Source organism: Olleya namhaensis (assembly GCF_900114005.1).
Lineage (GTDB): Bacteria > Bacteroidota > Bacteroidia > Flavobacteriales > Flavobacteriaceae > Olleya > Olleya namhaensis.
Genome location: NZ_FORM01000008.1, coordinates 171,935 through 227,244, shown reverse-complemented (window position 1 = coordinate 227,244; position 55,310 = coordinate 171,935). Strand labels below are relative to the sequence as shown.

Genomic DNA, 55,310 nt, shown 5'->3' with positions numbered 1-55,310 from the left:
GGTACTACATTGTGGGAGAGTAGGTCGTCGCCTTTTTAGAGAACCCTTCATATTTATTTATGAAGGGTTTTTTTGTGCCTTATACTCAAATAAATAAAAGGTGCTAACAAATGCCAAAAGTAAAAAGGCAAAAGGCAGAAGTAAATAGCTAAAAGTCTAAAGTAAATAGGCAAAAGGCAAAAGGCAAAAGGAATAAATGATATACCTTAGTTATAATTTATAAACTAACGTTCAATAAAGGGATTAATCGATAGTTCGGAATATTATATTCCAATTATGAAAGGTTTAAACTAGAGCTTCATCTTTAAAGTAGATCAAATACTATATGTGTTTCTTATAAATGTTGTTTAATAGATTTTACTTTATTATAAACTATCATGTTTTCAATAATTATTAAAATTAGCTCAGCATAACATATTCTGAGTCATTATTCTTTAAGAGAGTAAGTTTAATATTCGGGTAGTTTACTTTCGTTTTAGATAGTATTTATATATCTTGATACATTATGATTAAATAAGAGAATGAGCGAGAATAAAGAACTAGATTTAGCTAATAATTTTGTCAATAATACTAATAGAAATATATTCCTAACAGGTAAAGCTGGTACAGGTAAAACTACTTTTCTTCATAAATTAAAGATGAATTCCCTAAAAAGGATAGTTATAGTCGCTCCAACAGGTGTTGCTGCTATTAACGCAAAAGGGGTTACAATCCATTCTTTTTTTCAACTTCCATTCGGACCTATATTGCCAAATGATGATTTAAATTCTAGTGGTGGATTTAATAGGAAATTTGGTAAAACTAAAATTAATATTATTAAATCATTAGACTTATTGATTATAGACGAAATCAGTATGGTAAGAGCAGATGTGCTTGATGGTATTGATAAGACACTACGTCGTTATAGAAATAAAAATTTGGTTTTTGGAGGTGTCCAAGTATTAATGATTGGTGATTTACAACAATTATCTCCTGTTGTAAAAGACAATGAATGGCATATTTTGAAACCTTTTTATAATAATGCATTCTTTTTTAGTAGCCTGGCCTATCAGCAATGTAACCCAATTTCGGTTGAGTTAAAGCATATTTATAGGCAGGACAATCCTTTGTTTATAAATATTTTGAATGAAATTAGAACAAATACTCTTTCTCAAAATTCTGCTGATGAATTAAATAAACGCTATAACCCCAATTTTGAGCCGAAAGAAGATGAGGGATATATTTCTTTAACCACTCATAATAATAAGGCAGAATACACTAATAAGACTAAACTTGAAAAGCTAAAAGGGAAGTCAAAGACATATAAGGCAAAAGTAGAAGGTAAATTTCCTGAGTTTTCGTATCCCAATAAGGAATCACTTTTACTTAAAGTGGGATCACAAGTTATGTTTGTTAAAAATGATAGCTCTGTGGATAAACGTTATTTTAATGGTAAAATTGGTAAGGTTATATTATTGGATAAAGACGAAGTTGTTGTTAAATGTCCAGATGACGAATTTAATATAATAACTAAACCAGAGGTTTGGGAAAATATAAACTATGCGGTTGATAAGGATACTAAGGCTATTTCTGAAAACAAAATTGGATCCTTCACTCAGATTCCTTTGCGCTTGGCTTGGTCAATAACAATCCATAAGAGCCAAGGTCTTACTTTTGAAAAGGCAATCATAGATTCTGAAGGTGCATTTGCACATGGACAGACTTATGTAGCTTTAAGTAGATGTAAATCTTTGGAAGGTTTAGTGTTGAAAAGCAAGATTAATTCTAGTCAAATTATAAGTGATACTAATGTTATCAATTTTAATCTTGAAGTAGAGAAAAATCAACCAGACGAGAGTATTCTTCAACAGTCTAAAACGCATTTTCAATTAAGTTTAATCTCTGAGATTTTTGACTTTTATCAATTTTTATATCCGACTAATAGGCTTTTAGATATCTATTATAAAAATAGAGGAAGTTTTCAGGGTAATATAGAAGATCCTTTAACTAGTATAAAAGATTGCGTCGCTTCTTTATTAAAAGTTGCGAATGGTTTTAGAGCTCAGTTATTAGAGATTTCTGAAGGATCAACTGCTCCAGAAACTAGTGATGAAATACAAGCAAGATTTATAAAAGCACTAGCGTATTACAAAAAGCAACTGGATTCTAATATAATTGAAGTTTATAAAACCTTTAATTTCACCACTGATAATAAAACATTGGATTCTGATTTTAATAAACAATTGGATGCTTTAGAGGAGTTAATGGGGGTTAAACAGTTGTATTTTTCTAATTTGAATTCAGGGTTTTCAATTAAATTATTTTTAGAGTTACGCGCTAAATCTGTGTTTCTGACAAAGGAAAAACCTAAAACGCCAAGAAAGACAGTTATAGATGGCACCACTAATGTAGAATTATTTGAAATATTAAGAGCGTTAAGAAATACAATTGCCGAACGAGAAGATTTGGTTCATTTTCAAATATTCACTCAAAAGTCATTGTATGAAATGTGTGAAACATTGCCAACTAATCAAACAGAATTATTAAATGTCAATGGATTTGGTAAAACACGTGTTTCCAAATATGGTGATGAGATTATAAAAATAATAAGAGATTATTGCGAGGAGAATGACATTGAGATGTCTACTGGTAAAGCGATTTTTGAGGAAGCCAAACCAAAACGTAAAAAGGGAGATACAAAAGAAACCTCTTTACAAATTTTTAAAGCAGGTAAATCGATAGATCAAATAGCTTTTGAACGAGACTTAAACGTGAATACTATTTTTGGGCATTTAGCAAGTTTTATCCCATCAGGAGAAGTAAAAATAACGGATCTAATCTCTGAAAAGCATTATAAAGAATTGAAAGAAATTATCCCTAAGCAGACTTTTGAAAACCTATCTGATTTGAAATCAAAAATAGCGAGTAAGTATAGTTATGGAGAAATTAGACTTGTTTTAGATGCTATTTCTAAATAATAAAAAAGGCTTTAAAATTAATTTTAAAGCCTTTTTTATATTTATGTATTCAGGTATTATCCCTTAATAACTCCTCTTGAAATTACTATTTTTTGAATTTCTGAAGTTCCTTCATATATCTGTGTGATTTTTGCATCACGCATCATACGTTCTACATGGTATTCTTTTACAAAACCATTACCACCATGTATTTGCACAGCTTCAACAGTTTGTTCCATTGCCACTTTACTAGCATAAAGTTTAGCCATTGCACTTGACATATCGTAATTGTTTCCTTGATCTTTATCCCAAGCAGCTTTCATTACTAACATTCTTGCAGCTTCAATTTCTGTATACATATCGGCTAGTTTAAACGCGATTGCTTGATGATTGCAAATTTCTGTACCAAATGCCTTACGTTCTTTACTATATTTTAAAGCTAACTCATAAGCACCTGCAGCAATACCTAAAGCTTGCGCAGCAATACCAATACGTCCACCAGATAAAGTTTTCATTGCAAATTTAAAACCAAATCCATCTTCACCAATTCTATTTTCTTTTGGTACTTTAACGTCATTAAATTGTAGCGTGTGTGTATCACTACCTCTAATCCCTAATTTATCTTCTTTAGGACCTATATCAAATCCTGGTGTTCCTTTTTCTACTATAAAAGCATTAATACCTTTATGTGCTTTATCTCTGTCTGTTTGTGCTATAACTAAATATACATCACTACGACCACCATTAGTAATCCAGTTTTTTGTACCATTAATAACATAATGGTCACCTTTATCTATAGCTGTGGTTTTTTGTGATGTTGCATCACTACCAGCTTCAGGTTCGCTTAAACAAAAAGCACCAATAGATTCTCCGGAAGCAAGCTTAGTTAAGTATTTTTGTTTTTGCTCTTCTGTACCATAAGTTTCAAGTCCGTAGCACACTAAAGAGTTGTTTACAGAAACCATCACAGAAGCAGAAGCATCAATTTTAGATAATTCTTCCATAATTAATACGTAAGAAATAGCATCCATACCACTTCCTCCATATTTTGGGTCTACCATAATCCCCATAAAACCGAGCGCTCCCATTTTCTTTACTAACTCATCAGGAAATGTTTGTGCATTATCACGTTCGATAACACCTGGTAATAATTCTGTTTGTGCAAAATCGCGAGCGGCATCGCGAATCATTATATGCTCTTCAGTAAGGCTAAAATCCATAATTTATGTAAGATTGTTGATTTAATAAAATTTGGATACAAAGATAAGTTTTTATTAGCATATTTTCAATCGTTATAGTTATTTTTACCTGATATGATAAACCATAGTTATAATGTGATTGGAGTTATGTCTGGCACGTCCTTAGACGGTATTGATTTGGCATATATTACTTTTAGTAAAGATGCTGATTGGAGCTTTAAAATTGTTGTTGCAGAAACGATATCATATTCTGATAAATGGTTTAAAATACTAAAGAATTTAACCCTATTAACTGCATCTGAGTTAATTACTTTAGATGAAGATTATACAATGTATTTGTCAACAGTTATAAATCAATTTATTAGTAAGAATAAGATTGAAAATATTGATGCTGTCTGCTCTCATGGGCACACTGCATTACACCAACCTGATCAAGGTATTACTAAGCAAATAGGAAATTTACCAAAATTAGCTTCATTAATAAATCAAACATTGGTTTGTGATTTTAGAGTGGAGGATGTTGCTTTAGGTGGACAAGGTGCACCGTTAGTGCCTATTGGAGATCGCTTATTGTTTTCGGACTATGATTGGTGTATTAATTTAGGAGGATTTGCTAATATTTCTTCTGAAATTAATTCAAAAAGAATTGCATTTGATATTTGTCCTGTCAATATTGTTTTAAATAAATATGTAGAAAGCTTAGGCTTTAACTATGACGATGAAGGTCGAATAGCAAAGAAAGGTAATTTCAATTTAGAATTATTTGAGTCCTTAAACCAGTTGGCTTTTTATAATCAGCAACCTCCAAAATCTTTAGGTCTAGAGTGGGTTGAGAAGGAAGTGTTTCCTTTGATTAACAGTTATAATTTAAATACCGAAGATATTTTACACACATACGTCAAGCATATTGCTTTTCAGATTATTCAAATTATAAACGCAACCAATAATGCTTCGGTTTTAATAACAGGAGGTGGTGCTTTTAATTTATTTTTAATAGAAGAAATCGAAAAATTAACTTCAAATCAATTAGTAATTCCTTCAACTAAAATTATCGAGTTTAAAGAAGCGCTAATTTTTGGCTTTTTGGGTGTTTTGAAGTTGAGAGAAGAGGTAAACTGTTTAAAATCGGTAACAGGTGCAACTAAAGACCATTCCTCAGGTATGATATATTTTCCTGCCTAAAATAGGTTGCTAGAATTACCAATTATTGTAGTAAAACACTATTTAATAATTGTTAACAATAATTTATTATAATAAAAATGACTTTACTATTAAAAGCCATTTTTTGTTTTTTTATATTTGTTCCACTAATTAACTTAATACTTCATAAGATGAATCAACTTTAGCTACTTTAAATGTTAATCCGGAGAGAATAATATTAAAGTTGAAATCAAAAATCAAGAATGAAAGACTTATTAAAAATTTACGAAAATAAAGAACCTGAAATTATATTTAACTGGAAGGACGCTGAAACAGAAGCAGAGGGTTGGACAGTAATAAACTCTTTAAGAGGAGGAGCAGCAGGTGGAGGAACCCGAATGAGAAAAGGTTTAGACATGAACGAAGTTTTGTCTTTAGCTAAAACAATGGAGGTTAAATTTACAGTATCAGGACCAGCTATTGGTGGTGCAAAATCAGGTATTAACTTTGATCCTAAAGATCCAAGAAAACGTGGGGTTTTAGAGCGTTGGTACAAGGCAGTATCTCCTTTATTAAAAAGCTATTACGGTACAGGTGGAGACTTAAATGTAGATGAAATACACGAAGTAATTCCAATTACAGAAGATTCTGGAGTATGGCACCCACAAGAAGGTGTTTTTAATGGTCATTTTAAGCCAACGGAAGCAGATAAAATTAATCGCATAGGACAATTACGTCAAGGAGTAATAAAGGTTTTAGAAAACACTAATTTTTCTCCAGATGTAGCAAAAAAATATACTGTAGCAGACATGATTACAGGTTATGGTGTTGCAGAAGCTGTAAGACATTATTATGATATTTACGGAGGAAGTGTAAAAGGGAAGCGTGCAGTTGTTCAAGGTTTTGGAAATGTTGGATCTGCAGCAGCCTATTATTTAGCACAAATGGGTGCTAAAGTAGTTGGTATTATTGATATTTCTGGAGGAGTTATAAATGAAGATGGTTTTTCTTTTGAAGAAATAAAAGACTTTTTCTTAACTAAAAATGGAAATACATTAGCAACTGCTAATATGATTCCTTTTGCAGAAATGAATGATCGTATTTGGTCTTTGGAGACTGAAATTTTTGCGCCTTGTGCAGCATCAAGATTAATTACACAAGATCAAATTGATCAAATGATTAACACTGGTTTAGAGGTTGTTTCTTGTGGTGCAAATGTACCGTTTGCAGATAAAGAAATTTTCTTTGGATCAATTATGGAACAGACAGATGAACGTGTTAGTTTAATACCAGATTTTATTTCAAACTGTGGTATGGCGCGTGTATTTGCTTACTTTATGGAACGTAAAGTGCAAATGACGGATGAGGCTATTTTTAATGATACGTCAGATATTATTAGAAAGGCAATCGAAAATGTACACGCAAAAAGTGATTCTAAAAAAGAGATAAGTAAAACAGCTTTTGAAATAGCATTAAAACAATTAATATAATATGGAAACAGTAATTATTTTAGTATTCGTTATAGGTTACTTAGCTATAACATTAGAGCATAATATAAAAATTGATAAATTAATACCTGCTTTAGTCATGATGGCTATAAGTTGGGCATTAATATCATTAGGATTAGACTCTTTTACACAGTGGTTTGACTCTGCTAATCACGGATTAGTAGAAGGTTATGCAGGTTTAGAACATGAGAGCAAAATGCACTTAATGGAAGAAACCTTATTACACCATTTAGGAAAGACATCTGAGATTTTAGTCTTTCTTTTAGGAGCGATGACTATTGTTGAGATCATTGATTATTTTGATGGTTTTTCAACTATAAAAAGCTTTATTAAAACTAAGAAGAAATCTAAAATTTTATGGATTTTTGCTTTCTTAGCGTTTATACTTTCTGCTATTATTGATAATTTAACAGCAACGATTGTTTTGATTTCTATTTTACAAAAAATTGTAAAGGATAGAAATGTACGTATCTGGTTTGCAGGTTTAATTATTATTGCTGCCAATGCTGGAGGGGCATGGTCTCCAATTGGAGATGTAACAACAACAATGCTTTGGATTGGTAAAAAAGTAACGACAGGTCATTTAATTGGGTACTTATTATTACCATCATTAATATGTATGTTGGTTCCTACCTTTATCGCGTCATTCTTACCTGCATTTAAAGGTAATTTAGAAACTGAGGAAGCTGTTGAAGAAAAACCGAAAAGTAGATTTAGTGCTACTATGTTATATTTAGGGTTAGGTGCAATTGTATTTGTTCCAATTTTTAAAACAGTAACACATTTACCTCCTTATGTTGGTATGATGTTAGCGTTAGGTGTAGTTGCTATTTTTGCTGAAATTTATAGTTCTGCTAAATTTAGTTTGTCTAACCATGACTCAGAAGAAAGTGATGCACACGCACACCACAGTCCAGTACATGCTTCGTTATCGAAGATTGAGTTGCCAAGTATCTTGTTTTTCTTAGGTATTTTAATGGCTGTTGCAGCTTTAGAATCTTTAGGTATTTTATTTGGATTTGCATCGACATTACAAGAAAGCACACCAATGTTAGGTACAGAATTACATCATGAAGGTGTATCTGATTTAGTAATTATTTTACTAGGTATTGGATCTGCAGTAATTGATAATGTACCATTAGTAGCAGCAAGTTTAGGGATGTTTTCAGAGCCTTTAGATAACGAGCTTTGGCACTTTATAGCATATTCTGCTGGTACAGGAGGAAGTATGTTAATCATTGGGTCTGCAGCAGGTGTTGTTGCAATGGGAATGGAGAAAATTGATTTTTTCTGGTATTTCAAAAAAATCTCTTGGTTAGCTTTAGCAGGGTTTTTAGCAGGTACTTTAGTATTCTTCTGGACAAGAACTTTATTTTAATATATACTCAATACAAATATTTAACGTTATAGACGTATCTAAAATTATAATATGATCAGCACATTAATTCAAGAGACTGCTCAAGCGGTAGATCCATTATTAGAGGGAGAACCGGTTGAAAAAACATTGTCAATAATAGAGCTTGTTACTACGGGAGGAACTGCGGGAATAATTATTATTGCACTTCTTTTTGTATTATTAATCATGGCGATTTATATTTATTTTGAGCGCTTGTTTGCTATAAAGGAAGCATCTAAAGTTGATGCTAATTTTATGAATCAAATTAAAGATTTTGTTTCTAATGGTAAAATTGAATCGGCTCAAAATTTATGTACTTCTGTAGATTCTCCGGTATCAAGATTAATCAGCAAAGGGGTTTCTAGAATTGGAAAACCATTGGATGATATTAATACCGCTATTGAAAATGCTGGACGTTTAGAAATTTATAGTTTAGAAAAAAATGTTAGTGTACTAGCAACTATATCTGGGGCAGCACCAATGATTGGTTTCCTTGGAACTGTAATTGGTATGATTTTATCAATCTTTGAAATTGCAAATTCCGGAGGATCAATTGATATTAAAACGTTAGCAGACGGATTATATACCGCAATGACAACTACAGTTGGTGGTTTAATTGTTGGTATTGTAGCTTACATAGCATACAACCATTTAGTTGTTAAGACTGATAAGGTTGTGTATCAAATGGAAGCAAACTCACTTGAATTTTTAGATTTATTAAACGAACCTAGCTAATATGCGATTAAGAGGAAGAAATAAAGTAACACCAGAATTTAACATGTCCTCTATGACGGACATCGTGTTTCTGCTGCTTATCTTTTTTATGATTGCATCAACGTTAGTGTCTGCGGAAGCTATTGATTTATTATTACCTAAATCGACTAGTAAAACAACACAGACAAAAAATGTATCTGTAAGTGTAGACAAAAATGTCAAGTACTATGTAGATATGAAGCAAGTGTCTAAAGAGCAATTGGAAGCAGAAGTTTTAGCAAAGGTTGGTAACGTCGAGTCGCCAACAATCACTATTAGATCTGACGAAAGTGTAGAAATGCAACATGTTGTTTTTATAATGGATATTGCAAACAGAAATAAGATTAAATCTACATTGGCAGTAAAAGCACAATAAGATGAAATATTTAAAAACCAAACACGAACAGAATTCGGCAAAAATAACAGCATTAATAATGTTGATATTGGTATTGCTACTATTTGTGGTTGGTCAAAATTATATGGACCCACCGGAAGAATACGGTGTGGCTATTAACTTTGGAGGTTCTTCTGGAGGTGGAGGTGGTGCGCCAGCGCAAGCAGCAGCACCTACTGAAACTAAACCAGAAGAAGCTGAACCTCAAGTAGAAGAACAGCAACAAGCAGCTGCGACGCCAACATCTCAAGAAAATGTGTTAACACAAGAGGATGAAGAGGCTGTTTTAATTAAAAAACAGCAGGAGCAAGCTAAAAAAGAAAATGATGCTAAGGAAAAAGCTAAGGCTGATAAATTAGCACAAGAAAAAGCAGCTAAGGCAGCAAAAGCGGCAGCAGAAGCAGCAGAAAAAAAGAGACAAGATGATATTAGAAAAGCTAATGACGCGTTAATTAACGGTATTAGTAATTCTGATAGTGCATCGGACTCAAATAATAATGGACCAGGTAATGGTCCCGGAAACGGGCCAGGATCAGGTAACTCTTACGGAACAAGTAAATTTGGTGATGGTTCAGGTCAAGGTAGTGGTGATGGTGTTGGATATGGTTTAAACGGTAGGGGTAAACCTGACTACAGAAAAATTATTCAAGACTGTAATGAATCTGGTTTGGTTGTTGTCAGAATAGAAGTTGACCGTTCGGGTAAAGTAGTAAAAGCAGAGCCAGGTGTTAAAGGAACAAAAAACACAGCAGCTTGTTTGTTAGAGCCAGCACGTAAAATGGCATTGACACACAAATGGGCACCAGACAGTAAAGCTCCAGAGCGTCAAATTGGCTACGTAAGTATCAATTTTAAATTAGGTCAATAATATATCATGACTTACCAAGACACTGTAAATTGGATGTTTTCTCAACTTCCAATGTATCAAAAACAAGGTCAGACCGCATTTAAAAAAGACTTAACTAATACTTTAAATTTAGCTAAGCATCTTAAAAATCCACAACACAAATTTAAATCTATACATGTAGCAGGGACTAATGGAAAAGGGTCTAGCAGTCATATGCTAGCTTCTATTTTACAGGAAGCCGGTTATAAAGTTGGATTATACACTTCTCCGCATTTAAAGGACTTTAGAGAGCGTGTTAAAATCAATGGTAAAGAAGTAAGTAAAGCTTTTGTTATTGGTTTTATAAAACAAAATAAAGCCTTTCTAGAAGCTAATAACCTATCGTTTTTTGAGATGACTGTTGGTTTGGCGTTTGATTATTTTGCTAAACAAAAAGTAGATATTGCAGTAATCGAAGTTGGTCTAGGAGGTCGGTTAGATTCTACAAATATTATTACTCCAGAAGTGTCTTTAATTACTAATATAGGTTTAGACCATGTTCAGTTTTTGGGCAATACTTTAGGTTTAATAGCTTCAGAAAAAGCTGGGATAATCAAACCTAATATTCCGGTTGTGATTAGTGAAACGCAAACAGAAACTCAAGCTGTTTTTACCGCTTTCGCTGAAAAGAATAATAGTCCAATATATTTTGCAGATCAAGCTAATAACGAAGCTTTTGTAACAGATTTAAAAGGCAGTTATCAAACTAAGAATATTAAAGGTGTTTTAGAAACGATCCAACAATTGAGGTTAAAAGGATTTGTGGTTTCTGATAATAATATCGAAACAGGATTAGTAAATTCAGTTAAAAATACGGGCTTAAAAGGGCGTTGGCAGATCTTAAATGTTAGTCCTAAAGTTATATGTGATACTGCACATAATAAAGAGGGCTTAACTTTAGCCATGCAGCAATTACTACAAGAACAGTATAATAAACTCCATATAGTATTTGGTGTCGTTAATGATAAAGATGTGTCATCAATATTGCCTTTATTACCAAAAGGGGCAACATATTACTTCTGCAAACCAGATGTGCCAAGAGGTTTGGACCAACACTTTTTAAGGGACATCTTTGTTTCTAAAGGATTTTATGGTAATGCTTTTGCTTCAGTTGATATAGCTTATAAAGAAGCTTTAAACGCAGCTTCGGATGAAGATGTAATTTATATTGGAGGTAGTACTTTTGTGGTTGCCGAGGTGGTTTAATTTCCAATTAATTGTATCTTACACTTTCATTTAATTCACTATAAAATGTTAGAAATTATCAATCAAGTGTTTTCTATTCAACTAAAAAGTAACAAAGATAATTTGACCCTTTTTAATAGAAATATTGATAGAATTAATCACGAGTTTGAAGCTTTAGGTTTTCATATTATAAATCCTATAGGTCAGACGTATCGTAATGAAATGACTGATGTCGAAGCTAATATTACTGGCGATTTTAACGAACAGATGAAAATTGTAAAAGTGCTAAAACCTATTGTTTATCAAAAGAGAAATGATGAAAATACTTTAGTGCAAAAAGGAATTATAATAGTAGAATAAGCCTCCATGAAGACCATTAATATTGCAATAGATTTAGGGACCACTAATAGTTTGATTGCTAATTACAACAGTGGTGCAGTTAAAATATACAATAACCCATTAGGTTTAAAACAAACGCTACCTTCTTGTGTCGCTTTTAGAGGCAATAGGACCATTATTGGAGATAAAGCTTTGGATTACCTGGAAAAGGATGCAGAGAATGTGTGCATGCTTTTTAAACGTAAAATGGGAACGCAAGAAACCTATTTTATTCCTTCTATAGATAAAGAGGTGTCGCCAATAGAATTGTCGTCTTTGATTTTAAAAGAACTTAAAAACTTTGTGTCTGATGGTGATCAATTAAACGCTGCAGTCATTACAATTCCAGCGTCTTTTGATACTATTCAATCTAATGCAACAAAAAAAGCAGGGTATTTAGCCGGCTTTAAAGAGGTAGTCTTATTGCAAGAACCTATTGCGGCTTGTTTGGCTTTTGCTAATCAATCTAATTTAGATATCGAGTCTTCAAAACATTGGATTGTGTACGATTTTGGTGGCGGAACTTTTGATGTAGCTTTAGTAGAGGTTAATGATAGAGAGTTAAAAGTTATAGATAATGAAGGCGATAACTTTTTAGGAGGAGCTGATTTTGATAATTTAATAGTAGAACAAATTATTGTTCCTCAGATTGAAGCAAAAGCCAATATTACTAACCTTTGGAAGGATATAAAATCAAAAGCAAGTAAATATAAAGGCTTGTATTTTGAGTTACTAAAGAAAGCAGAAGAGGCAAAAAAGGAATTATCTGTATATCCTGAAACAGAAATCGAATTGGATATAGATATAAACGATTTTAACTTATACAATCAAATTGTTATTACTAGGAGTCAGTTTGAAGCTGTTATAGCGCCTAAAGTAGAACAGACTATTACATTTATTAAAAAGGTAATCTCTCAAAATCAATTAATCAACTCACAAATTGAACGTTTGATTTTAATAGGAGGGAGCACGTACGTACCTTTAATAAAACAAAGAATTAAAGAGGAAACAGGTATTTTAGTAGACTCCAGTATCGATCCGACGTCAGCAGTAGTAGATGGCGCTGCTTATTTTGCAGGTTCAAAGCCTACAAGTATCGTTGTTGAAGAAACGATAGAAGAAGAGGAGGTTAGTACTGTTGATACTCAGATTTTCTATGAACAGAATACAAGAGATTTAGAAGAGTTAATTACTTGTAAAGTAGAAGGGGCAGCTATAAATTATCGAATTACACGAAATGATGGTGGTTATGATTCTGGTATAAAAACAGTATTGAATAATGGGTTTTCTGAGTTTGTACCGCTTTTAAAAGGACAATTAAATAGATTTAAGATTCAGGTTTTAGATAAAGATTTAAATGCTTTAAAAACAATAAATACAGTTGCTATTAATCAAGGTAGTTATAATGTTTTAGGACAACCATTACCTATTGATATTTGTATGGAAATTGATGATATTGATGCGTCAACAACACGATTAGAACAAATTTTTAGAAAAGGAAGTATTTTACCTTTAAAGAAAAAAATATATAAAACAGCATCTAAATCAATTCTAAAAGGATCAGAATCTAATCTAATTATTAATATAGTAGAAGGTCTGTCTAAAGGGTTGCCTAGTTCAGGTTTAAGTATTGGTTATATTGAGTTTTCTGGAAAAGATTTGGAAGATGATTTGATTAAAGGGACCGATATTGAAATTGAATTAGAAATTACAGAGTCTAGAGATTTAAAAATAAATGTCTATTTGCAGTCTTGTGATCAGGAATTTAAAAATGTTTTTAGCGAGTCTGAGCGTGCGATAAGTATTAGTAAAATTAATATGGAAATTAACGCTGTTTTGTCTGATGTAGAGCATTTGATAACAGAGCAAGTTGAAGATGAGAATTTTGAATATTCTAGTAAATTAGAACAGTTACGTGTTGGATTAATTGAAATACAAATTGAAACCACATTGCTTGATGAGGACGATGTATCTGATCAGAAATACCAATTAGATGATAAAAAACGAAAGTTAATTCAGACTTTTGATACCCTAACAAGAAACAAAGTTATTGCTTTAGAGATTGAAGAGTATAACAATTCTAAAGAAGGTTTAGAGTGGCAAGTTAATAAAGAAGAAAACGAAAAATATCGACCTAAATATCTTAAAGTAATAGCAAATGAAAAGGAAGTTATTAACTCAGGAGATAAATATTTAATTAGAGCAAAAATTAAGGAACTAGATGTATTGCATAATGCTATTGTGCAGTCTAGTGACGAAAATTTTATTGGTTATTTCTTCGGAATTAGATATAATTCTGAATTTACAGACACAAAAAAGGCTCAAAAACTTATTAAACAAGGAGACGATGCTCTGGAACGTCAAGACTATAAGTCTTTAAAGCACGTGGTGTACGCCTTGTTTGCTTTATTGCCAGATAGAGAAAAAGACAAGCAAAAGCAGTTTAAGGACGATAGTAAAACAGGATTGCGTTAATAATTAATTGTATTTGTTTCTGTACCATCTAGCATAGATGTTATCAATGCTTAAGGGTTCTAAATTTATTTTGTCAGTTTTGATATTATCGGTTAGCGTGCTATCTATTGTTGTTACGTTAGTTTTAAAATCTTTATTAAAATTAACTTTTATTGTTTGTGGCAGGATGTTGATTTCGCTGTTATTGCTTAATGTTTCGATTTTGTATAATCTAGATAGTTCTGCGCTTTCTTTAAAATGAGAGAAGCGGTCCGCAACAAATTGATGTCCTGTGTAAAATAATATAGAATCACCTTTTGTAATATTTAAATAGCGCCATTCTCTTTTTGGAATTATAATAGATTGATCAATACCATTAGTTAATCTAAATACAATTAAATCTTTTCGACTGTTATTCTTAACAAGACTGTAAGTGCTGATTGTATTGTTTTTATAAGAGTGTATCGTGTTAAAGGTTTTTGGATAGGGATTTGTAAAGGCATTTAAAGGTGTTGTTTTAATAGAGGATTTGGTTTTTGTTTTACGGTTAGTTTTTAGCTTTAAGCTGTAAATAAACCGTACGTGATCTTTAGATTTATGCTTACTGTTATAATCTGGTAACGTAACGGTTTTAGGTATTTTGCCTTCTGTTATTGTATTGCTTTCTGTTGTTTCTAGTATTGTTTCTTCTACTTCTTGTTCTGTATTATATACTGTTTGATTTTCTTCGGCTTCGCGTTTTTTTTGTATCTCTTTTATTCTTTCTAATATGTTTTCTTTTTGATAATTGGTATTAGGTACACTTATCCTATCATATTGGTCATAATAATTAGTAGAACTATTATCGCTTTTAAATACTTTAACTCCAATTCTAACTATTAAAATTAAAAATACAATGACACTCCAGATTCCAACACCTGTACCAGATTTAGACTTGGAGGTCTTTCTAGCACTATTATGTGCGTATGGACTTGCTATTGCAGCATTAGTGGTAAGGATGTCTTTAAGCATATAGTTAGAGATATCCAATTCGCCAAAAGCAACCATTGTTTTAGCAGCAAAAATAAAACTATCGTCGGTTACTTGTTTTCGTTTAGAATTGTAAGTGTCAATAATAACTGAGTTTAACTCATTAACCTCGTCATCAAAAGAGTTTGGATATTGACTTAGACATTTTACAAAATTTCTATTTGTTATAAAACCGACAGGGTAATGCTTCTCTTTAAGTTTACCAGATTCTATATATACTTTAGCATAATTTAGTTTAGAACTAAAAAGACTAATAATAAGTTGTTCAATTTCTTCCGTGAATAGAATGTTGCTTTTTACAAAATTGAGTAATAAAATATACTTTCCTTTGGTTAGCGTTTCCGATAAAAACGGTTTGACATGTTCTTTTAAGTAAGGTGATAAAAAATATTTTAGACTTTCTGTATCAGCTATCGATTCGTGATGTATAGAAATTGAGTTTTGTGGAATATTGCTGTAATCTCCAGTAATAACTTGTTTAAGCCATTTGTGTTTTTCTATAAAAATATGGTGCTTTCTAGTCGTCTCATCTTTTAGTTGATCAATAATAGACGCTAATTCTCCTAAATTACTTTTGTTATCTAAGACCGCTTTTGCCTTTAGTTGCTTTTTTAGTCTTATAATTTTGGTGTCGTCAAGCGTAGTTATTGTGTCAATATCTATACCTAATTCATCTATTAATGATATGTAATTCAAATTTGGGGTGTATTTAAAATCAAAAATATCAATTTATTTTAAATTTATTGTTTTGTTAATGACTATATATTAATGAGTTAATTTTTAATTCAAAGAAAATGCGTTTTTTTTTGAATAAAAGGTTTTGAGATGTCAAAAACTAGTGTATATTTGCACACCTAATAATTAGGGCGACTAGCTCAGTTGGTTCAGAGCACTTGGTTTACACCCAAGGGGTCAGGGGTTCGAATCCCTTGTCGCCCACTAAAAAATCCGAAACAAATGTTTTGGATTTTTTATTACTCTATATTATTTAAGCGTTTAAATTTTGATTTAAACTTAAACTAATATATATTTGCAGACCTATTATTAGGGCGACTAGCTCAGTTGGTTCAGAGCACTTGGTTTACACCCAAGGGGTCAGGGGTTCGAATCCCTTGTCGCCCACAAAAAAATCCGAAACATTTGTTTCGGATTTTTTTATTTATATCAGTTCTAGAACACGCTCTAGCGCCATTCCTCTAGAGCCTTTTATTAATACATAGCTATCTATGATGGGTGTGTAATTGTCTTTAAAGCTTTCAAAAGTTTTATATTGTTTTACTATTGGACTTTTAATTTCTGCTTTATAAAAATTTTCTCCTACTAAAATTATAGTATCAATAGCTAAGCTTGTTGCTAAATCTGCAATGTTTTGATGTTCTGACTTAGCAGATGTGCCTAGTTCAAACATATCTCCTAAAATAGCAGTTTTGTTTTCTGCATCTTGTTTGCTTAGGTTTTGTAAGGCAACTTCCATACTTGAAGGATTAGCATTATAAGCATCCATTATTATGGTTGTGTTATCTCTTTTAATAATCTGAGAACGGTTATTGTTTGGTGTATACCTTTCAATAGCATCTTTAATATCTAATAAGTCAATATTAAAGTATTTACCAATTATAGTTGCGGCGCAAAGGTTTGTAAAATTATAAGCACCAATTAAATTAGATTGTATTGTAATAGCTTCTGATTTATAAGATACAAATGGATTGGCATCTAGAAATTCTATTTTAAAATATTCTGGATTGGTTTGGCTAAAGCCGAACTTTTTAACATAAGTATTTAGCTTTTCTATTTGAATACTGTCGTCTGCATTTAAAAAGACGTGCTTGTCATTTTGAGTCAAATAGTGATACAGCTCGCTTTTACCTTCAATAACGCCTTCAATGCCTCCAAATCCTTCAAGGTGCGCTTTCCCAAAGTTAGTAATATAGCCAAAGTCAGGTTTTGCTATATCGCATAAAAAAGCAATTTCTTTTTTGTGGTTAGCACCCATTTCTACAATCCCAATTTCTGTATCCTTTGTCATTGACAAAAGGGTTAGAGGTACGCCAATATGGTTGTTTAAGTTACCTATGGTTGCTGTAGTGTTATACTTTTTGGATAATACTGTGTTTATTAATTCTTTTGTTGTTGTTTTTCCATTACTTCCTGTTAAGGATATAATTTTGGTTCCTAAGTAAGTCCTGTGATATGTCGCTAATTCTTGAAGCGTTTTAAGACTGTTTTCTACTAAAATGGTGTTATCTGATGCTTTGAAATCTGGATCGTCTATAATCGCATATTTTGCTCCTTTATCTAAAGCGTCTTGAGCAAATTTATTACCATTAAAATTTTCGCCACTTAAAGCAAAAAACATATTGTTATCATTAACTTTTCTAGTGTCTGTGCTTACTGCACTGCAGTCTAGAAAAAGTTGGTGTAAGTCGTCTATTTTCATAAAATAAAAGTATAAAAAAAGTCCTAACAATTGTTAGGACTTTTAAATATATTAACTAATTAGATTAGTTTAGTTTTTTGATTTCTTTTGATTTTTAGATTTAGATCCTACTCTAGACATTGCACATCTAAAACCAATATAGTCTGTTGCCATATTTTGTGGGTAATAGCGTCTTTGTGCTGGATCTAACCAGTATTCTCTATCTTTCCAAGATCCACCTTTGTAAACTCTTACTTCGTCATTAATTAACGACGTACGTTTATTAGATTTATCATATTCTCTTATCATGTTTCCAGAAGAATCCATTTCAATATTGTGCTTTGGTGCGTTATACATTTTACGTGTATTTGCATCCTCAGAACCATCACCTTCATCATCACCAAATCTATCAGCATAATAACGAGAAGATTGTGTATCACCATCTCTAAAGTTACGGTTATCACTTCTATCAAAGTTAGTTCTTAAATAAGTTTCTTCTTCATCAACAGGTTGTGTTGCGATAGACCCTGGTAAATCTCTTGGTATTACTTTTCCGTTAGGTAATGTATCAAAAACAATTTCGTCTGTAGTTACAATTTTTACAGTTCCGTCATCATTTATTGCATTTTTAGTATACACGTTTCCTCTATAGTAGTTAAAGTCGTTAAACTCATCATCAACTATTGGTCTGTAAACATCAGCAACCCATTCGGCAACGTTACCAGCCATATCATAAAGACCATAATCGTTTGGATCGTAATATTTAACAACTTGTGTAATATCTGCACCATCATCTGACCATCCAGCAATTCCACCGTAATCTCCTTTTCCTTGTTTGAAGTTGGCTAGTTGGTCACCTTTAATTTTACGTTTTCCAGATCTAGTGTATTGACCATCCCATGGATATTTTTTACGACCTCTGTATACGTTATAACTTCTAATTTCAGATAAACCTAAAGCTGCATATTCCCATTCAGCTTCTGTTGGTAGTCTGTATTTTGGAGAAATTAAACCAGTTTCTCTTGTTGCAAAAACGTTAATTTCGTCTCCTGCAGCATTAGTTTGTGGTTTCATTTTTCCACCTTTTATAATGTCTTCATTACCACCAAATGTTTGTGTTGGTGCGTTAATGTAAGTATCAGTACTAAAGTTTGCATCTGCTGTTGCTTCTAAATTACTACCTTGTTTTAGGTAACCATCTTTTTGTAAGTACATTTCGTTTACACGATCTGTTCTCCAATTAGCAAATTCTACAGCTTGCATCCAACTAACTCCAACCACAGGATATTCTCCATATCCAGGGTGACGTAAATAGTTTTCTGTCATTACTTCGTTGTAACCTAAACGGTTTCTCCAAACTAAAGTATCTGGTAAAACACCATTATAGATTGCTCTAAAATTTTCTTCTTCTGGCGGGTAAGTTCTTTTAATCCAGTCTAAATATTCAAGGTACATTTTGTTAGTTACCTCTGTTTCATCCATGTAAAAAGATTGCACGTGTTGTTGATTTGGAGTATTATTCCAATCATGCATAACATCATCTTGTACTCGTCCCATTGTAAATGTTCCACCTTCAACAAATACTAATCCTGGAGCAGTTTCTTGCTCTTTAAATTTGGTGTTGTATTGAAAACCACCATCTTTAGAATTAATCTGCCAACCCGTTGCTCTTGATGTGTTAGAGCCACTTCCGGATCTTTTACAACCAACCAAGGTTAACGAAATCGCTACTGTTAATAACAACCTTGATACAATTATTTTTCTCATATTAATACATTTAAGTAATCTAAATAATGTTATTTTTTGGAGACGCAATATAAGAATTAAACCCAACAAAACAAGTTAAATTATGTTTTTTGAGTAAACTAAATTGCGTTTTATCCCGTTTTTTTACGCTACAACGATTTTAAATTTGGTCATTTGTCTTGCGTTTCGAAACAATATAACGATGTTTTTTCAATATTATTATCGTAATTTTGATTTGTTTTAAGAATTAATTAAGATTTAAGTAATATCATTAAATATTAGACGTTATCATTTCAATGAAAAAGATTTTATTACTATTGGTTGCATTGTACTGCATGCCATTATTTTCTCAAGAAAAAAGTATTGCTATTACATGGGGATCTTCTCAAAAATATACGGCAGATAGTTATAGTATAACGGTGCCAACTTTCTCTCCTGCAAAAAACTTTTCTTTTGATTTATCTAACGGTATTCAATACGTACAACAATGGAAAGTTAATGGATTTGTAAATCAAAACTCTTTAGTAGTTAAAGATGTGGTGTATGCGCCAATGCCAATAAATCAAATGTATGATTTGGATCTTAAGTCTATTCCAGATGCTATTGAGGTAACTTTAAAAAACGGTACGTCTAGAAATAGTAATTATGCAGTATTAACAGCTAGTCCTATCGTAAAGGAAGGTAATGGTTATAAAAAAGTATTGTCTTTTAATGTGGATTACAACATGGGGTCGGTATCTGTTAATAGAAGTAGTGCTAGTCAATTTATCACTAATTCCGCTTTGGCTAATGGCGATTGGTATAAGTTTGAAGTAGCTGCATCTGGCGTGCATAAAATATCTAAGAATTTTTTAAGTCAGATGGGAATTAATGCTAATAGTTTTGATCCAAGAACTATTAAAATATTTGGTAACGGAGGTAAGATGATGCCTTTTGCAAATAATGCAAACTATCCATTTGACCCGACTGAGAATGCTATAAAAATTATTGGAGAAGAAGATGGTGTTTTTGATGATCAAGATTATATTCTGTTTTATGCGCAAGGTCCTTCTGCAGATGTAGATTTATCTTATATTAATACTAATGTAAATCCATATGCTGATACAACGGTCTATTATATTAATATAAGTGCTGGTTCTGGTAAGCGTATTCAAAATTTTAATCAACCAACCGGAATTCCAACAGCAACTTTTAACACGTTTCAAGAGTATCAGTTTCATGAAATTGATGAAGAAAATATTATTTACGTAGGTAGGCGCTGGTTTGGAGAGCGCTTTAGTGTCGAGAATGCGCAAACGTTTAGTTTTGAGTTTCCTAATTTAGATGTGTCGGAGTCTATTGTTGTAAAAGCGGTAACTGCTACAACATCTTCAAATCCAAGTAATTTTGTTGTGTCTGTTAATAATAACACGTTAGGGACTTTGTCTTTATCGGGTATAAATCCTACCAATGGTGTTTATGTTACCGGTGGTACTTTGACGCAATCAACAACAGTAGTAAGTGATATTATTGATGTAGATTTAGTTTATGACAATCAAGGTAATCCTAGTGCAGAAGGGTATTTAGATTACGTATCTGTAGAGGCAACGCGAGCGCTTACTTTTAATGGTAATCAATTTCATTTTAAAAACAACCTATCTACGCAAAGCACTGGTGTTGCTAGTTATGTGTTGTCAAATGCATCTGAAGTCCAAGAGATTTGGGACGTCACTAATATTTATGACGTTACTACTATAGCTAATACCGCTGCAGATAATACGTTAAGTTTTAATGCGCCCATGGGCGACTTAAAAACTTTTGTTACGGTAAGCTCTCAAGATTATTTAGAGCCTAGTTTGTCACAAAATAGTAGTGTTAATAATCAGAACTTAAAAGGAACCATATTTTTAAATAACCAAGGTGTTTTTCAAGATATTGATTACTTAATGTTAACTACGCGTTCTCACTTATCTCAAGCAGAACGTTTAGCTCAAATAAATAGAGACAAGAAAAATCTAAATGTAAAAGTGGTTGTTTTGGAAGATATTTATACTGAGTTTTCTTCTGGTAATCCTGATATTACTGGCGTCAGAAACTTTGTTAAATATGTCTATGACAACGCAAGTATACCTCAAAACAAAGTTAAGTATTTGTGTCTTTTTGGAGATTCTTCGTTTGATTATAAAGGACGAATTTCTTCAAACACTTATAATTTTCCGTCTTGGCATGCTTACAGTAGTTTCAATTTATCTAGTTCTTTTATCTCAGATGATTATTATGCTTATTCTGATTTAAACGAAGGGGTTTTAGATATCTTTAATAATGCCAATAAATTAGATATTGCAGTTGGTAGGATTTTAGCTGATTCGCCACAGCGTGCAAAGGAAATGGTAGATAAAATTGAGGTTTATTATTCTAAAGGCGCATTAGGTAGTTGGCGAAATAATTTTGTTGTCGTGTCTGATGATGTGGATGAAGAATGGGAAGCAACATTACAAGAAACAACAGACGAGATTGGAGACGAGGTAACAGCCTTTAAACCGTTTATAAATGTGACTAAAATTCATTCGGACGCCTACCAACAACAAGCATCAGCAGGAGGCGATCGTTATCCTGGAGTAACAGAAGCGTTGACTAATGCAATTGAAAAAGGTGCCATAATGGTTAACTATTTTGGTCATGGTGGAGAAGATGGTTTAGCGGACGAGCGTATTTTTCAAAAAGATGATGCCGAAGCGTTGAATAACGAATGTAAATTAAATTTGTTTGTTACGGTTACATGTGAGTTTACTAGGTTTGATAATCCGTTAAGGGAAACTGCAGGCGAATTTATTTACTGGAATAAAGATGCGGGTTCTATCGCATTAGTGACTACAACTAGACAGATTTTTGTTAATGTAGGAAAGGAATTTAATAAAATCCTGAAAGAGTATTTATTCTCATACAGTACAAATGATACATTTTCAGATTACGAATATCCAACAGTAGCGGAAGCATTAAGATTGGCTAAAAACGATCCAAGTTTTTCAGATGCTCAAAAAAGTTTAGCGTTTTTTATTGGTGACCCCGCATTGACTTTAACTTTTGCTCAGCCCAATATCCGATTAACAAAAATTAATGATGTGCCAATTACGGAGGATACTGACGTGCTTCAGGCTTTGGGTTATGCAAAATTAGCAGGAGAGGTAACAGATGTTAATGGCAACCTTTTGTCTAGTTATAATGGTATTGTAACCACTACTATTTACGATAAAGAAATTGATCGTCAAACTTTAGCAAACGATAACGTTACTGGCTCTAGTGGCTTAATAAAGTTAGATTACAAAACACTAGGAGCAATTGTATTTAGAGGACAAGCAACAGTGACTAACGGTCAGTTTGAATTCGATTTTGTAGTTCCTAAAGATATTGGAATACCTGTAGGAACAGGTAAGGTTAGTTTTTATTCTACCCAAGAAAACTCTTTAGAAGACAAAACAGGCGCAAGTTTAGAAACACTAAAAATAGGAGGGATTAATCCAGATGCTGCAGAAGACAATATTGGGCCGACAATACAGTTATATATGAACGATGAAGCATTTGTGTCTGGAGGTATAACTAATGAGTCACCACTATTATTAGCTAAGTTTGAAGACGAAAATGGTATCAATACAGCAAGTGGTATCGGACATGATATTGTTGCTTTATTAGATGGGGACGAAGTCAATCCGTATGTGCTTAATGATTATTATCTTACAGAAGTGGATGATTATACAAAAGGAGCATTAAGTTTTCCTTTTAGGAATTTAGAGCCGGGTTTACATACTTTGTCTTTAAAGGCTTGGGATGTTTATAATAATTCGGCTACAGCCGAAATCCAATTTATAGTATTTAATGAAAATGAAAGTTTAGTAATTAATAACGTACTAAATTACCCAAATCCATTTGTTAATTATACAGAGTTTTGGTTTAGCCATAATAGTTCTGAGGTTTTAGATATTTCTGTTCAGATTTTTACTGTTTCAGGAAAGTTAGTAAGGACTTTAAATGGGCAAACAGCCTTAGCAGGAGGTAAATCTGTAAAATCAACATCAAGAGATATTGTTTGGGATGGACGTGATGACTTTGGAGATAAAATAGGAAAAGGAACGTATATTTATAAATTAAAAGTACATTCACAAAGCACAAATAAATCCGTAGAAAAAATAGAGAAACTTGTAATCCTATAATAAAAAATTATATTTGTTAACTAATACTGATACATGAAAAATAAAATTTTAATAACAATAGCTTTCTTTTTGTCCCTTAAAGGATTGTCTCAGACGACAATTACAAACCCTAATGATAGTAGAGTTATAACTACTGGTGTGCCATTTTTGTTAATAGCGCCAGATGCTAGAGCAGCAGCAATGGGAGATATGGGTGTGGCAACGTCGCCAGATGCATTTTCTCAGCAATGGAATGCTTCTAAATATGTGTTCTCAGAAAATAAATCTGGAGTTGCAATTAGTTACACGCCGTACTTAAGTAAGTTGGTTAATGATATTTTTTTAGGAAACGTAACATATTTTAATAGACTTAACGATAATAGTGCTTTTGCAGCAAGTTTTAAGTATTTTTCTTTAGGAGATATAGAATTTGTTCAGGACGAATTTTCAGAAGCGTTAGTCCAAAGACCTAACGAGTTTACTGTAGATGTATCTTATGCTTTAAGATTAAGTGATCAATTCGGGATGTCTGTTGCTATGCGTTACTTACAATCGGATTTGAAATTAAATATTGGTGATAACGATACAAAAGCTGCAAGTACTTTTGGTGTAGATATATCTGGTTATTATCAAAGTGAAGAACAAGCTTATAACGATTTTAATGGTCGTTGGAGAGGTGGATTTGCCATACAAAACTTAGGACCTAAATTTAAATATGACGAGGCTGGTCAGGAAAATTTCCAACCAACAAATCTTAGATTAGGTTTAGGGTTTGATTTTATACTAGACCAATATAACACAGTAGGTGTTACAGCTGAGTTTTCTAAATTATTAGTACCAACACCACCATTATTAGGTTTTGATGATACAGATGATGATGGTGTGCAAGATGCGGACGAGCCAACTTATATTGTTTCTGGTCAAGATCCAGATGTGCCATTTTTATCAGGTGTATTTCAATCGTTTGGAGATGCTCCAGGAGGATTTAAAGAAGAGTTACAAGAGTTTACCTATGCGTTAGGTGCAGAGTATACTTACCAAGATTCATTTGCTTTTAGAGCGGGTTATTTTAATGAACACGAAACAAAAGGAGCACGTAAGTTTTTTGCTTTAGGTGCAGGTTTTAAATACAATGTTATAAATGTTGATTTATCATATTTATTTTCAGCTTCTCAAGTACAGAGTCCATTAGAAAGCACATTACGTTTTTCTCTAACATTTAACTTAGGAGCCGGAACGTATAATGAGTACTAAAACATTTTAAAGATTAAAAAACAAAAAAACTATTGTGAAAACAATAGTTTTTTTGTCTAAAATAGTTACGTATATTTAAATTATGAAGGAAGTAAAAATAGAAACTACACTACAGGTTTTTGATAGTATTAAAGATTTGTCTGAAGATATTCAATCGTTAATGAGTCAGGCATCAGAAGCGCGAGATAAAGCATATGCGCCGTACTCTAAATTTAATGTTGGAGCAGCATTATTATTAGACAATGGAGAGGTTGTTACCGGAAGTAATCAAGAAAACGCATCGTATCCCTCAGGATTGTGTGCAGAGCGTACAGCTATTTATTATGCAGGTGCAAAATATCCAGATGCTAAATTTTTAAGAATGGCTATAATTGCAGGGTCTCAAATCAATCCAACATTAAAGCCAATACCACCTTGTGGGGCTTGCAGGCAAGCTATTGCAGAGTATGAAGTAAAACAAGAGTTGCCAATCGAATTGTATTTTATGGGCGAGACCGGTAAAGTGGTACGCTCAAATTCGTTAGGAAACCTGTTACCACTCCTTTTTGATAAATCAGCGCTATAACTATATCGTTTTCGTAATAAAAATAACGATTTTCAGTTTTTTCGTTAATAACTAAAGTGTTACTTTTGTTATTCGATAAAAAAAAATACAAACGTCACCAATGCAAAAAGTAACAAAAGAAACGTATATAAAATGGTATGAAGACATGCTGTTTTGGAGAAAGTTTGAGGACAAGCTAGCAGCTGTTTACATTCAACAAAAAGTTAGAGGTTTTCTTCACTTGTATAATGGTCAAGAAGCTGTTTTAGCTGGAGCATTACACGCAATGGATTTAACCAAGGATAAAATGATTACAGCTTACCGTAATCACGTGCAACCAATTGGTATGGGTGTAGATCCTAAACGTGTTATGGCAGAATTATTTGGTAAAGCAACTGGAACCTCTCAAGGTTTAGGTGGTTCTATGCATATATTTTCTAAAGAGCACCGTTTTTATGGTGGACACGGTATTGTTGGTGGACAAATCCCTTTAGGAGCAGGTATTGCTTTTGGAGATAAGTTTCATGGTGTAGATGGTGTTACCATTTGTTGTTTTGGTGATGGTGCAGCACGTCAAGGATCTTTACATGAAACGTTTAACTTAGCAATGCTTTGGAATTTACCTGTAGTATTTGTTTGTGAAAACAACGGATACGCAATGGGTACGTCTGTAGCACGTACAGCTAACCATACAGATATCTGGAAGTTAGGTTTAGGTTACGAGATGCCTTGTGGACCAGTAGACGGAATGAATCCTATAAAAGTTGCTGAGGCTTTTGACGAAGCAATACAACGTGCACGTCGTGGTGATGGACCAACGTTTTTAGAGGTTAAAACTTACCGTTATAGAGGACACTCCATGTCTGATGCACAACATTACAGAACAAAAGACGAAGTAGCAGAATACAAGAAATTAGACCCTATTACGCAAGTAAAAGAAGTGCTTCTTGAAAAGAATTATGCTACTGAAGAAGAAATAAAAGTTATTGATAAGCGTGTTAAAGCAAAAGTTGCAGAGTGTGAAAAGTTTGCAGAAGAGTCGCCATATCCAGATAAAAATGTGATGTACGACGTTGTATACGATCAAGAAAATTATCCATTTATAGACCACAAAATTAAATAAGCTATGGCAGAAATTATCAACATGCCACGTTTAAGTGACACCATGGAAGAAGGGACTGTCGCAGCTTGGTTAAAAAAAGTAGGAGATAAAATAGAAGAAGGCGATATTCTTGCAGAAATCGAAACAGATAAAGCAACAATGGAGTTTGAATCTTTCCATGAAGGAACACTTTTATATATTGGTGTTCAAGAAGGAGAAACAACTAAAGTAGATCAGCTTTTAGCTATTATTGGTGAAGAAGGTGAAGATATCTCAGAAGCGTTAAACGGAAGTGCTGAAAAGGAAGCGTCTGCGGATGCTGCTGTAGCAAGCACAGAAGACACTGCTGATGATGCTTCTAGTTCAGATAGCTCAAGTGATTTACCAGAAGGAGTAACAGTAGTAACGATGCCAAGGTTAAGTGATACCATGGAAGAAGGGACTGTTGCTACTTGGTTGAAAAAAGTAGGAGATGAGGTAGAAGAAGGAGATATTCTTGCAGAAATCGAAACTGATAAAGCTACGATGGAGTTTGAATCTTTTCAATCTGGAAACTTATTATACATAGGATTAGAAGAAGGAGATTCGGCTAAAGTAGATTCGTTATTAGCAATTATTGGTCCTAAAGGAACTGATGTATCTGGTATAGCAAAAAGCTTTGATGCCAACGGAAGTACTTCATCTAAAAAAGAAGAAGCGCCAAAAAAGGAAGCTAAAGTAGAAGCGCCTAAAAAAGAGGCGCCTAAAGCAGCTCCGGCGCAAACAGAAACTACAACAACTGCATCGGGGCGTATATTTGTATCTCCTTTGGCTAAAAAAATGGCCGAAGAAAAAGGGATCAATTTATCTCAAGTTAAAGGATCAGGTGAAAATGGACGTATTGTTAAACGCGATATCGAAAACTTTACACCATCTGCAGCGGTAGCACAATCATCTGCTCCAGTAGCTAAATTTGTAGCTTCAGGTCAAGAAGATTTTGATGAGAAACCAAATTCGCAAATGCGTAAAGCAATTGCTAAAAACTTAGCTAAATCTAAATTTACAGCACCTCATTATTATTTAAATGTGGAGTTTGATATGGATAATGCTATGGCGTTTAGAACACAGTATAACTCTATTCCAGATACCAAAATTTCGTTTAATGATATGATTGTTAAAGCATGTGCTTTAGCATTACGTCAACACCCGCAAGTTAACTCGCAATGGTTTGATGATAAAATGAGATTAAACAACCATGTACACATTGGTGTAGCGGTTGCTGTGGAGGACGGATTGTTAGTGCCAGTTGTAAAGTTTGCTAATGAGCAGTCTTTACCTCAAATTGGAGCAGCAGTTAGAGATTTTGCAGGTCGTGCTAGAAAGAAAAAATTGTCTTTAGATGAGATGGAGGGAAGTACTTTTACTATTTCTAACCTAGGGATGTTTGGTATTGAAAGCTTTACGTCAATTATAAACCAGCCTAACTCTGCAATTTTATCTGTTGGTGCAATTGTAGCAAAACCAGTAGTTAAAAACGGACAGGTAGTAGCAGGTAATACAATGAAGTTAACTTTAGCTTGTGACCACAGAACAGTGGATGGAGCTACAGGTTCTCAATTCCTTCAAACATTAAAAGGGTATATTGAAAATCCTGTAACCATGTTAGTATAATAGTTTCGCTTTAGCGGAAATTAAAATCATATAAAATCCCATTTCAATATAATTGATTTGGGATTTTTTTATCTTTAAACACAAACCCATTCAAATGAAAAAAATAATTTTATTAGTAGCTGTATTTGCTGTTTTTACATCGTGTAAAACAAAAGTAAACGAGGTGGTAAAACCTATAGATTATACAATAACAGCACAAGAGGTAAAAAGTATTGTGTCTTATTTGGCATCTGACGATCTTAAAGGAAGAGATGTTGGTAGCAAAGGTATTGCTGATGCAGCAACGTACGTAGAAGATAAATTGAAATCCTACGGAGCAACGCCTTATTTTGATACTTATCGTGATAATTTTAAAGTTGGCGATTTAGACGCTTTTAATGTTGTTGGCTATTTAGAAGGAAATGATGCCGATTTAAAAAACGAGTTTATATTAATTGGTGCCCATTATGACCATATTGGACAAAGTAAAACGGTCGCAAATGATAGTATTGCAAATGGTGCAAATGATAATGCAGCAGGAACAAGTGGTGTACTAGCTTTAGCTAAATATTTTGGAGCTAAAAAATCAAATAAGAGAAGTCTTTTATTTGTAACATTTTCGGCAGAGGAAAAAGGATTGTTAGGATCTAAGCATTTAGCAAACCGATTAAAAGACGCTAATTTGGATTTATATACTATGATAAATTTAGAAATGATTGGTGTGCCTTTTAAAGATAGAGACTATCAAGCATTTATTACTGGTTTTGATAAATCTAATTTAGCAGAAACAATGAATGGGTACGCAGGTACAAAAATGGTTGGTTTTTCTGATGTTGCAGCAAAATATAGTTTGTTTAAACGTTCGGATAATTATCCTTTTTACGAGGCTTTTAAGGTGCCATCACATACTGTGTCTTCTTGCGATTTAAGTAATTTTGACTTTTATCACCATGTGGATGATGAGGTTGATCAATTAGATTACCCTTTTATGACGACTTTAATAAACAATTTAGCACCAGTTATTGAACAAATAACAAATGCATCAACTAAAGAAATTAAGTTAAATGAAAACTAAAAATATTATAATAACAGGTACAAGTCGTGGTATTGGTTTTGAACTGGTACATATTTTTGCCAATCAAGGTCACAATGTTTTGGCTTTATCTAGAAATGCACAACCTGTAAATAATCTTCATTTTGAAAACATTACGTCTTTTGCTTTTGATTTAGGTAATCCAGACGATTACAAAAAAGTAGAAACATTTATTAAAGAGGAGTGGAAACAAGTAGATGTGTTAATTAATAATGCGGGTACTATTGTAAACAAGCCATTTGCAGAAACCGCAATGGCAGATTTTGAGCATGTTTACAAAACCAATGTGTTTGGTGTTGCAGAAATGACAAGGACTGTACTTCCGTTTATGCCTAAAGATGGGCATGTTCTGTCTGTAAGTTCTATGGGCGGTGTACAAGGTAGTATGAAATTTGCAGGATTATCTGCTTACAGTTCTAGTAAAGGTGCCGTAATAACGCTTACAGAGTTGTTGGCTGAAGAATATAAAGAGAGTGGACCGTCATTTAACGTGTTGGCTTTAGGTGCGGTTCAAACCGAAATGTTAGAAGAAGCTTTTCCGGGATACCAAGCGCCAAACTCAGCTAAACAAATGGCAGATTATATGGCAGATTTCGCTTTAACAGGACATAAGTTTTACAACGGTAAGATGTTACAGGTATCTAACTCTACACCATAAAAAAATGCGGTTGATTTATTAAAATAAATCAACCGCATATATAGCAGACTAGTTAATATTTATACACGCTCAAGTGCCGCGTATGCTTCCGCACTAGAAAATTTGTCTTCAGAAAAGATGTTGTATTCTAATACTTTAATGACTTGCATTAATTGTTCAAAATTCTTTTTTTGGTAAATAGGTTTTAGGCTATCGTCTACTTTAAAAAACATCTCGCTTTGATTGTTGTTTTTGTTAATTCCGTAGAAAAATAATATTTCGTTAGCTTTTGGTTTAAAATATTTATAATCGTCTGACACACTTGCTGTCTTGTTGTAATAAATTTTTATATATACTTTTTCGGTGTCTACTTCTTTATCTATATCCAAATCCTCAGGATCAAGACGGTAGCGTGTTACTTGCAGATAGTCGTCAGAAGTTGTGCTTTGGTCGTTGTTTTGTTGTGCTTGAATCGTGCTTAGGGAAAGCAGAAACAAGAGAATAAGGGAAAATCTCATAGTTGCTATTAATCAGTTAATCTTAAGGGATGCTATTTTTTAATCAGCAACAAGAAACTAATTATTTATTAATTACGCAAATTTACACGTAACTTTATCTTAATTTTTTAACACTTTATCTAAAGTATTAATATTTAATAGGTTTTTTACTACGTAATAACGAGGTTTTTGTTATCAAAAACTATCATTTTGATAGATGTGCTTATTTGTGGTGTTTTAAATTTAACCTAGATCTGTAGAGGTCTTAAGATTTGATATTATAAAACGTGTTGTGCGTTTTCAATATTAGCTTTATATAGTTTGGTATAGCGTTCTCCAAACGTATCAATTACAATAGCGACTGCTAAGTGAATCATCACCGCTGTAAATATGCCAAAATAGAGCGGTTTAAGAGCGACTTTAGATAATACTATAGCTAAGGTTATAAAGACTAAAGCATATATTAGTTTAAGCGTGAAAAAGGCGTTTAGGTTTTTATTAACCATAACTAAATCAGACTTTAAGTAGCTGTCTTTATTATCTTGGTATTGTGCTACTTTTTGATCTACGGTTTTCTGATTATTTACCAAGAAATAACCCGTAATAAATACGCCAGCTTCTATCAAACCTAAAACTAACATTGCTATTGCAAAGACTTTAAATTGCGGCTTGTTGGCATAAAAATAGACACCAGTAATTATAGATAATAAACCTATGATTCCCGCGCTTAAACCTAATAAGCGCTCGCTTTGTAAATACTGTTGCACAAAATCCATGATACGTTGATTTTAAGAAACCAATTTACTTATTTTTTTAAATGCATTTCATTTTAAATTAATTTACTTTTGTGAAAAATATCAAAATGAAACAAACAACAAACAGCATATTAATGATTCGTCCTGTAAACTTTAGGATGAACGAGCAAACGGCAGTAAACAATTATTTTCAAGAAACACTTGCCATAAAAAACGCAGAAATTAATACAAAAGCGCAAGAAGAATTTGATGCCTTTGTAGAAAAGTTAAAAGCAGTTGGTGTAAATGTTGTTGTAATTAGTGATGATATTAATGTAGATACTCCGGATTCGATATTTCCAAATAACTGGGTTAGTTTTCATGAAAATGGAGATGTTGCTATGTATCCAATGTTTGCAGAAAATAGGAGAAAAGAAAGACGAGAAGATGTATTTATTAAATTAGAAGAAGAAGGATTTAAAATTAATAATATAACAGATTATACTTCTGCAGAAGAGCAAGGTGTTTATTTAGAGGGTACCGGAAGTTTATTATTGGATAGAGCCAATAGTATTGCGTATTGCGCATTGTCTCCAAGAGCTGATGAAGAATTGTTCATTGAATTTTGCGAAGATTTTGAATATACACCAGTTGTATTTACTGCAAACCAAACGGTAGAAGGAGAGCGTTTAGCTATTTATCATACTAATGTAATGATGTGTTTGGCAGAAACCTTTGCAGTGATTTGTTTAGATACTATTGATGATAAAAAAGAACGTAAAAACGTGGTGTCTCATTTAAAGCAAACGGGTAAACAAGTAATTGCAATAACAGAGCAACAAATGAATCAGTTTGCAGGAAACATGCTGCAATTAAGAGGTAAAGATGATGCGTTGTATCTAGTAATGAGTCAAGCAGCTCATGATAGTTTAACTGCGACACAAAAGGCAGAGATAGAAGCACATTGTCCTATTTTATCAAGTAGTTTAGAAACTATAGAGACTTGTGGTGGTGGTAGTGCGAGATGTATGATGGCTGAGGTATTTCTACCGAAGGTCTAGTTCAAGTATCACCTGGGTTTTCAACCTTGCTTTTAGGGAGTTCTACATAAAAAGTGCTCCCTATATTTTTATCACTTTCTACCCAAATATTACCCTTGTTTAGTTCTACTAATTCTCTACAAATAGTAAGTCCTAAACCGGTTCCTTTTTCTTTTTCAGTACCTCTTGTGGTAAATGTGTTGCTTACAAATAGCTTATCTAAATCTTCTTTATTTATACCAACACCTGTATCAGCAACGCTAAGTATAGCACGACCATTACTTATCTGATTGGTTATAGATATAGTATCTCCGCGATTAGTAAATTTTACAGCATTAGCCAATAAGTTTTGTATAACTATTTCAATCATACTTCGATCTGCGTATACAAAATCGCGTAATGTGTTATCTACTAATCTAATGCCTTTGGATTCAAACTTCTGGTCCATTAGCTTTGTTTTTTCAGTAAAAACCTCTTTAATATCAAATAAGGAAGGTTTTGGATCTAAAGACTGCATTTGCGACTTAGACCAGTTTAATAAATTAAATAATAGTAAAGAGGCATTGTTGGCGCTCTCACTTAATTCAGGTAAATAGCTTTGAAACTCTTCTTGCGTTAATTGTCCGTCTTTTAACAAATCTATAAACCCTTTTGTAGAGGTTAACGAATCTTTTAAATCATGAGAAACGATAGAGAACAGCTTATCTTTTACTTTGTTAATATTCTCAAGGTTTTTGCTCTGTTCTAAAATAGCTTCGTTTTGTAATTCTATCTTTTTATTTTTTGCTTCTAGCTCTCTAGTATATTTTAATCTATTGTTTCGTTTTACATAAAACAATACAAAAGAGGTCAGTACTACAGCAAAAGCAGCTAGTAAAGCATAAAAAATCAATTTAAACTTGTCGTACTTTTGTTTGCTTACTTGGTTCTCGTTTTGTGTAATTGGCAGTATGTTTGAAGCTCGGGTAGATGTTAAATCTCCCGTAGAATCAATTACTTTTAGAGCATTATTCTTTGTTTTTTCAGAGTCTATTTTTTCTTTTAGATGGTAGTACTCACTTTGCCAAACAAAGGCATTATCAAACTTTCCGTTAGTAGAATCTAAAACTTTCATAAGCTGATAATTACGCAGTAATTGCTCATCATTATTTATAATTCGACTTAAATTGGCAGCTTCGATTAGCTGGTGTTCTGCAGTCTTTAAACGTTTTTGATGTAAATTTAATTCTCCTAAACTATTTAAAGATACAAGTACTTCTTCTTGATTATCAAAACGTCTATTAAGGTTAATGGATTCTACCAAATACCTAGAAGCCATTTTGTAGTCTTTGTCTTTTAGGTAAGCATTACCTAAGTACGGTAATATTTTAGCTCTAAAATTTTCATTTTTAGTTCCTGCATAACCTAAAGCGCTTTCGTAATAACTTATAGCTTGACTGTAATCTTCTTTTGCAGTATAAATATCGCCTAGATCTTTATTAGTAGCAATTAAACCATTAATGTTATTGTCTTTATTATCTACTTGTAATTTTTTTAAATTAAAAGTAATGGCTTTTTCTAAGTCTCCGGATGTGTGGTATGCTTTTGCAAGACTCTTGTAATTTTGTGACAGTTCTTCGTATAAGTTCCTTTTTTCTAATTCCTTTATAGCGGATAAAGCGTAGGTTAAACCATCTTGATAATTTCCTTTTTCAATTTCTAAAACGCCTAAATTACTATCTACTTTAGCAACAGCGATGGTATCGTTCATGGATTGAAACAATACTTTAGCAGCTTTAAAATCGGTTATAGCTTTCGGTATATTACCTTCTTGATTATGTATTTTAGCTTTTAAAAAAATAATTTCGGCAAGGCCTTTATTGTAGCCTAAATCTTTAGCTAATTTTTCGCTTTGTTGTACAAATTTTAAAGCTTTAGTATACTTTTTAGATTTAAAAAGTAGTTTTATAATGTTAATGGAAGTATTAACTTTAGTGGAGTCTGGATCTTGATAAGCCAACTGAATAGTCAAACTCTCTAGTTCATCGTCTTGCGAAAAGCTAAAAGCAGTATTCAGTAGGAAAATAAGGACAATCAGTCTCTTCATTTAAAGGTACAGCATTACGCATTATAATATAAGTAGCTAAAAAGCAGCCCATATTATACAATTATAATGACTTAAATAGTTAGTTAAATTTATAGAAGAAAAGTGGAGGGATTTTTCTTCTCGCCATAAAAATGACTATTAATATGCTGATATCATAATTTTTAAGCGGTACTACCTATAAATTAGACTAACGGTAGATTTTAGTTTTTTTACGTAAATCACTCGCTTTATTTAGGAGTTTAAAAACATATATTTTTATTTTTAAGTTATTACAAACGGGGCTAATATGCACGATAAAATCTGTCGTTTTCACGCAATAAATGCTATATTTGCGCTTTCAAAAAATACATCAAATGAGCCTTCAGCATACCTTAGAGCAACACGTAAAACAAGCAGTAAATTCAATTTATAGTGCAGACTTACAGTCGGTAGAGTTTCAAGCAACTCGTAAAGAGTTTGCAGGAGATATTACCGTTGTCGTGTTTCCTATGTTAAGGGTGGTAAAGGGTAATCCTGTGCAAATAGGAGAGGCTATTGGTAGCTATTTGTTAGAAAATGTGACTGAAGTCGAAGGGTTTAATGTTGTAAAAGGCTTTTTAAATCTTGAAATTCAGGCCTCATATTTTGTAAACTATTTTAATAGTATTAAGGATCAAGAGACGTTTGGTTTTGTTAACGCTTCCGCGGAAAATAAAGCCGTTATGGTGGAGTATTCATCACCAAATACAAACAAGCCATTACACCTTGGACATATCCGAAACAATTTATTAGGGTATAGTGTAGCCGAAATAATTAAGGCTTCGGGTAAAAAAGTATATAAAACACAAATTATTAACGATAGAGGAATACATATTTGTAAAAGTATGTTGGCTTGGCAACGTTTTGGTAATGCAGAAACTCCTGAATCTACAGGGTTAAAAGGCGACAAATTAGTAGGTAATTACTACGTTAAGTTTGATCAAGAATATAAAAAGGAAATTGCTGCTTTAATGGCTGAGGGTAAAACCGAAGATGACGCTAAAAAAGAAGCGCCTATTTTAGTGTCAGCACAACAGATGCTTCAAAAATGGGAGGCAGGAGATAAAGACGTAGTTACTTTGTGGGAAACCATGAATGGCTGGGTATATAAAGGTTTTGATGAAACTTATAAAAACCTTGGTGTTGATTTTGATAATTTATATTATGAAAGTGAGACCTACCTTTTAGGTAAAGAGTTTGTCGCTGAAGGTTTAAAATCAGGTGTGTTCTTTAAAAAAGAAGACGGATCAGTTTGGTGCGATTTAACAGCTGATGGTTTAGACGAGAAAATTGTGTTGCGTTCTGACGGTACAGCTGTATACATGACACAAGATATTGGAACAGCTATCCAACGTGTTAAAGATTATCCAGATGTTGGAGGTATGGTTTATACGGTTGGTAACGAGCAAGAATATCACTTTCAAGTCTTGTTTTTAATTATTAAAAAACTTGGTTTTGATTGGGCTAAAAATCTATTTCATTTAAGTTACGGTATGGTAGATTTACCATCTGGTAAAATGAAGAGTAGAGAAGGGACTGTTGTTGATGCAGACGATTTAATAGTCGAAATGGCAGACACAGCAAAAACCATCTCTGAAGATTTAGGTAAATTAGAAGGTTATACAGATCAAGAAAAAACAGACTTGTATAAAACTATTGGTTTAGGGGCTTTAAAATATTACATTTTAAAAGTAGATCCTAAAAAACGTATTTTGTTTGATCCAAAGGATTCAATCGATTTTCAGGGTAATACAGGACCTTTTATTCAGTACACGTATGCTAGAATTCAATCTATCTTACGTAAGGCTGGTGTAGACGCTACAGTAACTTTAAGCGCGGATCAAGTGGCTCTTGAAGATAAAGAGCGTGAGTTAATTAAGCAATTACAATTGTTTCCGGAAGTTATCCAGCAAGCAGCCACTAACCATAGTCCTGCATTAATTGCTAATTACACTTATGATTTGGTAAAAGCTTTTAATAGTTTTTATCAAAATGTGTCTATACTTGGGGCAAATACACAAAATGAAATTGTTTTTAGAGTACAATTATCTCAAGCAGTAGCAAATACTATAAAAAACGCTTTTAGCTTATTAGGTGTGGCAGTGCCAGAACGTATGTAAGATTAAAACTTTACTATATTAAAAAAACGCTTTCAATTATTTGAAAGCGTTTTTTTTGTTGTGTGTTGTAAGCCTATTATCTTGGTTTGTAAATTGCACCAGTAGCAAAATCAACAATTACTCCAGGAAAGAAAAGTAAAATATCAGCAATTAATGCTCCAACCCTAATTTCTCGCTGCTGCTCTCCTGGTTGAGGTTTTGTTTTTTGAGAAGCAGTAATTTTTCCTCCAAATACCGTAGCGCAACTAGACATCATTATTGCAACTAATCCAATTGCAATTACATTTTTTAGTTTTTTCATTTTTTCGAAATTTATGTTAATAATTAATCTAGACATGATAGAAAGTCTTTAATTATAGTTTTATGACAGTAGTAATAAAGTTTATGAAATTTGACTCTCATTATTAACTGTATTTAGAACTCTAATTTTTGTAATTCTTGTAGGTAAGTATATTTGTAAGGTAAGCTAATAAATTCAGCATAATGGATTTGTTTCTTGTTTTATCTTTTATGATAGTTTTTTTAGTTAAATTTTGCTTAAGCGAAAATTAACTTATTATTTGCCACTCTTAAGTTAAAGTTAGGTGGTTTGTCTTAAACACGAAGCGGTTTAAAATAGCATGAGGTTCTCGATACATTTGTTTTTTCCGTTATCACTCCAGAAACAAACACTCGAACTGATGCTGGGTGACGACTCATGGTGTTTTTATATATGTAATACTTAAGTGCTTTGGATGTACAGCAAAAATGAGTTATCACATATCGTCGTTTCTAGTAATTTACGAGGCATGAGCATATAGTGTCGAGAACTATTCTAAAATAAAGTAAATAGTGGTTTTTTATAAGAAATACAACCTGATCTTAAAAGTTGCGTTTAATTCGCAGCAGAGAAATATTCATTTAAAATATAATCGAATGCTGTTTTTATTGGGGCTTTCTCCCAAGTTCCTATTTCTATTACTGTGTAGTTAGTTCCAATAATAATTTTTTCACTATAAAAATCTAAACCAATAAAAAAAGAAATATAATCGGTTACGTATTCCGCAAAACTATCTTCTTTGTCTTTTAATGGTGGATAAAATTTTAATTTATTAAAATATCAGGATGGATCGTTTTTAGTTTATAATATAAAAGCAATCCAAAACCGTTATAACGAGTTTCTAAAGTTTTAAAAGATTCTAACTTATAAAGTGTTTTTGAGTATAATGCTTCTTTAGATATTTCCTGTAATAGATCGGTGCTGAGGCGTGTCGTTTTGTAATGCATCATTTAGCCTAATAAGAATCTTGTTAATCTAAATTCTATAGTTTTTGTCTGAATTTGGATAGGTTTCAAAATCAGATTGATAATAAATATCAGTTATTTGTAATTTAAAGATTGCAAATTAACATCTTATATTTTTATTCAAACTTGATATAGTCAATTTCAATATCAAAGTCGCCTGCTTTTTTATCGCTAATAATTAATGCCATATTATAAATGTCATCTAATGCAGTAATTGGCATGTCGTTTCCAATAACTTCACTAATACGATAATGCTTGAAGTCTGATAAATTAACTGTTAGTGTTTCCCATTCAGTTGTTTTTGGAGAAAACGTATGCTTGTAATACGGGATGTAATACTGTTGACTGTTTTTTAAAGATAATCCAAACGTCCGATCTCTACTGCTACTTTTATAACGCATAGTCATTGTTTTGCAAGCGCTTAATGCGCCTTTAATAACTAGAGTACGCATACTTGCAAATCCACCATTGTTTTCTAGACTTACAGCGCCCGTAAATTGGATACTGTTGTTTGTTAGTTGGATTTCGGATTTGGAGAGTCCTCCCATAACACCATCATTAACAATGCGCCAAGTGTCTCCAGCTTTATCTTGTCCAAAATCTATGGTTAATCCTGTAGTTGTTATCATAAATAGTAGAGTTAGAAGTAGTAATTGTTTCATATCTAAAGATACAACAACCAAAGCAGCATTTGTTTTAAAGTCTTGTTAATAGATTATAAATTGAAGTGATAAAAAAGATTTATTTAAGTTAAGAAATCTAAGTGTAAAACTGTCTAATAATCTCATCAAAATCTACTATTTTTGTGACAATGCAATACACCATTTCTCATTACATACCGGAAGCGTCTTTACCTAGAGTGTTAGAACTATTGGAACACGATAATTTAATTGTATTGGTTAAAAAGGAACGTAAAACAAGACATGGAGATTATCGCAGATTACCAAATGGAAAGCATCAAATTACGGTTAATGGTAGCTTAAATAAATACCGTTTTTTAATTACATTAATTCATGAAATTGCACATTTAGAAGCATTTTCTAAATTTGGACGCCAAATTAAACCTCATGGTTTGGAATGGAAGCACACGTTTCAGCATTTAATGTTGCCATTTATAAATCCAGAAGTGTTTCCTGATGCTATTTTACCAGCATTGGCAAAACATTTTAAAAATCCAAAAGCGTCTAGCGACACAGATGTGCAACTGGCCTTAGCTTTAAAGCAATTGGACGCACCAAATAATAAAAGCTTTATATTTGAAGTACTTTTACATCAGACTTTTAAGATACACAATGGACGTGTATTTAAAAAAGGAGCAAAACGACGGACTCGTCATGAGTGTGTTGAGGTAAAAACGGGTAAAACCTACCTGTTTAATGCCAATGCTGAGGTAGATATTATTAACGATTAAGTAAAGGCTTAATACAACAAGAAGGACATGCAAAATAAAAATTATTACGCCATATTAATGGCAGGAGGAGTAGGTTCACGTTTTTGGCCAGTTAGCACGGAAGAGTTTCCGAAGCAGTTTCATGACATGCTTGGAACTGGAGATACACTAATCCAAAAAACGTTTAGCAGATTAAGTACGCTTATTCCTAAAGAGAATATTTTTATTTTAACTAACGAAAAATATAACGATTTGGTGTTAGAGCAACTTCCAGAAGTTAATCAACGTCAAGTAGTTTTAGAGCCAGCTATGCGTAACACAGCGCCTTGTATTTTGTATGCTAGCTTAAAAATACAAAAGGAAAACCCTGATGCTGTCATGATTGTTGCGCCAAGTGATCATTGGATAGAAGATGAAGACGCATTTACAACCAACGTAAAACAGGCGTTTGAATATTGTGAGACTAATGATGCATTAATGACCTTAGGAATTACACCTACATTTCCAAATACAGGATATGGTTATATCGAATGTGGAGAAGCATCAGAAGAAAAAATAAGTGACGTTATTCAATTTAGAGAAAAACCAGATTATAATACTGCTAAGCAATTTATAGCAAAAGGTAATTTTTTATGGAATGCAGGGATATTTATGTGGTCTGTTTCTAGTGTCATTAAAGCCTTTCAAGAAAAGCAACCAGGATTATATGAGTTGTTTAAAACAGGAATACCGACTTATAATACCGAGTTTGAAGACGATTTTATTAGAGATAATTACGCTAAAGCTGAAAACATCTCTGTAGATTATGCTATTATGGAATCTTCAACAAACGTCTACGTTATTCCAGCAACTTTTGATTGGAATGATTTAGGGACTTGGGGAAGTTTATATGATAAATTAGATAAAGACGAAAACAATAATGCGGTAGTTAATGCCAAAACATTAACGGAAGATGCCTCTGGAAATATGATCCGTACTAAGACCGATAAGGTAGTGGTAGTGGATGGGTTGAAAGATTATATTATTGTGGATAAAGACGAAGTTTTACTTATCTTTCCGAAGTCAAAAGAACAAGATATTAAATCAGTACTCCAAAAAGTAAAAGACAAGTACGGAGAGCATTACGGATAGGATTTAACTATGGAAGAAAACAATACGCCAAAGGAAAATAAATTTGATTTCTCTGATGAGGAGAAACAACAAGAAGCAGTAGATCAAAAAAAAGCAGCTGTTAAAAAAGATGCACAAGGGTTATTTAAGAGTATTAAAACCTTTATGCAAGAGCTACTTGATTTTAGAGAAGATACGGATAGAGATGCTACTATTGAAGCCATAAAGGCAGATATTCCTTTTAAAGGGGCAACTGCATGGATTTTAATATGCTCTATATTTGTGGCATCCATTGGATTAAATGCCAATAGTACTGCGGTTGTAATTGGTGCCATGTTAATTTCTCCATTAATGGGGCCAATACTTGGTGTTGGGTTATCTATTGCTATTAACGATATTGATACGCTTAAACGCTCGTTAATCAACTTAGCGATTATGATTGTGCTTAGTTTGCTAACGGCCTTTTTGTTTTTTAGATTTTTTCCTTTAAGCGAGGACACTTCAGAGCTTTTAGGTCGTGTACAACCAGATATTCGAGATGTACTAATTGCCTTTTTTGGGGGATTAGCTTTAATTATTGCCCGAACTAAAAAGGGAACAATAGCATCTGTTATTTTTGGAGTTGCAATTGCTACAGCATTAATGCCACCCTTGTGTACAGCCGGATATGGTTTAGCAAAAGGCAATTGGACCTACTTTGGCCAAGCCATGTATTTATTTACTATTAATACCATATTTATCGCATTAGCGACCTTTTTAGTACTTAAGATATTGCGTTTTCCAATGCTTAAATATGCTAATTCTGCAAAGCGTAAACGTACCGCTAGAATTGCATCTTTAGTCGCTATTATTGTTATGATACCTGCTATGTTTACCTTTTTAAGTGTACTTAGAGAAAGTCAGTTTAAAGTGGATGCTAAAGACTTTATTAGCATGGAGCTAAAGTCGTTACCAAACGCTAGTTATATTCAGAAATACGCAACGCCTAATTACTCTCCTACTGGAGAGTCTAATATAGAGCTGACTACTTTTGGTACAGATGTGATTTCTGACGATATGAAACACTTCTTAGAAAATAGATTACAAGAATATACCTATTTAAAAAATTCTAAATTATTAATTAATCAGACTAAAAATAGACAGATTAATAACTTAGAATATATGGAAGAGTTGCGCACAAGAGACTCTTTAGACTTAATGAGTCAGCAACAGAAAATCACATTTTTAGAAGATAAAGTTAGAGAGTTGTCTAAATTAGAACAAGGTTATGTTCCGTTTGAAGAATTATCTAAAGAGGTTAATATTAACTACGAAAATATCGAGTCGCTATCTTATGCAAGCGTTGTAAACTCTAACTTTAAAAGTATAGATACGTTAGCTGTGTTTCAGGTAAAATGGAATGATAGTTTGGCGGATGCTGCACAAGTGTCTAAAGAGAAAGATAAACTATACCGTTGGTTAAAATTAAAACTAAAATTAGATACGTTAGTTGTTAAACAAACAAACTAAATTTTAGGAGATACAATAATTATATACGCTACCATTCAGATCAAAGAGAAGTATTTGTTAATACAATATTGTATTCAATTAGTCTTTCTTCTGAATGATAGTGATACTTAATCTAAGTGATGTAATGCCTGTTAACCGCGTTCTTCCAAGTACATTTGACGTACTTTTTTGAATAGTTCTGAAGAGTAAACAAAGTCAGTTACTGCAGCATTATCCGTTTTAAAGATGTCGTAGCGAGAACCTTCCCATTCTTTTAAACCATTTTTCAGAAATACAATTTTCTCTCCAATTTGCATAACAGAGTTCATGTCATGTGAGTTGATTACGGTTGTAATTTGGTATTCTTCCGTTATTTCTTTAATCAGATTATCAATAACTATAGATGTTTTTGGATCAAGTCCAGAGTTAGGTTCGTCACAAAACAAGTATTTAGGTTTGTTTACAATAGCGCGTGCAATAGCAACACGTTTTTGCATACCTCCAGACGCTTCACTTGGCTTTTTGTGGTGTGCATCTTCTAGGTTAACACGTTTCAATACAAAGTTGACACGGTCTTCCATTTCGCTTTTACTTTGTTTTGTAAACATTTTAAGCGGGAACATAACATTCTCTGCAATAGTCATAGAGTCAAACAAGGCACTTCCTTGAAAAACCATACCTATATCTGCTCGCATGTTTCTTTTTTCGTCTTCGCTTAATTGCGTAAATATTTTACCATCATAAGCAATACTTCCTTGTTCGTAATCAAAAAGCCCCAAGAGACACTTTAAAAATACGGTTTTACCGGAACCACTTTGTCCAATGATTAAGTTGGTTTTACCTTTTTCAAAAGTAGTTGTAACCCCTTTTAAAATATGAGCGTCTCCAAACGATTTGTGTAAATTTTTTACTTCTATCATTGACTTAGTAGGAGTTGAGTTAATATATAATTTAAAAGGATAATCATTACACTAGTCCATACAAAAGATGTCGTACTAGCTTTACCAACTTCTAACGCACCACCTTTCATATAATAACCATGATAGGACGGTACCGTTGCTAAGATAAAAGCGAAAATTAGTGTTTTGATAAATGCGTAGGCCATATGAAATGGCTTAAAGTCTAGTTGGATACCTTCTATATAATCTGGCATTGTTGCGTAACCACCATAAACACAAGCAGCTAGTCCTCCCATAATTCCTAAAAACATAGAAATTGAAATAACAAATGGGTATAGTGTTAGCGCTATAAATTTAGGAAACACTAAGTAGTTTAAACTGTTTATTCCCATAACTTCTAGTGCGTCAATTTGTTCTGTAACACGCATGGTTCCGATACTAGATGTGATAAAAGACCCTACTTTTCCTGCCATAATTATAGACATAAAAGTAGGTGCAAATTCTAGAATAATAGATTGTCTTGTGGCAAAACCAACTAAGTTTTTTGGTATCCAAGGACTGTCAATATTTAATGCTGTTTGTATTGTAACAACACCACCTACAAAAAAGGAGATAAATGCGACAATACCAATGGAGCCGATAATTAAATCGTCAACATCTTTTAGTATTAATTTTTTCATTACAGACCACTTTGTAGGCTTGCGAAACATCTCGACAACCATTAAAAAGTACGTCCCAATATAGTGTAGGTAATTCATGTTTTATTTGTTACTGCTAAAATATAAAATTCTAGTAGGTATTTAACCTTAATTTCAAATTAGATGTTTTAAAATCTGTATTTTTGACCTCTAAAATTAAATTATCCAAAATGAGAGCGATACTATCAGTATTTGTGATATGTTTTCTGTTAAGTTGTCAGTCACAAAAAAGCGTTATTAAACCTAATGTTGCAACATTAAATACACAACCTAAACTTGTTGTAGGTGTAGTTGTAGATCAGATGAGATACGACTATTTAACTAGATTTTATAATAAGTATGGAGAGGGTGGATTTAGGCGTTTGATGTCACAAGGTTTTAATTGTAAAAACAATCATTTTAACTATGTGCCGACATATACAGGACCCGGACATGCTTCAATATTTTCTGGTACGACACCAAAAACACACGGTATAATTTCTAATAATTGGTACGACAAAGTCTCTGATAGTTATGTGTATTGTGCAGGTGATACAACAGTACAATCTGTAGGGACTACAAATAAAGCAGGGCAAATGTCTCCGCACAGATTAAAAACAACATCATTTGCAGATGAAAATAGATTGTTTACGCAAATGCGAGGAAAAACAATAGGTATTTCTGTAAAAGATAGAGGTGCTATTTTGCCAGCTGGTCATACTGCTAATGCGGCATATTGGTTTCACGGTGCAGATGAAGGGCGTTTTATTACTAGTACTTATTACCTAGAAACTTTACCTAGTTGGGTTAAAGCTTTTAATGATACTGGTGCTGCTGAAAGTTATTTAAAGGAATGGAATACATTATACGACATCAATACTTACACAGAAAGTGGGAGTGATTTAAATGCTTTTGAAGGAGGTTTTAAAGGAAAAGAAACTGCAACGTTTCCTTATGATTTAAAAGCATTGAGTAAAACCAATAGAGGTTATGATATTATTAAAGCAACACCTTACGGAAATAGTATTGTTGCAGACTTTGCAATTGCAGCCTTAGATGGTGAGCAGTTGGGACAGGATAATATTACGGATGTGTTAACGGTTAGTTTTTCTAGTACGGATTATGTTGGTCATAATTTTGGTGTTAATAGTAAAGAAGTGGAAGACACTTATATTAGATTAGATAAGGAGATCGAACGTTTACTAAATGCTTTGGATGCTAAAGTTGGTAAAGGTAATTATACATTGTTTTTATCTTCTGATCATGGTGCTGTTGAGGTGCCATCTTATTTAGAGTCTGTAAAAGTACCATCAGGATACTTTAATAATGATGCTTTTAAAAAGACGCTAAACGAGACAATCATTTCCAATTATAAAGCAGAATCGTTTATTAAAAACATAAGTAACAATCAAGTCTTTTTAGATCGTGAGGTTATCAAAGGTTATGGTTTAAACCTAATAGAAGTACAACAAGCTTTAGTGGATGTAATTATTGGTTACCCGCAAGTGTATAAAGCATATACTGCTAGTAGTATGACAAATGCTGAGTTTTCTAGAGGAGTAGAGCATTTACTTCAAAATGGGTTTAATCAAAAACGCTCAGGAGATGTATTATACGTTTTAGATCCAGCAGTTATTAGTTATAGCAAAACAGGGTCTACTCATGGATCTGCTTTAAATTATGACACTCACGTACCATTATTATTTTTTGGAAAAGGAATCAATACAGGAAGTACTTTACAACATACTACTATTCCTGATATAGCACCTACAATGTCTGCTTTATTAGGGATTAGTTTCCCAAATGGAGCATCTGGTAAACCTTTAGAATTTGTTTTAGAAAACTAGTCTTTAGAAGACTATATAAGTCTGTTTTAGTAAAATAAGATTATAAACAACAATGCCATACTTTTAATAAAGTATGGCATTGTTGTTTAATGTAACATTAAGTAAAAAGAGGTAATACCTAGCGCCTAGTAAAAAGATGCGTATTTATGACTTTACTATAAAGCAAAGTGATCTGTTGTTTAATGTTGTTCTAAGTAAAAGGGGGAGTGGCGTTTTCTTTTATTTTCTATAAAGGAAGTAATTGTCAACCAGCTCAATATAAGTTTCTTTGGCTTGGTCTGTTGTAATGTCTTTAATTTGAAATAAGGCATTGGCTTTAAACGCATTTATTATGCGCTTTTTACTGCTAGGGCTTTCGTAATTGTTTGTTGCCTTTTTATAATAAGCATACAAACGTAGTAGGAAATCTGCGGGAAAAGGTTCTGTATGCGCGTTAATACGCTCTACAGCATCTTCAAAAATAGTATTTAACTCTTCGGTAGTCATATGCTTACATTTCGGCAATAATACTTTCACCACCTTTTACTTTTTGGTTTAAGTTTACCTTAATCTTAGTGTCCAAAGGTAAAAATAAATCTACTCTCGAACCAAATTTGATGAATCCTGAGTCTTCACCTTGCGTTGCAGCGTCCCCTTGTTTAGCATAATTTACAATACGTTTAGCTAATGCTCCAGCAATTTGTCTGTATAAAACCTTACCGTAAGTTGGGTTGTCTACTACAACTGTAGTGCGTTCGTTTTCTGTACTAGCTTTAGGGTGCCAAGCTACTAGGTATTTTCCAGGATGATATTTACTGTAGGCCACTTGTCCGCCAATAGGATAACGTGTAACGTGTACATTTATTGGAGACATGAAAACACTTACTTGTAAGCGTTTCTCTTTAAAAAATTCAGGTTCAAATACTTCTTCTATCACAACAACTTTACCATCTACAGGAGATACAACTGTGTTGTCATTTAAAAGTGTGGTTCTTTTTGGGTTTCTAAAAAATTGGAGTATCAAAAATAAGAATACAAACAATGTGAAAAACAACAGGTATTGTAACCATTGTAGCGACACAAACTTATCTACCACCACTGCAAAAAGAGCCACCAGTAAAAAAGTAATTGCAATTATTTTAAAACCTTCTTTATGAAACATAATTTAAAATTCTTAGAAATAAATAAATAAAAGGAGCTGCAAATATCATGCTGTCAAAGCGATCCATTAGACCACCATGTCCAGGCATAATAACACCACTGTCTTTAACTTTTGCTTGACGCTTAAACTTAGATTCTATTAAGTCTCCAAGTGTGCCAAAAACGCTTATTATAACACTTAAAATTAACCAATGCGTAAAGGTTAATGTGTGGTCTGTAAAGATATAAATAAAATAGCTGGCAATACAGGCAAAAAATAAACCACCCAAAAAGCCTTCTACTGTTTTTTTAGGTGAAATACTTGGGAATAGCTTTTGCTTACCAAAATTCTTACCTACTAAATACGCAAAGGTATCATTGACCCATACTAATATAAACGATCCTAATATATAAACCGGTGTAAACTGGCCATTATGGTTTGCTATTAGTACTAAAAACACGAATCCGCTTGATAGGTAAAACGTAGTGATTATAAATCTTTTAGAACTAAATAAGGGTATTGTCTTTTCTGAAAATAAATCCTTAATTAAAAGCAATTGCACAAATAGTGTTATGACTTGCAGAATTTGTGTGGTCTCGTCTAGACCTTTGTCAGAACTCATTACAAGTTGCCAATATCCAAATATAAAATAGAGTACTGTAAATATAATATAAGGAAAAATGCTTTTTAGTTGAATAAGTTTACAAAACTCCATCAAGCAAATAAAGCCAAACACAAAAAACAACACAATAAAAGCGTGTTGGTTTAACAGTGAGGCTACTAGCAAACTTACGTATAAGAATCCTGAAAGTGCTCTGGTAAGGGTTTCGTTCATAAAACTAAAGGTCTTCTAAAAGCAACAAATATAGGTTTTTTGCACTGCTTCCGTAAGATAAAAAGTCTTTTTCCTCTTGCATTTTAAAATGCTTGATAGTCGTAATGTTGGTGGGTATCTTCGTGGTGTTTTTATTTTTAATTTCACGTAGACCTTCTCCTATGTTTGAAACAATTTGACTTGTTGTCGCAAAAACAATTACGTTGTTAGGAAATTCGTTAAGCTTTTTCTCTGCTAATTGGTTAGAGCAAACTAATAATGAGCCATCGTTGGCTATTAAGTTTTCGCAAGTGGTAATAAAATAGGTGCAATTTGATAGGCTGCTATCTGTTTTAAGTTGCGAAGATTTAAATCTGTCCTTTAAATTGGTATCGTAGAAAAATGCAGCGTCGTCTTCCCAGTTATTTTCTAGAATAATGTTGTTTAAGTTTTCAAACACTTCGTCTAGAGAATCACAATACAGGAATTTTCCACCGTTTTTTTTGAAGTTAATTGTAAAACTTTCGTCAATAGGAATGTCTTGGGTAGGCATATATCTGCCTCTTTCTTCAGACTTTAACTCTTCCTTTTTCTTCTGAGATTTAGAACTAAAAAGTTTCCTAAACAGACTCATTCGCGCGTTGCTATAATCAAAATTCCTTTATGGGATAATCAAATATAAAAAATCTTAGACTATCTGATGCGATAATCTAAGATTTTTAAATATATTATGATAAAATGATATTATTCTTCTTCCTTTGTTTCTATTTGAATTTTCTCAGATGGTTTTCTATCTATTTCAGCAAACGGACGTTTACCTAAAATTTCTTCTAAATCATCTTTAAAAATAACTTCTCTTTCAATTAGTCTTTCCGCCAAAAGTTTTAATACATCTTTTTTAGATTCTAATAAGTCTAAAGCACGTTGGAACTCAGTTTCAACAATGTTTTTGATTTCATTATCTATTAATTCAGATGTTTTTTCACTGTAAGGTTTAACAAAACCACTTTCTCCAGCTGGATCATAGTAAGTAATGTTTCCTACTTTTTCATTAAGACCATAAATCATAACCATAGCTTTTGCTTTTTTAGTTACATTTTCAAGATCACTTAATGCTCCGGTAGAGATTTCATTAAAGATTATTTTTTCTGCAGCACGTCCACCCATTGTTACACAGATCTCATCTAAAAACTTACTTGTTCTAGTTATAAATGCTTCTTGTGGTAAGTACCATGCAGCTCCTAAGCTACGTCCTCTTGGTACAATAGTAACTTTTACTAATGGGTCAGCATGTTCTAAAAACCAGCTTACTGTAGCGTGCCCAGCTTCGTGATAAGCGATTGTCTTTTTCTCTTCAACAGAGAATAAGTTACTACGCTTTTCTAAACCACCAACAATACGATCAACAGCATCTAAAAAGTCTTGCTTTTCAACAGCTTTCTTATCATGTCTTGCAGCAATTAAAGCAGCTTCGTTACATAAGTTTGCGATATCTGCACCAGAAAAACCAGGTGTTTGTTTTGATAAAAATTCAACATCTAGTCCTGCTACCTTTTTAAGTGGCTTAAGGTGTACTTCAAATATTGCTTTACGTTCTGTTAAGTTTGGTAGATCAACATGTATTTGTCTATCAAAACGTCCAGCACGCATTAATGCATTATCTAATATATCTGCTCTGTTGGTTGCAGCTAATACAATAACGTTTGTATTGGTTCCAAAACCATCCATTTCTGTTAGTAATTGGTTTAACGTGTTTTCACGCTCGTCATTACTACCTGACATTGCATTTTTACCTCTTGCACGTCCTATGGCATCAATTTCATCAATAAATATAATAGCAGGTGATTTCTCTTTAGCTTGCTTAAATAAGTCTCTAACACGAGAAGCTCCAACACCAACAAACATTTCTACAAAGTCAGATCCTGATAGAGAAAAGAAAGGAACTTTAGCTTCTCCAGCTACTGCTTTTGCTAATAACGTTTTACCTGTTCCTGGAGGTCCTACTAGTAAGGCTCCCTTTGGAATTTTTCCACCTAAGTTAGTATACTTTTCAGGATTTTTTAAGAAATCTACAATCTCTTGTACTTCTTCTTTTGCTCCTTCTAAACCAGCAACATCTTTAAAGGTTGTTTTAACTTCAGAATTTTCGTCAAAAAGTTTCGCTTTTGATTTTCCGATATTAAATATCTGTCCACCAGCTCCACCTCCTCCTCCAGAGGACATGCGACGCATTATAAATACCCAAACACCAATTAATAATATAAATGGTAAAAGGCTAAATAGTAATTCTCCCCAAGGGTTACTGTCTATGCTAAAAGTTAATTCGGCAGCTTTGTCTTTTCCTATTTCGGAGTTGATCTCTTTTATAGATTCTTGAAATAAAGCTAAGTCACCAAATTGAAATGAATAATTTGGAAGTTTAGCTGTTGTTGGAAAAATAGACGTTGGCTTAGACTTTTTATGTTCTTCTTTGGCTTCGGCTTCTTTTCTTAGGTAAACTTTTGCAGTAGTTTCGTTTATGATATCTACTTTTTCTACATCACCAGATCTCAAATATTCGAAAAATTGAGCAGGAGATGTTTTGCTTGTAGTGTCTGCGCTACTACCAAATACCTGAAGTGCTATGAAGAAAATAATAATACCTCCATAAATCCAATACGGATTAAATTTAGGTTTTTTTGGTGCTACTTTTTTATTTTTATCAGCCATGTATTGATTTTAATAGTTGGTTTCGATAACAGTTACTTTGGCATCTCCCCAAAGACTCTCTATATCGTAATATTCTCTAATTTGTTTCTGGAAAACATGTACCACAACGTTAACATAATCCATAAGTACCCACTCAGCATTGTCTTCACCTTCAATATGCCAAGGTTTGTCTTTAAGTGCTTTACTTACTTTTTTCTGGATTGCGCTAACAATAGCGTTTACTTGTGTGTTTGAAGTCCCTTCGCAAATTACAAAGTAGTCACAAACAGTATTTTCAATTTCTCTTAAATCAAGAATATTTATTTCTTTTCCTTTTACATCCTCAATACCTTCAACTATTGTTGAAATTAGGGCATCTATGTTTGGTTGTTCTTTCGACATTAATTATATTTAAATTTGTGCAAAGTTATTATTTTTAAGTTCTTTATACTCTAAAAAAATCATAAGATTTTATAATACGAAGATAAATATTAAATATGCGTATAATCAAACTTAATGCCACCGATTCTACAAATAGGTTTCTTCGCAATCTAAGTTTAGAAACTCCGGTCAAAGATTTTACTACAGTTGTTACTAACGACCAAACTAAAGGGCGTGGTCAAATGGGGACATCGTGGCAATCACAACCGTCCCAAAACCTTACTTTTAGTGTGTATAAGCAGTTTGGTGCGGTGCGTTTTGAAGATCAATTTAAGATTAGTATGGTGGTGTCTTTAGCTATTGTAAAAGTATTAGAGCGCATAAATATTCCTAAATTAAGTATAAAGTGGCCAAACGACATTTTGTCAGCAAATAAGAAAATTTGTGGTGTGTTGATTGAAAATGTCATAAAACAAAACCGTATTGAGTCTTCAATAGTTGGTGTTGGTTTAAATGTCAACCAAATAAAATATGATAATTTACCTCAAGCGAGCTCCTTAAAAAGTATTACTGGTGTACATTATGATTTAGATGAAATACTACAGTTGATACTAAATCAATTAAAAACAGAAATGGCTTTTATTGAAAATGATACGTTTGCAATTCAAGAAACTTACGAAGAGTATTTATTTAGAAAAGAAAAACCTTCAACATTTGAAAAAGCTGAAGGTTTGTTTTCTGGTATTATAAAAGGGGTTTCTAAAGAAGGTTTATTAAAAGTAATGGTCGAGGACCAAATTCTAGAAACCTTTGATTTAAAAACTATTAAGCTATTGTATTAATTGCTTTAGGCATATTAGTAGCTAAAGTTTCGATAAATTTATTGATAGGACCTTTAATCATCATAGCCATCATTGCATTAAATTCACCTTCAAAAGTTAGTTGTACTTCACTTTTGTTAGCTTCAATTTCAGTAATATCTGCAATTAAAGAAAAGTCTAATTTACCTCCCGCAGCGCCAAGTACTATTCTGCTATTAGGTGTCATTTCTTTCTTTTTTAAGACTATTTCTGGCATTCCTTTTAATGCAAACAAAAATTTGTCTTCTCCTAATACTTCAAACTTGCTTATGTTTTCTGGCATTAAGGTTTCAAAGTTTTTTACATCGCTTAAAAAATTAAACGTGTCTTCTGTAGATTTATCTAAGGTTGCTTTTGGGCTTTGTAATTTCATTATATAATGGTCTTTATTTTATTAAAATTGTATTGTACTAAATAATAGTGCAACTATTGCATAGTATCAATTAGCGTTCCAAACACTTGGATTGGCATTCCAAAGACTTAAAGTTTCAATTTCTTTATCAGAAATATAATTACTAGAAGCAGCTTCCGTTAATAGGTTTTCGTAATTACTTAATGTGTGTAGTGTGATGTTTTCAGTTTCAAAGTTTTCTTTTGCGACGTCAAATCCGTAAGAGAAAATAGCAACCATTCCTTTTACATTAACATTAGCCTCCTTTAATGCTTTTACTGCATTAAGGCTGCTTTTTCCTGTGCTTATTAGATCCTCAACGACCACTACATTTTGACCACTTTCTATATGACCTTCTATTTGGTTTTTTCTTCCATGACCTTTTGCTTCAGGACGGACATAAATAAACGGTAAGCTTAAATATTCTGCAACTAACATACCGATACCTATGGCACCAGTTGCTACACCCGCAATAACATCAGGTTTACCATAATGTTCTTCTATAAATTTACTCATTTCCTCTCTAATATAATTACGTACTGGAGGATAAGATAATACGACGCGATTATCACAGTAAATGGGAGATTTCCAACCAGATGCCCAAGTAAATGGTGCGCTAGGTTGAAGTTTGATCGCATTAATTTGTAATAAAACTTTTGCGGTTTGTCTGGCTGTTTGTTTGTTGAAAATCATATGGCAAAAATACAGTTTTATTTAATTTTACTTAAAATTAATTTTAAAATAAATTGAGAGAAAGTGTCATTGTCATTAAATTTAATATTTTTACCTAAATAATACTAGTCTCCCATATTTATGCAACGCATTTTTGTAAACGACAAACCTATCTATTTAACTACAAAAGTTGAAAAGGAAACTGATTTTAAAAACTTTTTGCTTAAAGATGCAGATATAGATTTAGTCCTTAAGACTTTGGCTAAAAAATCTGTTGCTTCTGTACGTTTAATAGGTCATAATGAGGATAAGCTTTTAAAAACATTCAAGAAAAAACTGCCTAATGTTATAGCAGGTGGTGGTAAAGTTTTTAATGATGACGGGGACATATTGTTTATCTACCGTAATGATAAATGGGATTTGCCAAAAGGTAAAACAGAAAAAAACGAAACTATTGAAGAAACAGCGATTAGAGAAGTTGCTGAGGAAACAGGAGTTTCTGGTCTTAAAATAGTAAAACCACTGCCAATTACTTATCATATATTTAAAAGAAATGGTAAGACGAAACTTAAAATTACATATTGGTATGAAATGCAGTCTTCGTTTTCTGGTAATTTATATCCGCAACTTAATGAGGGTATTACCGAGGTGAAATGGCTAGGAGAGAAGGATTGGGGTAAAGCATTAAGCAATTCTTACGCCAATATTAAGCTGCTATTTTAATCACCAAATTATTTTAGTTAAAATTCTTCTTACTGCTTTTAATCCGTATAATCAAACGCTTTAACTTTTTAAAGACAATATTAAACGGTTTGGCTATTATTTTCTTGTAGGAAAACTTTGTTGGTTAGATTTGCAGTTGTAAATGTAAATAATCTAAAACCCTCAAGTATGTATAAAAAATTACACAATCAAACTCTAAATTTTAGGGCGCTATTTATTTTGGTAGCCTTAGCTTTTTCGGTTCAAACTTTTGCTTTTGAAGACACGTATTGTGGTTCAATTGCTGGTTTTGAGTTTTCTAATGGAAGCTCTTCGACAGCCATTTCTAATAATCAATCATATTACATTGGAGATCTTCCAAGTGATTTTTATATTGATTTACAAGTAAATGGATATTCTAACAGTGCTAGATACTATGTTAGAAACCTAGACACTGGACAATGTTACAACATTAACGAAAACTATGCGCCATATACATTTCCAGGAGGAAACGGAGCATGGAACTTAGGTTGTGGTAACTTTGAAGTAAAATCAAAAATTTATAAGTATAGCAGTTGTAGTTCTTACTGTGATAGCGAAACAATCCGTTTTACTATTACATGTTCTAATCCATGTGGAGATATTTCTGGATTAGAATTATCTAATGGAACGGATACTGTAACGGTTGTAGACCACGGGGTTTACGAGTTAGATACTTTACCTAATAATTTTTATGCTGATTTAATAGTAAACGGTCAGTCTGAAAGTGCTAGTCTTAAAGTTGAAAACTTAACTACAGGTCAAGTTTTTAATGTTGGTGAAAACTATTTACCATATACTGCACCAGGAGGAAACGCTGCTTGGAGTTATGGAACTGGTAATTTTAAAATTACAAGTAAAATCTTTGCTACTAATTACTGCCAGGGTGCTGCTTGTGATGAAAATGTAATTTATTTTACAATAAACAACACGATTTGTGGAGAAGTAGATGGATTTGAATTTTCTAACTTTTCTGATGCTGCTGTATCTATAGTAGATGGTGCTAGTTATGATCTTGATAACTTACCTGCAGATTTTAACATCAACTTATTAACGTCAGGAAATGTTGAAAGTGCTTATTTTACTTTAACAAACTTAGAAACAGGAGACGTTTATACTAAAACTGAAAATGCAACACCATATACTTATCCAGGAGCAACAACTGCTTCATGGGCACATGGATGTGGTACTTTTAAAGTATGTTCTAGTATTTATGCAGCTAACAATGCTGGTGGTGCAGAGTGTGATAGCTCTTGTGTTACATTTACAATTAATTGTGAAGAGCCTTGTGGAACTATTAGCGAATTTGCTTTTTCTAATACAACAGATAATGTTACTATAGCACAAGGTGGTGTTTATAATATTGCTGATTTACCTGAAGATTTTTATGTTGATGCAATTGTTGACGGAGGATCTGAAAGCGTAAGATTAACTGCTACTAACTTAGATACTAACGAAACACTTGTTATTATTGAAAACGTAGTACCTTATACTTACCCTGCAGGAGGAGTTGCTTGGAGTTTAGGATTAGGAAACTTCCAGATTCAAGCTGAATTATTTTCTGCTGATTACAATGGAGGAACGTTATGCGATACACAAACAATTAGCTTTGCTTTAGTAGATGTATTACAATGTGAAGATGTATCAGCTGGTACGGGATCATTATCTACAGGTTTTGCTGTAGTAACACCAGGAGTAACTGTTTCAGTTAGTGTAATAACTAATAACGATGCTGTTTTACCTGTAGGATACCAATTAGGTACAGTGCTTACTAAAGGTGCAGGTTTAACTATTGAAGGTGTTAGTGAGTCAACAACAATGATTTTACCAGTATCAGGTGGAAACTATAAAGTACATACTTTAGCTTACGACCCAACAACGTTTAACTTAAACGATATTGAATTAGGTGATACAACTGCTTTTTATATCTTAGATTTAATTGAAAACAATGAAATCTGTGCAGATTTAGATGCTAATGGAAATCCATTATTAATTGTAACTACAGGTTCTACTGATAGAACTACTGGAGCTACTCAATTAGCTGAAACTAAAGGAAACGATAACTTAGACGCAGGTCTTAAATTATACCCTAATCCAGTTGTTAATGAGTTACACGTAAATATTAATTTATTACAAGGTGAAGTTTTAACTTACTCTATGATGGACGTAAATGGTAAGCAAGTCTTAGCTGGTCGTTTATCTAGTAACACTAACATGATTCAAACAAATCAATTAGCTGGTGGACTTTACATTTTAAGAATGACTTCTGAAACAAGAAGCTTTACTAAAAAGGTAGTAGTGAGAAAATAATCACTAATTATTTATATAAAAAAACCGTTACAGTGATGTAACGGTTTTTTTTATGCCTTAAATTTAAGTATGCTTTCTTTTAGAACAGTCTTAATAGCATCGGGCATTTTATTGTCGACACTAAAAGATTGGTTTATTTCAATTTCAATTCCAGAGTAATGCTTCGGGAACTGTTTTCTTAAAGTAGTAGTAAATCCATCAGCTTTACCTAAATAAGGATAATTAAAGCGAATTCGATAGTTAGGGTTTTTAGCGAGAATACTTTTTTTTAAAGCAACAGCAATTTCTTTTTCGTTAG

The 55,310-nt window shown here is 32.8% G+C and carries 46 protein-coding genes and 2 tRNA genes (1 of these 48 cut by a window edge); 28 read left to right on the top strand and 20 right to left on the bottom strand.

The window, feature by feature from the left end; genetic code table 11:
• The first annotated feature begins 521 nt into the window (after nt 1–521).
• Nucleotides 522–2,957: a helix-turn-helix domain-containing protein gene (locus BMZ09_RS13705; protein ID WP_090841599.1), complete on the top strand. Its 2,436-nt coding sequence runs from the start codon at nt 522–524 to the stop codon at nt 2,955–2,957.
• Nucleotides 2,958–3,013: 56 nt separating this feature from the next.
• On the opposite strand, the gene BMZ09_RS13700 is transcribed toward BMZ09_RS13705, so the two are convergent.
• Nucleotides 3,014–4,156, bottom strand: coding sequence for an acyl-CoA dehydrogenase (locus BMZ09_RS13700; RefSeq protein WP_090841597.1), 1,143 nt, complete (start codon nt 4,154–4,156; stop codon nt 3,014–3,016).
• A gap of 93 nt (nt 4,157–4,249) precedes the next feature.
• On the opposite strand from BMZ09_RS13700, the gene BMZ09_RS13695 reads away from it, so the two are divergent.
• From BMZ09_RS13695 to BMZ09_RS13655, 9 genes are all read left to right on the top strand, one after another.
• Nucleotides 4,250–5,317: an anhydro-N-acetylmuramic acid kinase gene (locus tag BMZ09_RS13695; RefSeq protein ID WP_090841595.1), complete on the top strand. Its 1,068-nt coding sequence runs from the start codon at nt 4,250–4,252 to the stop codon at nt 5,315–5,317.
• 221 nt (nt 5,318–5,538) lie between these two features.
• Entirely contained in the window at nt 5,539–6,765 is a 1,227-nt protein-coding gene (locus tag BMZ09_RS13690; protein ID WP_090841593.1) for a Glu/Leu/Phe/Val dehydrogenase dimerization domain-containing protein, read from the top strand.
• Nucleotide 6,766: 1 nt separating this feature from the next.
• Complete coding sequence (gene nhaD, locus BMZ09_RS13685) at nt 6,767–8,161, top strand: sodium:proton antiporter NhaD (RefSeq protein ID WP_090841591.1); 1,395 nt, start codon at nt 6,767–6,769, stop codon at nt 8,159–8,161.
• Nucleotides 8,162–8,212: 51 nt separating this feature from the next.
• A complete protein-coding gene (locus BMZ09_RS13680; RefSeq protein WP_090841589.1) occupies nt 8,213–8,914 on the top strand; it encodes a MotA/TolQ/ExbB proton channel family protein in 702 nt (233 codons plus the stop codon).
• A 1-nt stretch (nt 8,915) separates the two neighbouring features.
• Nucleotides 8,916–9,308, top strand: coding sequence for an ExbD/TolR family protein (locus BMZ09_RS13675; RefSeq protein WP_090841587.1), 393 nt, complete (start codon nt 8,916–8,918; stop codon nt 9,306–9,308).
• Between the two features lies 1 nt (nt 9,309).
• The gene (locus tag BMZ09_RS13670) at nt 9,310–10,194 is read left to right on the top strand and encodes an energy transducer TonB (RefSeq protein WP_090841585.1); all 885 of its coding nucleotides are present in this window, start codon (nt 9,310–9,312) and stop codon (nt 10,192–10,194) included.
• Between the two features lie 6 nt (nt 10,195–10,200).
• Nucleotides 10,201–11,418, top strand: coding sequence for a bifunctional folylpolyglutamate synthase/dihydrofolate synthase (locus BMZ09_RS13665; protein ID WP_090841584.1), 1,218 nt, complete (start codon nt 10,201–10,203; stop codon nt 11,416–11,418).
• A gap of 45 nt (nt 11,419–11,463) precedes the next feature.
• Nucleotides 11,464–11,757, top strand: a complete 294-nt coding sequence (locus BMZ09_RS13660; RefSeq protein WP_090841582.1) for a hypothetical protein — start codon at nt 11,464–11,466, stop codon at nt 11,755–11,757.
• A 6-nt stretch (nt 11,758–11,763) separates the two neighbouring features.
• A complete protein-coding gene (locus BMZ09_RS13655; RefSeq protein ID WP_090841580.1) occupies nt 11,764–14,250 on the top strand; it encodes an Hsp70 family protein in 2,487 nt (828 codons plus the stop codon).
• Nucleotides 14,251–14,253: 3 nt separating this feature from the next.
• Here the strand turns inward: BMZ09_RS13655 and BMZ09_RS13650 are convergent, their stop codons facing one another.
• The gene (locus BMZ09_RS13650; protein ID WP_090841578.1) at nt 14,254–15,954 is read right to left on the bottom strand and encodes a hypothetical protein; all 1,701 of its coding nucleotides are present in this window, start codon (nt 15,952–15,954) and stop codon (nt 14,254–14,256) included.
• A 168-nt stretch (nt 15,955–16,122) separates the two neighbouring features.
• Between BMZ09_RS13650 and BMZ09_RS13645 the strand changes: the two genes are divergently transcribed.
• Both BMZ09_RS13645 and BMZ09_RS13640 read left to right on the top strand, forming a co-directional pair.
• Nucleotides 16,123–16,197, top strand: a tRNA-Val gene (locus tag BMZ09_RS13645).
• Between the two features lie 108 nt (nt 16,198–16,305).
• A tRNA-Val gene (locus BMZ09_RS13640) sits at nt 16,306–16,380 on the top strand.
• A 37-nt stretch (nt 16,381–16,417) separates the two neighbouring features.
• On the opposite strand, the gene BMZ09_RS13635 is transcribed toward BMZ09_RS13640, so the two are convergent.
• Together BMZ09_RS13635 and gldJ are read right to left on the bottom strand one after the other, a co-directional pair.
• Nucleotides 16,418–17,695 (bottom strand): UDP-N-acetylmuramoyl-tripeptide--D-alanyl-D-alanine ligase, encoded by a 1,278-nt coding sequence (locus BMZ09_RS13635; protein WP_090841576.1) that lies wholly within the window; start codon nt 17,693–17,695, stop codon nt 16,418–16,420.
• Nucleotides 17,696–17,764: 69 nt separating this feature from the next.
• On the bottom strand, nt 17,765–19,441 hold the full coding sequence (gene gldJ, locus BMZ09_RS13630; RefSeq protein WP_090841574.1) for a gliding motility lipoprotein GldJ: 1,677 nt from the start codon (nt 19,439–19,441) through the stop codon (nt 17,765–17,767).
• Nucleotides 19,442–19,716: 275 nt separating this feature from the next.
• Between gldJ and porU the strand changes: the two genes are divergently transcribed.
• From porU to BMZ09_RS13595, 7 genes are all read left to right on the top strand, one after another.
• Nucleotides 19,717–23,607, top strand: coding sequence for a type IX secretion system sortase PorU (porU, locus tag BMZ09_RS13625; RefSeq protein ID WP_090841572.1), 3,891 nt, complete (start codon nt 19,717–19,719; stop codon nt 23,605–23,607).
• Nucleotides 23,608–23,640: 33 nt separating this feature from the next.
• Complete coding sequence (gene porV, locus BMZ09_RS13620) at nt 23,641–24,840, top strand: type IX secretion system outer membrane channel protein PorV (RefSeq protein WP_090841570.1); 1,200 nt, start codon at nt 23,641–23,643, stop codon at nt 24,838–24,840.
• Nucleotides 24,841–24,922: 82 nt separating this feature from the next.
• Nucleotides 24,923–25,405, top strand: coding sequence for a cytidine deaminase (gene cdd, locus BMZ09_RS13615; RefSeq protein ID WP_090841568.1), 483 nt, complete (start codon nt 24,923–24,925; stop codon nt 25,403–25,405).
• A gap of 100 nt (nt 25,406–25,505) precedes the next feature.
• The gene (pdhA, locus tag BMZ09_RS13610) at nt 25,506–26,507 is read left to right on the top strand and encodes a pyruvate dehydrogenase (acetyl-transferring) E1 component subunit alpha (RefSeq protein WP_090841566.1); all 1,002 of its coding nucleotides are present in this window, start codon (nt 25,506–25,508) and stop codon (nt 26,505–26,507) included.
• 3 nt (nt 26,508–26,510) lie between these two features.
• Nucleotides 26,511–28,136, top strand: coding sequence for a pyruvate dehydrogenase complex dihydrolipoamide acetyltransferase (locus tag BMZ09_RS13605; RefSeq protein ID WP_090841564.1), 1,626 nt, complete (start codon nt 26,511–26,513; stop codon nt 28,134–28,136).
• Between the two features lie 94 nt (nt 28,137–28,230).
• On the top strand, nt 28,231–29,190 hold the full coding sequence (locus BMZ09_RS13600) for a M28 family peptidase (protein WP_090841562.1): 960 nt from the start codon (nt 28,231–28,233) through the stop codon (nt 29,188–29,190).
• Complete coding sequence (locus BMZ09_RS13595; protein WP_090841560.1) at nt 29,180–29,866, top strand: SDR family NAD(P)-dependent oxidoreductase; 687 nt, start codon at nt 29,180–29,182, stop codon at nt 29,864–29,866. Before BMZ09_RS13600 ends, BMZ09_RS13595 begins: the two co-directional genes overlap by 11 nt.
• Before the next feature lie 59 nt (nt 29,867–29,925).
• On the opposite strand, the gene BMZ09_RS13590 is transcribed toward BMZ09_RS13595, so the two are convergent.
• Entirely contained in the window at nt 29,926–30,363 is a 438-nt protein-coding gene (locus tag BMZ09_RS13590; protein WP_143067828.1) for a hypothetical protein, read from the bottom strand.
• Nucleotides 30,364–30,620: 257 nt separating this feature from the next.
• A complete protein-coding gene (locus BMZ09_RS13585) occupies nt 30,621–31,118 on the bottom strand; it encodes a hypothetical protein (RefSeq protein WP_090841556.1) in 498 nt (165 codons plus the stop codon).
• An 86-nt stretch (nt 31,119–31,204) separates the two neighbouring features.
• Here BMZ09_RS13585 and ctlX point away from each other — a divergent pair, with 86 nt between their 5' ends.
• Entirely contained in the window at nt 31,205–32,137 is a 933-nt protein-coding gene (ctlX, locus tag BMZ09_RS13580) for a citrulline utilization hydrolase CtlX (RefSeq protein ID WP_090841554.1), read from the top strand.
• Between the two features lies 1 nt (nt 32,138).
• Here ctlX and BMZ09_RS13575 read toward each other — a convergent pair whose 3' ends face one another.
• Nucleotides 32,139–34,202, bottom strand: a complete 2,064-nt coding sequence (locus BMZ09_RS13575; protein WP_090841552.1) for a tetratricopeptide repeat-containing sensor histidine kinase — start codon at nt 34,200–34,202, stop codon at nt 32,139–32,141.
• A gap of 353 nt (nt 34,203–34,555) precedes the next feature.
• Between BMZ09_RS13575 and argS the strand changes: the two genes are divergently transcribed.
• A complete protein-coding gene (gene argS / locus BMZ09_RS13570) occupies nt 34,556–36,340 on the top strand; it encodes an arginine--tRNA ligase (protein WP_090841551.1) in 1,785 nt (594 codons plus the stop codon).
• A gap of 76 nt (nt 36,341–36,416) precedes the next feature.
• Here the strand turns inward: argS and BMZ09_RS13565 are convergent, their stop codons facing one another.
• Both BMZ09_RS13565 and BMZ09_RS13560 read right to left on the bottom strand, forming a co-directional pair.
• On the bottom strand, nt 36,417–36,641 hold the full coding sequence (locus tag BMZ09_RS13565; protein ID WP_090841549.1) for a hypothetical protein: 225 nt from the start codon (nt 36,639–36,641) through the stop codon (nt 36,417–36,419).
• 1,099 nt (nt 36,642–37,740) lie between these two features.
• Nucleotides 37,741–38,253 carry a CIA30 family protein gene (locus tag BMZ09_RS13560; protein ID WP_177183542.1) on the bottom strand — a complete coding sequence of 171 codons (513 nt, stop codon included), beginning with the start codon at nt 38,251–38,253 and terminating at the stop codon, nt 37,741–37,743.
• A 182-nt stretch (nt 38,254–38,435) separates the two neighbouring features.
• Here BMZ09_RS13560 and BMZ09_RS13555 point away from each other — a divergent pair, with 182 nt between their 5' ends.
• From BMZ09_RS13555 to BMZ09_RS13545, 3 genes are read left to right on the top strand one after another with little or no spacing between them, the layout of a single operon-like run.
• Nucleotides 38,436–39,035, top strand: coding sequence for a SprT-like domain-containing protein (locus tag BMZ09_RS13555; protein ID WP_090841545.1), 600 nt, complete (start codon nt 38,436–38,438; stop codon nt 39,033–39,035).
• A 27-nt stretch (nt 39,036–39,062) separates the two neighbouring features.
• Entirely contained in the window at nt 39,063–40,145 is a 1,083-nt protein-coding gene (locus BMZ09_RS13550; protein WP_090841543.1) for a mannose-1-phosphate guanylyltransferase, read from the top strand.
• 9 nt (nt 40,146–40,154) lie between these two features.
• The gene (locus tag BMZ09_RS13545; protein WP_090841541.1) at nt 40,155–41,633 is read left to right on the top strand and encodes a DUF389 domain-containing protein; all 1,479 of its coding nucleotides are present in this window, start codon (nt 40,155–40,157) and stop codon (nt 41,631–41,633) included.
• 131 nt (nt 41,634–41,764) lie between these two features.
• On the opposite strand, the gene BMZ09_RS13540 is transcribed toward BMZ09_RS13545, so the two are convergent.
• Nucleotides 41,765–42,532, bottom strand: a complete 768-nt coding sequence (locus tag BMZ09_RS13540; RefSeq protein ID WP_090841539.1) for an ABC transporter ATP-binding protein — start codon at nt 42,530–42,532, stop codon at nt 41,765–41,767.
• Nucleotides 42,529–43,269 (bottom strand): MlaE family ABC transporter permease, encoded by a 741-nt coding sequence (locus BMZ09_RS13535; RefSeq protein WP_090841537.1) that lies wholly within the window; start codon nt 43,267–43,269, stop codon nt 42,529–42,531. The genes BMZ09_RS13540 and BMZ09_RS13535 overlap by 4 nt, the downstream gene beginning before the upstream one ends.
• A gap of 110 nt (nt 43,270–43,379) precedes the next feature.
• Here BMZ09_RS13535 and pafA point away from each other — a divergent pair, with 110 nt between their 5' ends.
• Nucleotides 43,380–45,035 carry an alkaline phosphatase PafA gene (pafA, locus tag BMZ09_RS13530; protein ID WP_090841535.1) on the top strand — a complete coding sequence of 552 codons (1,656 nt, stop codon included), beginning with the start codon at nt 43,380–43,382 and terminating at the stop codon, nt 45,033–45,035.
• Nucleotides 45,036–45,254: 219 nt separating this feature from the next.
• On the opposite strand, the gene BMZ09_RS13525 is transcribed toward pafA, so the two are convergent.
• The 6 genes from BMZ09_RS13525 to rsfS all read right to left on the bottom strand — a co-directional run bounded on the left by BMZ09_RS13525 (nt 45,255) and on the right by rsfS (nt 50,059).
• Nucleotides 45,255–45,521, bottom strand: a complete 267-nt coding sequence (locus tag BMZ09_RS13525; RefSeq protein ID WP_090841533.1) for an acyl-CoA-binding protein — start codon at nt 45,519–45,521, stop codon at nt 45,255–45,257.
• A gap of 4 nt (nt 45,522–45,525) precedes the next feature.
• Nucleotides 45,526–46,176: a phosphatidylserine decarboxylase family protein gene (locus BMZ09_RS13520; RefSeq protein ID WP_090841531.1), complete on the bottom strand. Its 651-nt coding sequence runs from the start codon at nt 46,174–46,176 to the stop codon at nt 45,526–45,528.
• On the bottom strand, nt 46,166–46,990 hold the full coding sequence (locus BMZ09_RS13515; RefSeq protein ID WP_090841528.1) for a phosphatidate cytidylyltransferase: 825 nt from the start codon (nt 46,988–46,990) through the stop codon (nt 46,166–46,168). The genes BMZ09_RS13520 and BMZ09_RS13515 overlap by 11 nt, the downstream gene beginning before the upstream one ends.
• A 4-nt stretch (nt 46,991–46,994) precedes the next feature.
• Entirely contained in the window at nt 46,995–47,603 is a 609-nt protein-coding gene (locus BMZ09_RS13510; RefSeq protein WP_090841527.1) for an LUD domain-containing protein, read from the bottom strand.
• Between the two features lie 110 nt (nt 47,604–47,713).
• Nucleotides 47,714–49,678, bottom strand: a complete 1,965-nt coding sequence (gene ftsH, locus BMZ09_RS13505) for an ATP-dependent zinc metalloprotease FtsH (protein WP_090841525.1) — start codon at nt 49,676–49,678, stop codon at nt 47,714–47,716.
• Nucleotides 49,679–49,687: 9 nt separating this feature from the next.
• Entirely contained in the window at nt 49,688–50,059 is a 372-nt protein-coding gene (gene rsfS, locus BMZ09_RS13500; RefSeq protein ID WP_090841523.1) for a ribosome silencing factor, read from the bottom strand.
• 95 nt (nt 50,060–50,154) lie between these two features.
• On the opposite strand from rsfS, the gene BMZ09_RS13495 reads away from it, so the two are divergent.
• Nucleotides 50,155–50,880, top strand: coding sequence for a biotin--[acetyl-CoA-carboxylase] ligase (locus tag BMZ09_RS13495; RefSeq protein WP_090841522.1), 726 nt, complete (start codon nt 50,155–50,157; stop codon nt 50,878–50,880).
• On the opposite strand, the gene BMZ09_RS13490 is transcribed toward BMZ09_RS13495, so the two are convergent.
• Together BMZ09_RS13490 and pyrE are read right to left on the bottom strand one after the other, a co-directional pair.
• Entirely contained in the window at nt 50,864–51,271 is a 408-nt protein-coding gene (locus tag BMZ09_RS13490; RefSeq protein ID WP_090841520.1) for an orotate phosphoribosyltransferase, read from the bottom strand. The two genes, BMZ09_RS13495 and BMZ09_RS13490, sit on opposite strands and share 17 nt — an antisense overlap.
• 66 nt (nt 51,272–51,337) lie before the next feature.
• Nucleotides 51,338–51,982 (bottom strand): orotate phosphoribosyltransferase, encoded by a 645-nt coding sequence (pyrE, locus tag BMZ09_RS13485; RefSeq protein ID WP_090841517.1) that lies wholly within the window; start codon nt 51,980–51,982, stop codon nt 51,338–51,340.
• Between the two features lie 120 nt (nt 51,983–52,102).
• Here pyrE and BMZ09_RS13480 point away from each other — a divergent pair, with 120 nt between their 5' ends.
• The gene (locus BMZ09_RS13480; protein WP_090841515.1) at nt 52,103–52,684 is read left to right on the top strand and encodes an NUDIX hydrolase; all 582 of its coding nucleotides are present in this window, start codon (nt 52,103–52,105) and stop codon (nt 52,682–52,684) included.
• Nucleotides 52,685–52,852: 168 nt separating this feature from the next.
• A complete protein-coding gene (locus BMZ09_RS13475) occupies nt 52,853–55,012 on the top strand; it encodes a T9SS type A sorting domain-containing protein (protein ID WP_090841512.1) in 2,160 nt (719 codons plus the stop codon).
• Nucleotides 55,013–55,062: 50 nt separating this feature from the next.
• Here BMZ09_RS13475 and BMZ09_RS13470 read toward each other — a convergent pair whose 3' ends face one another.
• Nucleotides 55,063–55,310, bottom strand: partial view of an N-formylglutamate amidohydrolase gene (locus BMZ09_RS13470; protein WP_090841510.1) — the final stretch only. The gene runs 433 nt beyond the window's last position; the window shows 248 of its 681 coding nt (coding positions 434–681); its start codon lies beyond the right edge, outside the window — the gene reads right to left on this strand; its stop codon occupies nt 55,063–55,065.

Excerpts from the sequence above, each read along its gene's own strand:
- cdd (WP_090841568.1), top strand. The coding sequence starts at position 24,923 with ATGAAGGAAGTAAAAATAGAAACTACACTACAGGTTTTTGATAGTATT.
- BMZ09_RS13705 (WP_090841599.1), top strand. The coding sequence starts at position 522 with ATGAGCGAGAATAAAGAACTAGATTTAGCTAATAATTTTGTCAATAAT.
- pyrE (WP_090841517.1), bottom strand. The coding sequence starts at position 51,982 with ATGATTTTCAACAAACAAACAGCCAGACAAACCGCAAAAGTTTTATTA.
- BMZ09_RS13655 (WP_090841580.1), top strand. The coding sequence starts at position 11,764 with ATGAAGACCATTAATATTGCAATAGATTTAGGGACCACTAATAGTTTG.
- BMZ09_RS13575 (WP_090841552.1), bottom strand. The coding sequence starts at position 34,202 with ATGAAGAGACTGATTGTCCTTATTTTCCTACTGAATACTGCTTTTAGC.
- ctlX (WP_090841554.1), top strand. The coding sequence starts at position 31,205 with ATGAAACAAACAACAAACAGCATATTAATGATTCGTCCTGTAAACTTT.
- BMZ09_RS13510 (WP_090841527.1), bottom strand. The coding sequence starts at position 47,603 with ATGAGTCTGTTTAGGAAACTTTTTAGTTCTAAATCTCAGAAGAAAAAG.
- porU (WP_090841572.1), top strand. The coding sequence starts at position 19,717 with ATGAAAAAGATTTTATTACTATTGGTTGCATTGTACTGCATGCCATTA.
- BMZ09_RS13550 (WP_090841543.1), top strand. The coding sequence starts at position 39,063 with ATGCAAAATAAAAATTATTACGCCATATTAATGGCAGGAGGAGTAGGT.
- BMZ09_RS13670 (WP_090841585.1), top strand. The coding sequence starts at position 9,310 with ATGAAATATTTAAAAACCAAACACGAACAGAATTCGGCAAAAATAACA.
- pdhA (WP_090841566.1), top strand. The coding sequence starts at position 25,506 with ATGCAAAAAGTAACAAAAGAAACGTATATAAAATGGTATGAAGACATG.
- BMZ09_RS13535 (WP_090841537.1), bottom strand. The coding sequence starts at position 43,269 with ATGAATTACCTACACTATATTGGGACGTACTTTTTAATGGTTGTCGAG.
- BMZ09_RS13585 (WP_090841556.1), bottom strand. The coding sequence starts at position 31,118 with ATGGATTTTGTGCAACAGTATTTACAAAGCGAGCGCTTATTAGGTTTA.
- BMZ09_RS13540 (WP_090841539.1), bottom strand. The coding sequence starts at position 42,532 with ATGATAGAAGTAAAAAATTTACACAAATCGTTTGGAGACGCTCATATT.
- BMZ09_RS13545 (WP_090841541.1), top strand. The coding sequence starts at position 40,155 with ATGGAAGAAAACAATACGCCAAAGGAAAATAAATTTGATTTCTCTGAT.
- pafA (WP_090841535.1), top strand. The coding sequence starts at position 43,380 with ATGAGAGCGATACTATCAGTATTTGTGATATGTTTTCTGTTAAGTTGT.
- BMZ09_RS13490 (WP_090841520.1), bottom strand. The coding sequence starts at position 51,271 with ATGAAATTACAAAGCCCAAAAGCAACCTTAGATAAATCTACAGAAGAC.
- BMZ09_RS13635 (WP_090841576.1), bottom strand. The coding sequence starts at position 17,695 with ATGAAAATAGACGACTTACACCAACTTTTTCTAGACTGCAGTGCAGTA.
- porV (WP_090841570.1), top strand. The coding sequence starts at position 23,641 with ATGAAAAATAAAATTTTAATAACAATAGCTTTCTTTTTGTCCCTTAAA.
- BMZ09_RS13525 (WP_090841533.1), bottom strand. The coding sequence starts at position 45,521 with ATGACTACCGAAGAGTTAAATACTATTTTTGAAGATGCTGTAGAGCGT.
- BMZ09_RS13475 (WP_090841512.1), top strand. The coding sequence starts at position 52,853 with ATGTATAAAAAATTACACAATCAAACTCTAAATTTTAGGGCGCTATTT.
- ftsH (WP_090841525.1), bottom strand. The coding sequence starts at position 49,678 with ATGGCTGATAAAAATAAAAAAGTAGCACCAAAAAAACCTAAATTTAAT.
- BMZ09_RS13520 (WP_090841531.1), bottom strand. The coding sequence starts at position 46,176 with ATGTTTCATAAAGAAGGTTTTAAAATAATTGCAATTACTTTTTTACTG.
- BMZ09_RS13590 (WP_143067828.1), bottom strand. The coding sequence starts at position 30,363 with ATGAGATTTTCCCTTATTCTCTTGTTTCTGCTTTCCCTAAGCACGATT.
- BMZ09_RS13595 (WP_090841560.1), top strand. The coding sequence starts at position 29,180 with ATGAAAACTAAAAATATTATAATAACAGGTACAAGTCGTGGTATTGGT.
- BMZ09_RS13480 (WP_090841515.1), top strand. The coding sequence starts at position 52,103 with ATGCAACGCATTTTTGTAAACGACAAACCTATCTATTTAACTACAAAA.
- BMZ09_RS13690 (WP_090841593.1), top strand. The coding sequence starts at position 5,539 with ATGAAAGACTTATTAAAAATTTACGAAAATAAAGAACCTGAAATTATA.
- rsfS (WP_090841523.1), bottom strand. The coding sequence starts at position 50,059 with ATGTCGAAAGAACAACCAAACATAGATGCCCTAATTTCAACAATAGTT.
- BMZ09_RS13555 (WP_090841545.1), top strand. The coding sequence starts at position 38,436 with ATGCAATACACCATTTCTCATTACATACCGGAAGCGTCTTTACCTAGA.
- BMZ09_RS13560 (WP_177183542.1), bottom strand. The coding sequence starts at position 38,253 with ATGATAACAACTACAGGATTAACCATAGATTTTGGACAAGATAAAGCT.
- BMZ09_RS13600 (WP_090841562.1), top strand. The coding sequence starts at position 28,231 with ATGAAAAAAATAATTTTATTAGTAGCTGTATTTGCTGTTTTTACATCG.
- BMZ09_RS13660 (WP_090841582.1), top strand. The coding sequence starts at position 11,464 with ATGTTAGAAATTATCAATCAAGTGTTTTCTATTCAACTAAAAAGTAAC.
- gldJ (WP_090841574.1), bottom strand. The coding sequence starts at position 19,441 with ATGAGAAAAATAATTGTATCAAGGTTGTTATTAACAGTAGCGATTTCG.
- BMZ09_RS13695 (WP_090841595.1), top strand. The coding sequence starts at position 4,250 with ATGATAAACCATAGTTATAATGTGATTGGAGTTATGTCTGGCACGTCC.
- BMZ09_RS13515 (WP_090841528.1), bottom strand. The coding sequence starts at position 46,990 with ATGAACGAAACCCTTACCAGAGCACTTTCAGGATTCTTATACGTAAGT.
- BMZ09_RS13700 (WP_090841597.1), bottom strand. The coding sequence starts at position 4,156 with ATGGATTTTAGCCTTACTGAAGAGCATATAATGATTCGCGATGCCGCT.
- BMZ09_RS13495 (WP_090841522.1), top strand. The coding sequence starts at position 50,155 with ATGCGTATAATCAAACTTAATGCCACCGATTCTACAAATAGGTTTCTT.
- BMZ09_RS13605 (WP_090841564.1), top strand. The coding sequence starts at position 26,511 with ATGGCAGAAATTATCAACATGCCACGTTTAAGTGACACCATGGAAGAA.
- nhaD (WP_090841591.1), top strand. The coding sequence starts at position 6,767 with ATGGAAACAGTAATTATTTTAGTATTCGTTATAGGTTACTTAGCTATA.
- BMZ09_RS13565 (WP_090841549.1), bottom strand. The coding sequence starts at position 36,641 with ATGAAAAAACTAAAAAATGTAATTGCAATTGGATTAGTTGCAATAATG.
- argS (WP_090841551.1), top strand. The coding sequence starts at position 34,556 with ATGAGCCTTCAGCATACCTTAGAGCAACACGTAAAACAAGCAGTAAAT.
- BMZ09_RS13675 (WP_090841587.1), top strand. The coding sequence starts at position 8,916 with ATGCGATTAAGAGGAAGAAATAAAGTAACACCAGAATTTAACATGTCC.
- BMZ09_RS13680 (WP_090841589.1), top strand. The coding sequence starts at position 8,213 with ATGATCAGCACATTAATTCAAGAGACTGCTCAAGCGGTAGATCCATTA.
- BMZ09_RS13665 (WP_090841584.1), top strand. The coding sequence starts at position 10,201 with ATGACTTACCAAGACACTGTAAATTGGATGTTTTCTCAACTTCCAATG.